The organism is Stutzerimonas stutzeri (genome assembly GCF_018138085.1).
GTDB classification, from domain to species: domain Bacteria; phylum Pseudomonadota; class Gammaproteobacteria; order Pseudomonadales; family Pseudomonadaceae; genus Stutzerimonas; species Stutzerimonas stutzeri_AI.
Genome location: NZ_CP073105.1, coordinates 619,064 through 673,356 on the forward strand (window position 1 = coordinate 619,064; position 54,293 = coordinate 673,356).

The 54,293-nt window shown below is 60.9% G+C and carries 65 protein-coding genes (2 of these 65 running past the window's edge); 51 read left to right on the forward strand and 14 right to left on the reverse strand.

Features of this window, described 5'->3' with window-relative positions:
- From rplK to KCX70_RS03185, 39 genes are all read left to right on the forward strand, one after another.
- A protein-coding gene (gene rplK / locus KCX70_RS02995; protein ID WP_021209388.1) for a 50S ribosomal protein L11 crosses the window boundary here: on the forward strand, positions 1-210 show its 3' portion. Its footprint begins 222 nt before the window's first position; only the last 210 of its 432 coding nucleotides appear in the window; its start codon lies beyond the left edge, outside the window; the stop codon is at positions 208-210.
- Positions 210-905: a 50S ribosomal protein L1 gene (gene rplA / locus KCX70_RS03000; RefSeq protein ID WP_021209387.1), complete on the forward strand. Its 696-nt coding sequence runs from the start codon at positions 210-212 to the stop codon at positions 903-905. Before rplK ends, rplA begins: the two co-directional genes overlap by 1 nt.
- A gap of 210 nt (positions 906-1,115) precedes the next feature.
- Positions 1,116-1,616 (forward strand): 50S ribosomal protein L10, encoded by a 501-nt coding sequence (gene rplJ / locus KCX70_RS03005; RefSeq protein WP_021209386.1) that lies wholly within the window; start codon positions 1,116-1,118, stop codon positions 1,614-1,616.
- Between the two features lie 76 nt (positions 1,617-1,692).
- A complete protein-coding gene (gene rplL / locus KCX70_RS03010; protein WP_021209385.1) occupies positions 1,693-2,061 on the forward strand; it encodes a 50S ribosomal protein L7/L12 in 369 nt (122 codons plus the stop codon).
- Between the two features lie 220 nt (positions 2,062-2,281).
- Positions 2,282-6,352: a DNA-directed RNA polymerase subunit beta gene (gene rpoB / locus KCX70_RS03015; RefSeq protein ID WP_021209384.1), complete on the forward strand. Its 4,071-nt coding sequence runs from the start codon at positions 2,282-2,284 to the stop codon at positions 6,350-6,352.
- Positions 6,353-6,416: 64 nt separating this feature from the next.
- Entirely contained in the window at positions 6,417-10,616 is a 4,200-nt protein-coding gene (gene rpoC, locus KCX70_RS03020; protein ID WP_021209383.1) for a DNA-directed RNA polymerase subunit beta', read from the forward strand.
- A 138-nt stretch (positions 10,617-10,754) separates the two neighbouring features.
- On the forward strand, positions 10,755-11,126 hold the full coding sequence (rpsL, locus tag KCX70_RS03025; protein ID WP_003291416.1) for a 30S ribosomal protein S12: 372 nt from the start codon (positions 10,755-10,757) through the stop codon (positions 11,124-11,126).
- Positions 11,127-11,223: 97 nt separating this feature from the next.
- Positions 11,224-11,694 carry a 30S ribosomal protein S7 gene (gene rpsG, locus KCX70_RS03030; protein ID WP_021209382.1) on the forward strand — a complete coding sequence of 157 codons (471 nt, stop codon included), beginning with the start codon at positions 11,224-11,226 and terminating at the stop codon, positions 11,692-11,694.
- A 29-nt stretch (positions 11,695-11,723) separates the two neighbouring features.
- Positions 11,724-13,826: an elongation factor G gene (gene fusA / locus KCX70_RS03035; RefSeq protein ID WP_021209381.1), complete on the forward strand. Its 2,103-nt coding sequence runs from the start codon at positions 11,724-11,726 to the stop codon at positions 13,824-13,826.
- A 30-nt stretch (positions 13,827-13,856) separates the two neighbouring features.
- A complete protein-coding gene (tuf, locus tag KCX70_RS03040; protein WP_021209380.1) occupies positions 13,857-15,050 on the forward strand; it encodes an elongation factor Tu in 1,194 nt (397 codons plus the stop codon).
- A gap of 149 nt (positions 15,051-15,199) precedes the next feature.
- Positions 15,200-15,511: a 30S ribosomal protein S10 gene (rpsJ, locus tag KCX70_RS03045; RefSeq protein WP_003186070.1), complete on the forward strand. Its 312-nt coding sequence runs from the start codon at positions 15,200-15,202 to the stop codon at positions 15,509-15,511.
- A gap of 81 nt (positions 15,512-15,592) precedes the next feature.
- On the forward strand, positions 15,593-16,228 hold the full coding sequence (gene rplC, locus KCX70_RS03050) for a 50S ribosomal protein L3 (RefSeq protein WP_045160596.1): 636 nt from the start codon (positions 15,593-15,595) through the stop codon (positions 16,226-16,228).
- A gap of 12 nt (positions 16,229-16,240) precedes the next feature.
- Positions 16,241-16,843: a 50S ribosomal protein L4 gene (rplD, locus tag KCX70_RS03055; RefSeq protein WP_019339977.1), complete on the forward strand. Its 603-nt coding sequence runs from the start codon at positions 16,241-16,243 to the stop codon at positions 16,841-16,843.
- On the forward strand, positions 16,840-17,139 hold the full coding sequence (gene rplW, locus KCX70_RS03060) for a 50S ribosomal protein L23 (RefSeq protein ID WP_021209378.1): 300 nt from the start codon (positions 16,840-16,842) through the stop codon (positions 17,137-17,139). The genes rplD and rplW overlap by 4 nt, the downstream gene beginning before the upstream one ends.
- Before the next feature lie 14 nt (positions 17,140-17,153).
- Positions 17,154-17,975 carry a 50S ribosomal protein L2 gene (gene rplB / locus KCX70_RS03065; RefSeq protein ID WP_021209377.1) on the forward strand — a complete coding sequence of 274 codons (822 nt, stop codon included), beginning with the start codon at positions 17,154-17,156 and terminating at the stop codon, positions 17,973-17,975.
- A gap of 16 nt (positions 17,976-17,991) precedes the next feature.
- Complete coding sequence (gene rpsS / locus KCX70_RS03070) at positions 17,992-18,267, forward strand: 30S ribosomal protein S19 (RefSeq protein ID WP_021209376.1); 276 nt, start codon at positions 17,992-17,994, stop codon at positions 18,265-18,267.
- Between the two features lie 13 nt (positions 18,268-18,280).
- The gene (gene rplV, locus KCX70_RS03075; RefSeq protein WP_003103908.1) at positions 18,281-18,613 is read left to right on the forward strand and encodes a 50S ribosomal protein L22; all 333 of its coding nucleotides are present in this window, start codon (positions 18,281-18,283) and stop codon (positions 18,611-18,613) included.
- A gap of 13 nt (positions 18,614-18,626) precedes the next feature.
- Complete coding sequence (gene rpsC, locus KCX70_RS03080) at positions 18,627-19,313, forward strand: 30S ribosomal protein S3 (RefSeq protein WP_021209375.1); 687 nt, start codon at positions 18,627-18,629, stop codon at positions 19,311-19,313.
- A 12-nt stretch (positions 19,314-19,325) separates the two neighbouring features.
- Complete coding sequence (gene rplP, locus KCX70_RS03085) at positions 19,326-19,739, forward strand: 50S ribosomal protein L16 (protein ID WP_021209374.1); 414 nt, start codon at positions 19,326-19,328, stop codon at positions 19,737-19,739.
- Positions 19,739-19,930, forward strand: a complete 192-nt coding sequence (rpmC, locus tag KCX70_RS03090; RefSeq protein ID WP_003289209.1) for a 50S ribosomal protein L29 — start codon at positions 19,739-19,741, stop codon at positions 19,928-19,930. Before rplP ends, rpmC begins: the two co-directional genes overlap by 1 nt.
- 2 nt (positions 19,931-19,932) lie before the next feature.
- The gene (gene rpsQ, locus KCX70_RS03095; RefSeq protein ID WP_029404618.1) at positions 19,933-20,199 is read left to right on the forward strand and encodes a 30S ribosomal protein S17; all 267 of its coding nucleotides are present in this window, start codon (positions 19,933-19,935) and stop codon (positions 20,197-20,199) included.
- Positions 20,200-20,222: 23 nt separating this feature from the next.
- Entirely contained in the window at positions 20,223-20,591 is a 369-nt protein-coding gene (gene rplN, locus KCX70_RS03100; protein WP_003289207.1) for a 50S ribosomal protein L14, read from the forward strand.
- A gap of 11 nt (positions 20,592-20,602) precedes the next feature.
- Positions 20,603-20,917: a 50S ribosomal protein L24 gene (gene rplX / locus KCX70_RS03105; RefSeq protein ID WP_019339971.1), complete on the forward strand. Its 315-nt coding sequence runs from the start codon at positions 20,603-20,605 to the stop codon at positions 20,915-20,917.
- A gap of 19 nt (positions 20,918-20,936) precedes the next feature.
- On the forward strand, positions 20,937-21,476 hold the full coding sequence (gene rplE / locus KCX70_RS03110; RefSeq protein WP_019339970.1) for a 50S ribosomal protein L5: 540 nt from the start codon (positions 20,937-20,939) through the stop codon (positions 21,474-21,476).
- A gap of 13 nt (positions 21,477-21,489) precedes the next feature.
- Complete coding sequence (gene rpsN / locus KCX70_RS03115) at positions 21,490-21,795, forward strand: 30S ribosomal protein S14 (protein WP_021209373.1); 306 nt, start codon at positions 21,490-21,492, stop codon at positions 21,793-21,795.
- A gap of 185 nt (positions 21,796-21,980) precedes the next feature.
- Positions 21,981-22,373 (forward strand): 30S ribosomal protein S8, encoded by a 393-nt coding sequence (gene rpsH, locus KCX70_RS03120; RefSeq protein WP_003281824.1) that lies wholly within the window; start codon positions 21,981-21,983, stop codon positions 22,371-22,373.
- 12 nt (positions 22,374-22,385) lie between these two features.
- On the forward strand, positions 22,386-22,919 hold the full coding sequence (gene rplF, locus KCX70_RS03125) for a 50S ribosomal protein L6 (RefSeq protein WP_021209372.1): 534 nt from the start codon (positions 22,386-22,388) through the stop codon (positions 22,917-22,919).
- A 10-nt stretch (positions 22,920-22,929) separates the two neighbouring features.
- Positions 22,930-23,280 (forward strand): 50S ribosomal protein L18, encoded by a 351-nt coding sequence (rplR, locus tag KCX70_RS03130; RefSeq protein WP_021209371.1) that lies wholly within the window; start codon positions 22,930-22,932, stop codon positions 23,278-23,280.
- Between the two features lie 3 nt (positions 23,281-23,283).
- A complete protein-coding gene (rpsE, locus tag KCX70_RS03135) occupies positions 23,284-23,784 on the forward strand; it encodes a 30S ribosomal protein S5 (protein WP_019339966.1) in 501 nt (166 codons plus the stop codon).
- Positions 23,785-23,786: 2 nt separating this feature from the next.
- The gene (gene rpmD / locus KCX70_RS03140; RefSeq protein WP_003281818.1) at positions 23,787-23,966 is read left to right on the forward strand and encodes a 50S ribosomal protein L30; all 180 of its coding nucleotides are present in this window, start codon (positions 23,787-23,789) and stop codon (positions 23,964-23,966) included.
- Between the two features lie 3 nt (positions 23,967-23,969).
- Complete coding sequence (gene rplO, locus KCX70_RS03145) at positions 23,970-24,404, forward strand: 50S ribosomal protein L15 (RefSeq protein WP_212619243.1); 435 nt, start codon at positions 23,970-23,972, stop codon at positions 24,402-24,404.
- Complete coding sequence (gene secY, locus KCX70_RS03150; RefSeq protein WP_102852781.1) at positions 24,405-25,733, forward strand: preprotein translocase subunit SecY; 1,329 nt, start codon at positions 24,405-24,407, stop codon at positions 25,731-25,733.
- Between the two features lie 28 nt (positions 25,734-25,761).
- The gene (gene rpmJ, locus KCX70_RS03155; RefSeq protein WP_021209367.1) at positions 25,762-25,878 is read left to right on the forward strand and encodes a 50S ribosomal protein L36; all 117 of its coding nucleotides are present in this window, start codon (positions 25,762-25,764) and stop codon (positions 25,876-25,878) included.
- Positions 25,879-26,010: 132 nt separating this feature from the next.
- Positions 26,011-26,367, forward strand: a complete 357-nt coding sequence (rpsM, locus tag KCX70_RS03160) for a 30S ribosomal protein S13 (protein ID WP_014854208.1) — start codon at positions 26,011-26,013, stop codon at positions 26,365-26,367.
- Between the two features lie 30 nt (positions 26,368-26,397).
- Positions 26,398-26,787, forward strand: coding sequence for a 30S ribosomal protein S11 (gene rpsK, locus KCX70_RS03165; protein WP_019339962.1), 390 nt, complete (start codon positions 26,398-26,400; stop codon positions 26,785-26,787).
- A 17-nt stretch (positions 26,788-26,804) separates the two neighbouring features.
- Positions 26,805-27,425 carry a 30S ribosomal protein S4 gene (gene rpsD, locus KCX70_RS03170; RefSeq protein ID WP_021209366.1) on the forward strand — a complete coding sequence of 207 codons (621 nt, stop codon included), beginning with the start codon at positions 26,805-26,807 and terminating at the stop codon, positions 27,423-27,425.
- 22 nt (positions 27,426-27,447) lie between these two features.
- Complete coding sequence (locus tag KCX70_RS03175) at positions 27,448-28,449, forward strand: DNA-directed RNA polymerase subunit alpha (RefSeq protein ID WP_019339960.1); 1,002 nt, start codon at positions 27,448-27,450, stop codon at positions 28,447-28,449.
- Between the two features lie 45 nt (positions 28,450-28,494).
- Positions 28,495-28,881: a 50S ribosomal protein L17 gene (gene rplQ / locus KCX70_RS03180; RefSeq protein WP_019339959.1), complete on the forward strand. Its 387-nt coding sequence runs from the start codon at positions 28,495-28,497 to the stop codon at positions 28,879-28,881.
- Positions 28,882-29,052: 171 nt separating this feature from the next.
- On the forward strand, positions 29,053-30,510 hold the full coding sequence (locus tag KCX70_RS03185) for a catalase (protein WP_212619244.1): 1,458 nt from the start codon (positions 29,053-29,055) through the stop codon (positions 30,508-30,510).
- A gap of 52 nt (positions 30,511-30,562) precedes the next feature.
- Here the strand turns inward: KCX70_RS03185 and uvrA are convergent, their stop codons facing one another.
- A complete protein-coding gene (uvrA, locus tag KCX70_RS03190; RefSeq protein ID WP_212619245.1) occupies positions 30,563-33,400 on the reverse strand; it encodes an excinuclease ABC subunit UvrA in 2,838 nt (945 codons plus the stop codon).
- A 131-nt stretch (positions 33,401-33,531) separates the two neighbouring features.
- On the opposite strand from uvrA, the gene KCX70_RS03195 reads away from it, so the two are divergent.
- From KCX70_RS03195 to KCX70_RS03210, 4 genes are all read left to right on the forward strand, one after another.
- Complete coding sequence (locus KCX70_RS03195) at positions 33,532-34,899, forward strand: MFS transporter (protein WP_212619246.1); 1,368 nt, start codon at positions 33,532-33,534, stop codon at positions 34,897-34,899.
- A gap of 165 nt (positions 34,900-35,064) precedes the next feature.
- Entirely contained in the window at positions 35,065-35,550 is a 486-nt protein-coding gene (locus KCX70_RS03200; protein ID WP_102852785.1) for a single-stranded DNA-binding protein, read from the forward strand.
- Positions 35,551-35,560: 10 nt separating this feature from the next.
- Positions 35,561-36,445 (forward strand): sugar nucleotide-binding protein, encoded by an 885-nt coding sequence (locus KCX70_RS03205; RefSeq protein WP_021210053.1) that lies wholly within the window; start codon positions 35,561-35,563, stop codon positions 36,443-36,445.
- Entirely contained in the window at positions 36,438-37,367 is a 930-nt protein-coding gene (locus tag KCX70_RS03210; RefSeq protein ID WP_212619247.1) for an NAD-dependent epimerase/dehydratase family protein, read from the forward strand. Before KCX70_RS03205 ends, KCX70_RS03210 begins: the two co-directional genes overlap by 8 nt.
- A 68-nt stretch (positions 37,368-37,435) precedes the next feature.
- Here KCX70_RS03210 and KCX70_RS03215 read toward each other — a convergent pair whose 3' ends face one another.
- A complete protein-coding gene (locus tag KCX70_RS03215; protein WP_212619248.1) occupies positions 37,436-38,122 on the reverse strand; it encodes an OmpW/AlkL family protein in 687 nt (228 codons plus the stop codon).
- Positions 38,123-38,317: 195 nt separating this feature from the next.
- Here KCX70_RS03215 and KCX70_RS03220 point away from each other — a divergent pair, with 195 nt between their 5' ends.
- The 6 genes from KCX70_RS03220 to KCX70_RS03245 are packed head-to-tail and all read left to right on the forward strand — an operon-like array spanning position 38,318 to position 43,196.
- Positions 38,318-39,088, forward strand: a complete 771-nt coding sequence (locus tag KCX70_RS03220) for a DUF3450 domain-containing protein (RefSeq protein WP_212619249.1) — start codon at positions 38,318-38,320, stop codon at positions 39,086-39,088.
- Positions 39,085-40,431 carry a MotA/TolQ/ExbB proton channel family protein gene (locus KCX70_RS03225; RefSeq protein ID WP_212619250.1) on the forward strand — a complete coding sequence of 449 codons (1,347 nt, stop codon included), beginning with the start codon at positions 39,085-39,087 and terminating at the stop codon, positions 40,429-40,431. Before KCX70_RS03220 ends, KCX70_RS03225 begins: the two co-directional genes overlap by 4 nt.
- On the forward strand, positions 40,424-40,969 hold the full coding sequence (locus KCX70_RS03230) for a MotA/TolQ/ExbB proton channel family protein (protein WP_021210048.1): 546 nt from the start codon (positions 40,424-40,426) through the stop codon (positions 40,967-40,969). Before KCX70_RS03225 ends, KCX70_RS03230 begins: the two co-directional genes overlap by 8 nt.
- A gap of 10 nt (positions 40,970-40,979) precedes the next feature.
- Positions 40,980-41,393 (forward strand): ExbD/TolR family protein, encoded by a 414-nt coding sequence (locus KCX70_RS03235; RefSeq protein WP_021210047.1) that lies wholly within the window; start codon positions 40,980-40,982, stop codon positions 41,391-41,393.
- Positions 41,393-42,103: an energy transducer TonB gene (locus KCX70_RS03240; protein WP_102852792.1), complete on the forward strand. Its 711-nt coding sequence runs from the start codon at positions 41,393-41,395 to the stop codon at positions 42,101-42,103. The genes KCX70_RS03235 and KCX70_RS03240 overlap by 1 nt, the downstream gene beginning before the upstream one ends.
- Position 42,104: 1 nt before the next feature.
- Positions 42,105-43,196, forward strand: a complete 1,092-nt coding sequence (locus KCX70_RS03245; RefSeq protein WP_212619251.1) for a tetratricopeptide repeat protein — start codon at positions 42,105-42,107, stop codon at positions 43,194-43,196.
- A 338-nt stretch (positions 43,197-43,534) separates the two neighbouring features.
- Here the strand turns inward: KCX70_RS03245 and KCX70_RS03250 are convergent, their stop codons facing one another.
- From KCX70_RS03250 to KCX70_RS03265, 4 genes are all read right to left on the reverse strand, one after another.
- Positions 43,535-44,047: a DUF3299 domain-containing protein gene (locus KCX70_RS03250; RefSeq protein ID WP_212619252.1), complete on the reverse strand. Its 513-nt coding sequence runs from the start codon at positions 44,045-44,047 to the stop codon at positions 43,535-43,537.
- A gap of 8 nt (positions 44,048-44,055) precedes the next feature.
- Entirely contained in the window at positions 44,056-45,321 is a 1,266-nt protein-coding gene (locus KCX70_RS03255) for an ABC transporter permease (protein WP_212619253.1), read from the reverse strand.
- A gap of 3 nt (positions 45,322-45,324) precedes the next feature.
- The gene (locus tag KCX70_RS03260) at positions 45,325-46,032 is read right to left on the reverse strand and encodes an ABC transporter ATP-binding protein (RefSeq protein WP_212619254.1); all 708 of its coding nucleotides are present in this window, start codon (positions 46,030-46,032) and stop codon (positions 45,325-45,327) included.
- 67 nt (positions 46,033-46,099) lie between these two features.
- Entirely contained in the window at positions 46,100-46,669 is a 570-nt protein-coding gene (locus tag KCX70_RS03265) for a DUF2796 domain-containing protein (protein WP_212619255.1), read from the reverse strand.
- A gap of 108 nt (positions 46,670-46,777) precedes the next feature.
- Here KCX70_RS03265 and KCX70_RS03270 point away from each other — a divergent pair, with 108 nt between their 5' ends.
- Positions 46,778-47,119, forward strand: a complete 342-nt coding sequence (locus KCX70_RS03270; RefSeq protein ID WP_212619256.1) for a hypothetical protein — start codon at positions 46,778-46,780, stop codon at positions 47,117-47,119.
- Positions 47,120-47,134: 15 nt separating this feature from the next.
- Here the strand turns inward: KCX70_RS03270 and ypfJ are convergent, their stop codons facing one another.
- Positions 47,135-47,995: a KPN_02809 family neutral zinc metallopeptidase gene (ypfJ, locus tag KCX70_RS03275; RefSeq protein WP_212619257.1), complete on the reverse strand. Its 861-nt coding sequence runs from the start codon at positions 47,993-47,995 to the stop codon at positions 47,135-47,137.
- 234 nt (positions 47,996-48,229) lie between these two features.
- Between ypfJ and KCX70_RS03280 the strand changes: the two genes are divergently transcribed.
- Positions 48,230-48,817 carry a DUF4345 domain-containing protein gene (locus tag KCX70_RS03280; protein ID WP_212619258.1) on the forward strand — a complete coding sequence of 196 codons (588 nt, stop codon included), beginning with the start codon at positions 48,230-48,232 and terminating at the stop codon, positions 48,815-48,817.
- Between the two features lie 49 nt (positions 48,818-48,866).
- Here the strand turns inward: KCX70_RS03280 and KCX70_RS03285 are convergent, their stop codons facing one another.
- The 7 genes from KCX70_RS03285 to KCX70_RS03315 all read right to left on the reverse strand — a co-directional run.
- A complete protein-coding gene (locus KCX70_RS03285; protein WP_212619259.1) occupies positions 48,867-49,418 on the reverse strand; it encodes a cytochrome b in 552 nt (183 codons plus the stop codon).
- Positions 49,419-49,591: 173 nt separating this feature from the next.
- Entirely contained in the window at positions 49,592-51,010 is a 1,419-nt protein-coding gene (locus KCX70_RS03290; RefSeq protein WP_212619260.1) for an ATP-binding protein, read from the reverse strand.
- A complete protein-coding gene (locus KCX70_RS03295; RefSeq protein ID WP_021210035.1) occupies positions 51,004-51,663 on the reverse strand; it encodes a response regulator in 660 nt (219 codons plus the stop codon). The genes KCX70_RS03290 and KCX70_RS03295 overlap by 7 nt, the downstream gene beginning before the upstream one ends.
- A gap of 51 nt (positions 51,664-51,714) precedes the next feature.
- Positions 51,715-52,365: a tetratricopeptide repeat protein gene (locus KCX70_RS03300; RefSeq protein ID WP_212619261.1), complete on the reverse strand. Its 651-nt coding sequence runs from the start codon at positions 52,363-52,365 to the stop codon at positions 51,715-51,717.
- The gene (locus KCX70_RS03305; RefSeq protein WP_212619262.1) at positions 52,362-53,186 is read right to left on the reverse strand and encodes an SDR family oxidoreductase; all 825 of its coding nucleotides are present in this window, start codon (positions 53,184-53,186) and stop codon (positions 52,362-52,364) included. The genes KCX70_RS03300 and KCX70_RS03305 overlap by 4 nt, the downstream gene beginning before the upstream one ends.
- A 10-nt stretch (positions 53,187-53,196) precedes the next feature.
- Positions 53,197-53,844: a TenA family transcriptional regulator gene (locus tag KCX70_RS03310; protein WP_212619263.1), complete on the reverse strand. Its 648-nt coding sequence runs from the start codon at positions 53,842-53,844 to the stop codon at positions 53,197-53,199.
- A gap of 11 nt (positions 53,845-53,855) precedes the next feature.
- Positions 53,856-54,293, reverse strand: partial view of an AMP-binding protein gene (locus KCX70_RS03315; RefSeq protein WP_021210031.1) — the final stretch only. It continues 1,014 nt past the right edge of the window; 438 of the gene's 1,452 nt are visible here — the last part of the coding sequence; its start codon lies beyond the right edge, outside the window; its stop codon occupies positions 53,856-53,858.

Below are 54,293 nucleotides of genomic sequence, written 5' to 3' on the forward strand. Positions count from 1 at the left end.
CCTGCTGCCGTTTTGCTGAAGAAGGCTGCCGGTATCACCAGTGGTTCTGCTCGTCCGAACACCCAGAAAGTCGGCACCGTTACTCGTGCTCAGCTGGAAGAGATCGCGAAGACCAAGAACGCCGATCTTACCGCTGCTGATCTTGAGGCGGCCGTGCGTACCATCGCCGGCTCCGCTCGCAGCATGGGCCTGAACGTGGAGGGTGTGTAATGGCTAAGTTGACCAAGCGCCAAAAGGCTTTCGCCGAGAAGATCGAAGCCGGCAAGCAGTACTCGTTCGAAGATGCCGCGACGCTGCTGTCCCAGCTGTCGGCCGTCAAGTTCACCGAGTCGTTCGATATCGCCATCAACCTGGGCGTGGATCCTCGCAAGTCCGATCAGGTGGTACGCGGCGCTACCGTTCTGCCGAACGGCACCGGTAAAACTGTTCGTGTAGCTGTGTTCACTCAGGGGCCGGCTGCCGAGGCTGCTCTGGCTGCTGGTGCTGATCGCGTTGGTATGGATGAGCTGGCTGCCGAGATGAAGGGCGGCGATCTGAACTATGACGTAGTCATCGCCTCCCCGGACGCGATGCGTGTCGTAGGCCAGTTGGGCCAGATCCTTGGTCCGCGCGGTCTGATGCCTAACCCGAAGGTTGGCACTGTGACCCCGGACGTTGCGACTGCAGTCAAGAACGCCAAGGCCGGTCAGGTGCGCTTCCGTACCGACAAGAACGGTATCATCCACACCTCCGTTGGTAAGGTGGGCTTCGAAGCTGGACAGCTGAAGCAGAATGTCGAGGCATTGCTGTCGGATCTCAAGCGTTTGAAGCCGTCCACGTCCAAGGGCATTTATGTCAAGCGCGTCACCCTGAGCACCACTATGGGCCCAGGGCTGGTCATCGATCAGGCCTCGCTCGAAGCGTAAGACATTTGACGCCCTGCTTGGCAGGGCGCGACAGATTGGGGTCCCTGCCTGGCGGGGGCTATCCAAGACCGTAGGCGACGCAAGTCTTAAACCGAAGAAGCGCTGTTTTTTCAAGCCTACGCAGAGGTGCTCCCGATTCGTACCGAATCAGACACCAAAACCCGCCCGGTCCTGACTGGGCGAACCGGTAACATCCAGGAGTAAAAACCCGTGGCAATCAAACTCGAAGACAAGAAGGCCATCGTCGCTGAAGTCAACGAGGCTGCCAAAGCTGCCCTGTCCGCTGTCGTGGCCGATGCCCGTGGCGTGACCGTGGGAGCCATGACCGGACTCCGTAAAGAGGCCCGCGACGCGGGTGTCTACGTACGTGTCGTACGTAACACCCTGCTGCGCCGCGCCGTTGAAGGCACTCAGTACGATGTGCTCAGCGACGTGTTCAAGGGCCCGACCCTTATCGCATTCTCCAACGAGCATCCGGGCGCTGCTGCCCGTATCTTCAAGGAGTTCGCCAAGGGTCAGGACAAGTTCGAGATCAAGGCTGCTGCGTTCGAGGGTCAGTTCATTGCAGCCAACCAGATCGACGCTTTGGCAACCCTGCCGACCTATGACGAGGCAATTTCGCAGCTGATGAGCGTGATTCAAGGCGCTACCAGCAAGCTGGCTCGTACTCTGGCGGCCGTTCGCGACCAGAAGGAAGCCGCCGCAGCCTAAGGCATGCGAGGCAACTTCGAATTTCTTTTTGATTTAGATGGCCGCAGGCCGTCACCTATATACAGGAACTAGAGTCATGGCTCTGACCAACGAAGATATCATCAACGCCGTTTCCGAAATGTCCGTGATGCAGGTTGTTGAACTGATCAAGGCAATGGAAGAGAAGTTCGGCGTAACCGCCGCCGCTGCTACCGTCGCGGCCGCTGGCCCGGCTGCTGCCGCTGCTGAAGAGCAGACCGAGTTCACCGTTGTCCTGGCTGAAGCTGGCGACAAGAAAGTAAACGTGATCAAGGCTGTTCGCGAGCTGACCGGTCTGGGCCTGAAAGAAGCCAAGGCTGTCGTAGACGGCGCTCCTGGCGTTGTGAAGGAAGGCGTTTCCAAGGAAGAGGCCGAGGCCGCCAAGAAGTCTCTGGAAGAAGCTGGCGCCAAAGTCGAGCTCAAGTAAGCACGACCTTGCGTCTACAGCCGAAGCGACTCGCGTAAGGCTGATGGCTGGTGGCTTTTGCCACCGGCCTTTTTCCGTTATAGCCGCGTGATGTTTATCGAGCGGATGAAACGGAAAAAACCGCCCCGATGGGCGGCGCGAATCAAGGGATTCGCAAGATTTTCTGGCTGCTCCCGTCGGGAGAGGCCAAACAAGCAGGTGACCAAGCTGGGGAACGCTGATGGCTTACTCATACACTGAGAAAAAACGAATCCGCAAGGACTTTAGCAAGTTACCGCACGTGATGGACGTGCCGTATCTTTTGGCCATCCAGCTGGATTCGTATCGCGAATTCCTGCAGGCGGGAGCGACCAAGGATCAGTTCCGCGATATTGGCTTGCATGCAGCCTTCAAATCCGTTTTTCCGATAATCAGCTATTCCGGCAATGCAGCGCTGGAGTACGTCGGCTATCGTCTGGGCGACCCGGCTTTCGACGTCAAAGAATGCGTATTGCGCGGCGTGACCTTTGCGGTGCCGTTGCGTGTGAAAGTCCGCCTGATCATCTTCGATAAGGAATCGTCGAGCAAGGCGATCAAGGACATCAAGGAACAGGAAGTCTACATGGGGGAAATCCCCCTGATGACCGAGAACGGTACCTTCATCATCAACGGTACCGAGCGCGTTATCGTGTCTCAGCTGCATCGCTCGCCAGGCGTCTTCTTTGATCACGATCGCGGCAAGACCCATAGCTCGGGCAAGTTGCTGTACTCCGCTCGTATCATTCCTTACCGCGGCTCCTGGCTCGATTTCGAATTCGACCCCAAGGATGCCGTGTTCGTGCGTATCGACCGTCGCCGCAAGCTGCCGGCTTCGGTGCTTCTGCGCGCGCTGAACTACAGCACCGAAGAAATCCTCGATGCGTTCTACGACACCAACGTTTTCCATGTGAAGGGTGAGACCCTGAGCCTGGAACTGGTCCCGCAGCGTCTGCGCGGCGAGATCGCGTCCTTCGATATCAAGGACGAAACCGGCAAGGTCATCGTCGAGCAAGGTCGCCGGATCACGGCGCGCCACATCAACCAGCTCGACAAGTCCGGCATCAAGGCGCTTGAAATGCCGATGGACTATGTCCTGGGTCGCACCACGGCCAAAGCCATCGTGCATCCGGCGACTGGCGAGATCATCGCTGAGTGCAACACCGAGCTGACTGTCGAAGTGCTGGCCAAGCTGGTCAAGGCTCAGGTTGTTCGCTTCGAAACCCTGTACACCAATGACATCGACTGCGGTCCGTTTATCTCCGATACGCTAAAGATCGACTCGACCACCAACCAGCTCGAAGCGCTGGTGGAAATCTATCGCATGATGCGTCCTGGCGAGCCGCCAACCAAGGACGCTGCCGAGACGCTGTTCAACAACCTGTTCTTCGCCTCGGAGCGCTACGACCTGTCCGCTGTCGGTCGGATGAAGTTCAACCGTCGTATCGGTCGTACCGAGATCGAAGGGTCAGGCGTGCTCAGTCGTGAAGATATCGTTGCGGTGCTCAAGACGCTGGTCGACATTCGTAACGGCAAAGGCGTCGTCGACGATATCGATCACCTGGGTAACCGTCGCGTTCGCTGTGTTGGCGAGATGGCCGAGAACCAGTTCCGTGTGGGCCTGGTGCGCGTGGAGCGTGCGGTCAAGGAACGTCTGTCGATGGCCGAAAGCGAAGGCCTGATGCCGCAGGACCTGATCAACGCCAAGCCGGTTGCTGCCGCGGTGAAGGAATTCTTCGGTTCCAGCCAGCTGTCGCAGTTCATGGACCAGAACAACCCGCTCTCGGAGATCACCCACAAGCGTCGCGTCTCCGCACTCGGCCCGGGCGGTCTGACCCGTGAGCGCGCCGGCTTCGAAGTGCGCGACGTACACCCGACCCATTACGGCCGCGTGTGCCCGATCGAGACGCCGGAAGGTCCGAACATCGGCCTGATCAACTCGCTGGCGGCGTATGCCCGTACCAACCAGTACGGCTTCCTGGAAAGCCCGTACCGTGTTGTGAAGGAAGGCGAAGTCACCGACGAGATCGTATTCCTGTCGGCGATCGAAGAGGCGGATCATGTGATCGCTCAGGCCAGTGCCAAGCTGGACGGCCGCAAGCTGGTCGACGAGCTGGTCGCCGTACGTCATCAGAACGAATTCACGGTCAAGGCGCCGGAAGACGTGACGCTGATGGACGTATCGCCCAAGCAGGTCGTGTCCGTTGCCGCTTCGTTGATTCCGTTCCTCGAGCACGACGACGCCAACCGCGCTCTCATGGGTTCGAACATGCAGCGCCAGGCCGTCCCGACCTTGCGTTCGGACAAGCCGCTCGTAGGTACCGGCATGGAGCGCAACGTAGCGCGCGACTCCGGCGTTTGCGTCGTGGCTCGTCGTGGTGGTGTGATCGATTCGGTCGATGCCAGTCGTGTGGTAGTGCGCGTGCATGATGCGGAAGTCGAAACCGGTGAAGCCGGCGTCGACATCTACAACCTGACCAAGTACACCCGTTCCAACCAGAACACCTGCATCAACCAGCGTCCGCTGGTGAGCAAGGGTGATGTGGTCGAGCGTGGCGACATCATGGCCGACGGCCCGTCCACCGACATGGGTGAACTGGCGCTCGGTCAGAACATGCGCGTCGCGTTCATGCCGTGGAACGGCTACAACTTCGAAGACTCCATTCTCCTTTCGGAGCGTGTTGTCCAGGAAGACCGTTTCACCACCATTCACATCCAGGAGCTGACCTGCGTATCTCGCGATACCAAGCTCGGACCAGAAGAGATCACCGCGGACATCCCCAACGTGGGCGAGGCTGCGCTGAACAAGCTGGACGAGGCGGGTATCGTCTATGTGGGCGCTGAGGTGGGTGCGGGCGACATTCTGGTCGGCAAGGTCACGCCGAAAGGCGAAACCCAGCTGACGCCGGAAGAGAAGCTGCTGCGTGCGATCTTCGGTGAGAAGGCTTCCGACGTTAAGGACACCTCCCTGCGCGTGCCTACCGGTACCAAGGGTACGGTCATCGATGTCCAAGTGTTCATCCGTGACGGCGTCGAGCGTGACTCCCGTGCGCTGGCCATCGAGAAGATGCAGCTCGACGAGATCCGTAAGGACCTTAACGAAGAGTTCCGCATCGTCGAAGGTGCAACCTTCGAGCGTCTGCGCTCGGCGTTGGTGGGTGCCACTGTCGAAGGCGGTGCCGGTCTGAAGAAAGGGGCGGTCATTACCGACGAGATCCTCGACGGTCTGGAGCACGGCCAGTGGTTCAAGCTGCGCATGGCTGAAGACGCGCTGAACGAGCAGCTGGAGAAGGCTCAGGCCTACATTTCCGATCGCCGTCAGTTGCTCGACGACAAGTTCGAAGACAAGAAGCGCAAGCTGCAGCAGGGCGACGATCTGGCACCTGGCGTGCTGAAGATCGTCAAGGTCTATCTCGCCATCAAGCGTCGTATTCAGCCTGGTGACAAGATGGCCGGTCGTCACGGTAACAAGGGTGTTGTCTCGGTCATCATGCCGGTCGAAGACATGCCGCACGATGCCAACGGCACGCCGGTCGATATCGTCCTGAACCCGCTGGGCGTACCTTCGCGTATGAACGTCGGCCAGATTCTCGAAACCCACCTGGGCCTCGCGGCCAAGGGGCTGGGCGAGAAGATCAACCGCATGCTGGACGAGCAGCGCAAGGTCGCCGAACTGCGTAAGTTCCTGACCGAGATCTACAACGAGATCGGTGGCCGCCAGGAAAACCTGGACGAGTTCAGCGACCAAGAAGTGCTGGATCTGGCGAAGAACCTGCGTGGCGGCGTGCCGATGGCGACGCCGGTGTTCGACGGCGCCAAGGAACGCGAGATCAAGGCCATGCTGAAGCTGGCCGATCTGCCAGAGAGTGGCCAGATGCAGCTGTACGATGGCCGCACCGGTAACAAGTTCGAGCGCACCACCACCGTCGGCTACATGTACATGCTCAAGCTGAACCACCTGGTCGACGACAAGATGCACGCGCGTTCCACCGGTTCCTACAGCCTGGTTACCCAGCAGCCGTTGGGCGGTAAGGCGCAGTTCGGTGGCCAGCGTTTCGGGGAGATGGAGGTCTGGGCGCTGGAAGCCTATGGCGCCGCCTATACCCTGCAGGAAATGCTCACGGTCAAGTCGGACGACGTGAACGGGCGGACCAAGATGTACAAGAACATCGTGGACGGCGATCACCGTATGGAGCCCGGCATGCCGGAATCCTTCAACGTGTTGATCAAAGAGATCCGCTCGCTCGGTATCGACATCGATCTGGAAACCGAATAACCACGCACCGCTATGCGGTGATCGGCATCAGCCGGTCATCGCAGGTCCGTGAGGAGGAAAGGCCTTGAAAGACTTGCTGAATCTGTTGAAAAACCAGGGTCAAATCGAAGAGTTCGATGCCATCAAGATTGCATTGGCTTCGCCCGAGATGATCCGTTCCTGGTCCTTTGGCGAGGTCAAGAAGCCAGAGACCATCAACTACCGTACGTTCAAGCCCGAGCGTGACGGCCTGTTCTGCGCCAAGATCTTTGGTCCGGTCAAGGACTACGAGTGCCTGTGCGGCAAGTACAAGCGCCTCAAGCACCGTGGCGTGATCTGTGAGAAGTGCGGCGTGGAAGTCGCCCTGGCCAAGGTCCGCCGTGAGCGCATGGCGCACATCGAGCTGGCTTCGCCGGTCGCCCACATCTGGTTCCTGAAGTCGCTGCCGAGCCGTATCGGCCTGCTGCTGGACATGACCCTGCGCGATATCGAGCGCGTGCTCTATTTCGAGAGCTACGTGGTGATCGATCCGGGCATGACCACGCTCGAGAAGGGGCAGCTGCTCAATGACGAGCAGTACTTCGAAGCACTGGAAGAGTTCGGTGACGACTTCGACGCCCGCATGGGTGCCGAGGCGGTGCGTGAGCTGCTGCACGAAATCGATCTGGAGCACGAGATCGGTCGCCTGCGCGAAGAGATTCCGCAGACCAACTCGGAAACCAAGATCAAGAAGCTGTCCAAGCGCTTGAAGCTGATGGAAGCCTTCCACGGTTCGGGCAACCTGCCGGAGTGGATGGTGCTGACCGTTCTGCCGGTGCTGCCGCCGGACCTGCGTCCGCTGGTTCCGCTGGATGGCGGCCGCTTCGCGACCTCGGATCTCAACGATCTGTATCGCCGGGTGATCAACCGTAACAACCGTCTCAAGCGCCTGCTCGATCTGTCGGCGCCGGACATCATCGTGCGCAACGAAAAGCGTATGTTGCAGGAAGCCGTGGACGCGCTGCTGGACAATGGTCGTCGTGGCCGCGCCATCACTGGTTCGAACAAGCGCCCGCTCAAGTCCCTGGCCGACATGATCAAGGGCAAGCAGGGTCGTTTCCGTCAGAACCTGCTCGGCAAGCGCGTGGACTACTCCGGTCGTTCGGTGATCACCGTCGGCCCGACCCTGCGCCTGCATCAGTGCGGCCTGCCGAAGAAGATGGCCCTCGAGCTATTCAAGCCGTTCATTTTCGGCAAGCTGGAAATGCGTGGCATGGCGACCACCATCAAGGCCGCCAAGAAGATGGTCGAGCGCGAGCTGCCGGAAGTCTGGGACGTCCTGGCCGAAGTGATCCGCGAACATCCCGTGCTGCTCAACCGTGCGCCGACGCTGCACCGTCTGGGTATCCAGGCATTCGAGCCGGTCCTGATCGAAGGCAAGGCGATCCAGCTGCACCCGCTGGTCTGCGCCGCATACAACGCCGACTTCGACGGTGACCAGATGGCCGTTCACGTGCCGCTGACGCTGGAAGCCCAGCTCGAAGCGCGCGCGCTGATGATGTCGACCAACAACATCCTGTCGCCGGCCAACGGTGAGCCGATCATCGTGCCGTCGCAGGACGTGGTTCTGGGTCTGTACTACATGACCCGCGAAGCCATCAATGCCAAGGGCGAGGGTCGTGTGTTTGCCGACCTGCAGGAAGTCGACCGCGTATTCCGCGCCGGCGAAGCGTCGCTGCACGCCCGCGTCAAGGTTCGCATCAACGAGACCATAAAGGATCGTGACGGCTCTATCACCAAGAACACCCGCATCGTCGACACCACTGTCGGCCGCGCGCTGCTGTTCCAGGTGGTTCCCGCCGGCCTGCCGTTCGACGTGGTCAACCAGCCGATGAAGAAGAAGGCGATCTCCAAACTGATCAACCTGTGCTACCGCACCGTTGGTCTGAAGGACACCGTCATCTTCGCCGACCAGCTGATGTACACCGGTTTCGCCTATTCGACGATTTCCGGCGTATCCATCGGCGTGAACGACTTCGTTATCCCGGACGAGAAGGCGCGCATCATCGACGCCGCGACCGAGGAAGTGAAGGAGATCGAGTCGCAGTACGCCTCCGGCCTGGTGACTCAGGGCGAGAAGTACAACAAGGTTATCGACCTCTGGTCGAAGGCCAACGACGAAGTCTCCAAGGCGATGATGGCCAACCTCTCGAAAGAGAAGGTCATCGACCGCGACGGCAACGAAGCCGAGCAGGACTCGTTCAACTCGATGTACATGATGGCCGACTCCGGGGCGCGGGGTTCCGCTGCCCAGATTCGTCAGTTGGCCGGTATGCGTGGCCTGATGGCCAAGCCGGACGGCTCGATCATCGAGACGCCGATCACCGCGAACTTCCGTGAAGGTCTGAACGTACTGCAGTACTTCATCTCCACCCACGGTGCTCGTAAGGGTCTGGCGGATACCGCACTGAAAACCGCGAACTCCGGTTACCTGACCCGTCGTCTGGTCGACGTGGCGCAGGACCTGGTGGTGACCGAAATCGATTGCGGCACCGAGCAGGGTCTGCACATGACGCCGCACATCGAAGGCGGCGACGTGGTCGAGCCGCTGGGTGAGCGTGTACTTGGTCGTGTGATTGCGCGCGACGTACTCAAGCCCGGCTCCGACGATGTGCTGGTCCCGGCTGGCACTCTGATCGACGAGCAGTGGGTCGACTTCATCGAGCTGAACAGCATCGACGAAGTGATCGTGCGTTCGCCAATCAGCTGCGAAACCCGCTACGGCATTTGTGCTAAGTGCTACGGCCGCGATCTCGCGCGTGGTCACCTGGTCAACATCGGTGAGGCAGTCGGTGTTATCGCCGCACAGTCGATTGGTGAGCCGGGTACTCAGCTGACCATGCGTACGTTCCACATCGGTGGTGCGGCCAGCCGGACTTCGGCTGTCGACAACGTGATGGTGAAGAACGGCGGTACCATCCGCCTGCATAACCTCAAGTACGTCGAGCGGGCTGACGGTGCGCTGATCGCGGTATCGCGTTCCGGTGAGCTGGCGGTCGCTGACGACTACGGTCGTGAGCGCGAGCGCTACAAGCTGCCGTACGGTGCGGTCATCTCTATCAAGGAAGGTGACAAGGTCGACGCCGGTACTGTAGTGGCCAAGTGGGATCCGCACACGCACCCGATCGTAACCGAGATGAAAGGTGTCGTGACCTTCGCTGGCATGGAAGAGAACATCACGATCAAGCGTCAGACCGACGAACTCACCGGTCTGACCAACATCGAAGTGATGGATCCGAAGGATCGCCCGGCGTCCGGCAAGGACATCCGTCCGGCGATCAAGATGGTCGATGCCAATGGCAAGGAGCTGCTGCTGCCAGGCACCGACGTTCCGGCGCAGTACTTCCTGCCGGCCAACGCTCTGGTTGGTGTGGCGGACGGTGCGGAAATCAATGTGGGCGACGTCATCGCACGTATCCCGCAGGAAACTTCCAAGACCCGCGACATCACCGGTGGTCTGCCACGCGTGGCCGACCTGTTCGAAGCGCGTCGTCCGAAGGAACCGTCCATCCTGGCGGAGATCAGCGGTACGATTTCCTTCGGCAAGGAAACCAAGGGCAAGCGTCGCCTGGTAATCACGCCCACCGACGGAACCGATCCGTACGAAGAGCTGATTCCGAAGTGGCGTCACCTGAACGTCTTCGAAGGCGAGCAGGTAAACAAGGGCGAGGTTATCTCCGACGGTCCAAGCAACCCGCACGATATCCTGCGTCTGCTGGGCGTCAGCGCGCTGGCCAAGTACATCGTCAACGAGATCCAGGACGTGTACCGCCTCCAGGGCGTGAAGATCAACGACAAGCACATCGAGACCATCCTGCGGCAGATGCTGCGCAAGGTCGAGGTTGCAGAGTCGGGCGACTCCAGCTTCATCAAGGGCGACCAGATGGAGCTCACGCAGGTGCTGGAAGAGAACGAGCGGCTCTCCGGAGACGACAAGTTCAGCTCCAAGTACGTGCGCGTCCTGCTGGGTATCACCAAGGCGTCGCTGTCGACCGAGTCGTTCATCTCAGCGGCATCGTTCCAGGAGACCACTCGCGTCCTCACCGAGGCCGCCGTTACTGGCAAGCGCGACTACCTGCGTGGCCTGAAAGAGAACGTCGTGGTGGGTCGCCTGATTCCGGCCGGTACTGGCTTGCAGTACCACAGCGAGCGCAAGCGCAAGCGGGATGCCGAGAAGCCTGTCCGTGTGAGTGCCGACGAAGTCGAAGCAGCGCTGACCGAAGCGCTGAATTCCAGCGGCAACTAATGGGGACACCTCGGAGCGATCCGGGGTGAACCTTGACGGTGTGCGAGAAGCTCTTTAGACTCTTGTACCCCTAATTTGGCGGGGCCGTGCGCCCTGCCATTTTTCGTTTGTGTCGAAAGACAACAGTGGAGCTAGTAGATGGCAACGATCAACCAGCTGGTACGCCAGCCGCGCAAGCGCGTCGTCGAGAAGAGCGACGTCCCTGCGCTGCAGAACTGCCCGCAACGCCGTGGCGTGTGCACTCGCGTGTACACCACCACGCCAAAGAAACCGAACTCCGCACTGCGTAAAGTGTGCCGTGTTCGCCTGACCAACGGCTTTGAAGTCGCCTCCTATATCGGCGGTGAAGGCCACAACCTGCAAGAGCACAGCGTCGTGCTGATCCGCGGCGGTCGTGTAAAAGACCTTCCGGGTGTTCGCTATCACACCGTGCGCGGTTCGCTGGATACCTCCGGCGTCAAGGATCGTAAGCAGGGTCGTTCCAAGTACGGCGCCAAGCGTCCGAAGTAATCGTATTTTTATTTATCTGAGTCGATAAGAGTAAGGTCGGGCGTAACCTCGTCGTTATAGTCCCGAGCTAACCTGAAGACCGTTTGAGGGCTTATCAATGCCAAGACGTCGTGTAGCAGCCAAGCGCGAGATCCTTGACGATCCGAAATACGGAAGTCTGATCCTGGCCAAGTTCATGAACCACGTGATGGAAAGCGGCAAGAAGGCCGTTGCCGAGCGTATCGTTTATGGCGCGCTGGACAAGGTTAAAGAGCGCAAGAACAGCGATCCCCTGGAAATCTTCGAAAAAGCACTCGACGCCATCGCTCCGCTGGTCGAAGTGAAGTCCCGCCGCGTAGGTGGTGCGACTTACCAGGTTCCGGTCGAAGTTCGTCCGTCCCGCCGTAACGCCTTGGCGATGCGCTGGCTGGTGGACGCCGCGCGCAAGCGTGGCGAGAAATCCATGGCTCTGCGTCTTGCAGGCGAGCTGGTGGATGCATTTGAAGGTAAAGGCGCTGCTGTCAAGAAGCGTGAAGATGTGCATCGCATGGCTGAAGCCAACAAGGCCTTCTCGCACTACCGCTTCTAATTTCAGCGTCAACAACTCGCGAGGGCTTTATGGCTCGTAATACTCCGATTAACCGCTACCGTAATATTGGTATCTGCGCCCACGTGGACGCAGGTAAGACCACCACTACGGAGCGGATTCTGTTCTACACAGGCCTCAGCCACAAGATGGGCGAAGTGCACGACGGTGCTGCGACCACTGACTGGATGGTGCAGGAGCAGGAGCGCGGTATCACCATTACCTCCGCTGCTGTGACTACCTTTTGGCAGGGTTCGCGTGGTCAGTTCGACAAGTACCGCGTAAACGTCATCGATACCCCCGGTCACGTTGACTTCACTATCGAAGTTGAGCGCTCGCTGCGCGTGCTGGACGGTGCTGTCGTGGTGTTCTGCGGTACCTCCGGCGTTGAGCCGCAGTCCGAGACCGTCTGGCGTCAGGCCAACAAGTACGGCGTTCCGCGCATCGTGTACGTCAACAAGATGGACCGTGCTGGCGCTAACTTCCTGCGCGTAGTCGGTCAGATCAAGCAGCGTCTCGGTCATACGCCGGTGCCGGTGCAGCTGGCGATCGGTGCAGAGGATAACTTCGAAGGTCAGATCGATCTGATCAAGATGAAGGCTATCTACTGGAACGAAGAAGACAAGGGTACCTCCTATCGTGAGGAGGAGATCCCTGCCGAGCTGCTCAGCATGGCTGAGGAATATCGCTCGAACATGGTCGAGGCTGCTGCCGAAGCTAACGAAGAGCTGATGAACAAGTATCTCGAAGGCGGCGAGCTGTCCAACGAAGAGATCAAAGAAGGTCTGCGTCAGCGCACCATCGCTTGTGAAATCGTTCCGGCGGTTTGTGGCTCGTCGTTCAAGAACAAAGGTGTGCCGCTGGTTCTCGATGCTGTCATCGACTTCCTGCCTGCTCCGACCGAGATTCCGGCTATTCAGGGCGTCAATCCTGATAACGAGGAAGAGACCGACGAGCGTCATGCTGACGACTCCGAGCCCTTCTCGGCGCTGGCTTTCAAGATCGCAACCGATCCGTTCGTCGGTACCCTGACGTTCGCCCGGGTGTACTCGGGTGTGCTGGCTTCCGGTGACTCGGTGATGAACTCGGTCAAGGGCAAGAAAGAGCGCGTAGGCCGGATGGTGCAGATGCACGCCAACCAGCGTGAGGAGATCAAAGAGTGCCGTGCGGGCGATATCGCTGCGCTGATCGGCATGAAGGATGTCACCACGGGCGACACGCTCTGCTCGATCGAGAAGCCGATCATTCTTGAGCGCATGGACTTCCCCGAGCCGGTTATTTCGGTAGCTGTAGAGCCGAAAACCAAGGCCGACCAGGAGAAGATGGGCATCGCGCTGGGCAAGCTGGCTCAGGAAGATCCGTCTTTCCGCGTCAAGACTGACGAAGAAACCGGTCAGACCATCATCTCCGGGATGGGTGAGCTGCACCTGGATATCCTGGTCGATCGCATGCGTCGCGAGTTCAACGTCGACGCCAACATCGGTAAACCTCAGGTTTCCTATCGCGAGAAGATCACCAAGTCTTGCGAGATCGAAGGCAAATTCGTTCGTCAGTCGGGCGGTCGCGGCCAGTTCGGTCATTGCTGGGTGCGTTTTGCGCCTGCCGATGAGGGTCAGGAAGGTCTGCAGTTCGTCAACGAAGTGGTCGGTGGTGTCATTCCGAAGGAATACATTCCGGCGATCCAGAAGGGTATCGAAGAGCAGATGAAGAACGGCGTTGTCGCCGGCTATCCGCTGATCGGCCTGAAGGCGACCGTTTTCGATGGTTCCTACCACGACGTCGACTCCAACGAGATGGCGTTCAAGGTGGCTGCCTCCATGGCGACCAAGCAGCTGTCCCAGAAGGGTGGCGCTGTAGTGCTTGAGCCGATCATGAAGGTCGAGGTAGTGACGCCTGAAGATTACATGGGCGACGTGATGGGTGACTTGAACCGTCGTCGTGGTCTGATTCAGGGGATGGAAGATTCGGTTTCCGGTAAAGTAATCCGTGCCGAAGTTCCGCTGGGCGAAATGTTCGGTTATGCGACCGATGTTCGTTCCATGTCCCAGGGTCGCGCCAGCTACTCCATGGAATTCTCGAAGTACTCAGAGGCTCCGGCGAACATCGTCGAAGCTATCGTTAAAAAACAAGGTTGATTCCGCCCTTTAAGTAAGAGGTTTACTGTCGTGGCTAAGGAAAAATTCGAACGTAACAAACCGCACGTCAACGTCGGCACCATTGGTCACGTTGACCATGGCAAGACGACTCTGACTGCTGCTCTGACTCGTGTGTGCTCCGAAGTTTTCGGTTCCGCTCGTGTCGATTTCGACAAGATCGACAGCGCTCCGGAAGAGAAGGCTCGCGGTATCACCATCAACACCGCTCACGTAGAGTACGACTCGAACGTTCGTCACTACGCGCACGTTGACTGCCCCGGCCACGCCGACTACGTCAAGAACATGATCACTGGTGCTGCCCAGATGGACGGCGCGATCCTGGTTTGTTCGGCTGCTGACGGCCCCATGCCGCAGACTCGCGAGCACATCCTGCTGTCCCGTCAGGTTGGTGTTCCGTACATCGTCGTGTTCCTGAACAAGGCTGACATGGTCGACGACGCCGAGCTGCTCGAGCTGGTCGAAATGGAAGTTCGCGATCTGCTGTCCACCTATGACTTCCCGGGTGACGATACGCCGATCATCATCGGCTCCGCGCTGATGGCGCTGAACGGCGAAGACGACAACGAGCTGGGCACCACTGCGGTCAAGAAGCTGGTCGAAACTCTGGATACCTATATTCCTGAGCCGGTTCGTGCCATCGACAAGCCGTTCCTGATGCCGATCGAAGACGTGTTCTCGATCTCCGGTCGCGGTACCGTTGTGACTGGTCGTGTTGAGCGCGGCATCGTCAAGGTCCAGGAAGAAATCGAGATCGTTGGTCTGCGCGCTACCACCAAGACCACCTGTACCGGTGTCGAGATGTTCCGCAAGCTTCTCGACGAAGGTCGTGCAGGCGAGAACTGTGGCGTGCTGCTGCGTGGCACCAAGCGTGATGACGTCGAGCGTGGTCAGGTTCTGGCCAAGCCGGGCACCATCAAGCCGCACACCAAGTTCGAAGCTGAGGTGTACGTTCTGTCCAAAGAAGAAGGTGGTCGTCATACCCCGTTCTTCAAGGGCTACCGTCCGCAGTTCTACTTCCGTACCACTGACGTGACTGGTTCGTGCGAACTGCCGGAAGGCGTCGAGATGGTAATGCCGGGCGACAACGTGAAAATGGTTGTCACCCTGATCAAGCCGATCGCCATGGAAGACGGCCTGCGCTTCGCGATTCGCGAAGGTGGTCGTACCGTTGGCGCCGGCGTGGTTGCCAAGATCGTCGAATAATTTTTTCGATGTCGGAAAGGGCCCCTCGGGGCCCTTTTTCTATTGTTGATCATTTATTGACACCCTCTGGACGCATCCGTACAATTGCGCCTCCTTTTACCGGGCGTATTGCGTTTGGTAGGGATGGCTAATTGGAGTCTGAGGTCAAAATGCAAAACCAACAAATCCGTATTCGGTTGAAGGCTTTTGACCATCGCCTGATCGATCAATCAACCCAGGAAATCGTGGAAACCGCGAAACGTACTGGTGCTCAGGTGCGTGGTCCGATTCCACTGCCGACCCGCAAAGAGCGGTTCACTGTTCTGGTTTCACCGCATGTCAACAAGGATGCGCGCGACCAGTACGAGATCCGTACTCATAAGCGTGTGCTGGATATCGTCCAGCCGACCGACAAGACTGTCGATGCGCTGATGAAGCTTGATCTTGCGGCTGGCGTGGAAGTGCAGATCAGCCTCGGCTAAAACCTAGAGTTTTAGTCGTGTAACGCTCTGAAATGGGCGGCCATAGCGGGTGAAAGCCCCGTACACTCAAGAGGTTACAACATGACTATTGGTGTAGTCGGTCGTAAATGCGGCATGACCCGCGTTTTCACCGAAGATGGTGTCTCTATTCCGGTTACGGTCATCGAGATCGAGCCGAATCGCGTCACTCAATTCAAGAATGAAGAAAGCGATGGCTACCGTGCTGTGCAGGTTACAGTCGGTGAGCGTCGTGCGTCCCGTGTTACCAAGGCTCAGGCCGGTCATTTCGCCAAGGCGAACGTGGCTGCTGGTCGTGGCGTCTGGGAATTCCGCCTTGATGGCGAGGAGTTCCAAGTTGGTGACCAGATCAACGCTGAAATCTTCCAGGCTGGACAGATGGTGGATGTCACCGGTCAGTCCAAGGGTAAAGGCTTCGCCGGTACCATCAAGCGCTGGAATTTCCGCGGTCAGGACAATACCCACGGTAACTCCGTATCCCACCGCGTCCCGGGTTCGATTGGCCAATGCCAGACTCCAGGCCGTGTTTTCAAGGGCAAGAAGATGTCCGGGCACATGGGCGCAGAGCGCGTAACCGTGCAGTCCCTGGAAATCGTGCGTGTCGATGCCGAGCGTAATCTGCTGTTGGTCAAGGGCGCAGTGCCCGGCGCTACTGGCGGTGACGTTGTCGTGCGTCCGGCTGCCAAGGCTCGCGGGTAAGGGGGAGTTCACATGCAATTGAATGTTAATGGCGCACAAGCCATCGAAGTCTCCGAGCAAACCTTTGGTGGTGAGTTCAACGAGACGCTGGTGCACCAGGCAGTCGTCGCCTACATGGCTGGCGGTCGTCAGGGTAGCAAGCAGCAGAAGACCCGCTCCGACGTATCCGGTGGCGGCAAGCGCCCCTGGCGCCAGAAGGGTACTGGTCGTGCACGTGCCGGTACTTCGCGTGGTCCGATCTGGCGTGGCGGTGGTGTGACTTTCGCAGCTCGCCCGCAGAACCATGAGCAGAAGCTCAACAAGAAGATGTATCGCGCCGCGCTGCGCTCCATCCTCTCCGAGCTGGTTCGCTCCGAGCGTCTGGTTGTTGTTGAAGATTTCGCGGTTGACAGCCCCAAGACCAAGCTGCTTGCCAACAAGCTGACTGGCATGGGCCTGAACGATGTTTTGATCGTCTCCGATGCTGTTGATCAGAACCTGTATCTGGCAGCTCGCAACCTGCCGCACGTCGATGTTCGTGATGTGCAAGGTTCGGATCCTGTCAGCCTGATCGCCTATGACAAGGTGTTGATCACCGTGTCGGCTGTGAAGAAATTCGAGGAGCTGCTGGGATGAACCAGGAACGCGTATTCAAAGTCCTGCTTGGTCCGCACGTCTCCGAGAAGGCAACCATGCTGGCCGACAGCAAGAGCCAGTTCGTTTTCAAGGTTGCGACCGATGCAACCAAGCTGGAAATCAAGAAGGCCGTCGAAAGCCTGTTCAACGTGAAAGTTGCCAAGGTCAGCACTCTGAATGTTCAGGGCAAGACCAAGCGCACTGCTCGCGGCCTGGGCAAGCGTAATGACTGGAAGAAGGCGTACATCGCGCTTCAGCCGGGCCAGGATCTCGATTTCTCCGGCAATGCTGAGTAAGGAAGGGGTGCATCATGGCAATCGTTAAATGCAAACCGACTTCCGCGGGCCGCCGTTTTGTGGTCAAAGTGGTCGGTCAGGAGCTGCACAAAGGCGCTCCTTATGCTCCGCTGCTCGAGAAGAAGTCGAAGTCCGGCGGTCGTAACAACAACGGTCGTATCACCACTCGTCACATCGGTGGTGGTCATAAGCAGCATTACCGTCTGGTCGATTTTCGTCGCAACAAGGATGGCATCCCTGCCATCGTCGAACGCGTCGAATACGATCCGAACCGTACTGCGCACATCGCGCTGCTGAAGTACGCCGACGGTGAACGTCGCTACATCATTGCGCCGAAAGGCGTAACCGCTGGCGATCAGCTGCTCTCCGGCGTCAACGCGCCGATCAAGGCTGGTAATAGCCTGCCGCTGCGCAACATTCCGCTGGGTTCCACCGTTCACGGTGTCGAGCTCAAGCCGGGCAAGGGGGCTCAGATCGCTCGCTCCGCTGGTGCTTCGGCTCAGCTGGTTGCGCGTGAAGGCGCCTATGTAACCCTGCGTCTTCGCTCCGGCGAGATGCGCAAAGTGCTGGCTGAATGCCGCGCGACCCTGGGCGAAGTCTCGAACTCCGAGCACAGCCTGCGTTCGCTGGGTAAAGCCGGTGCCAAGCGTTGGCGCGGTGTTCGCCCGACCGTTCGCGGTGTGGCAATGAACCCGGTCGATCACCCCCACGGTGGTGGTGAGGGTCGTACCTCCGGTGGTCGTCATCCGGTGTCGCCATGGGGCTTCCCAACCAAGGGCGCGAAGACTCGCTCTAACAAGCGCACCGATAACATGATCGTCCGTCGTCGCAAGTAACTAGAGGGATACGACAGTGCCGCGTTCTCTGAAAAAAGGTCCTTTTATCGATCTTCACCTATTGAAGAAGGTCGAAGTGGCGATGGAGAAGAACGATCGCAAGCCGGTTAAAACCTGGTCGCGTCGTTCGATGATCCTGCCGCAAATGGTCGGTCTGACCATCGCTGTGCATAACGGCCGTCAACATGTCCCCGTTCTCGTGAGCGAAGACATGGTCGGTCACAAACTCGGCGAGTTCGCTGGTACCCGCACCTATCGCGGGCACGTAGCGGACAAGAAAGGCAAGCGCTAAGGGGTAAGGAAAGATGGAAGTAGCCGCTAAGTTGTCGGGCGCTCGCATCTCCGCCCAGAAAGCCCGCCTGGTCGCCGACCAGATCCGCGGGAAGAAGGTGGGCGAAGCGCTCAACCTGCTGGCTTTCAGCAGTAAGAAAGCCGCCGAGATCATGAAGAAAGTGCTGGAGTCGGCCGTAGCCAACGCCGAGCACAACGAAGGCGCTGACGTGGATGACCTGAAGGTTTCCACCGTCTTCGTCAACGAGGGGCGTTCGCTTAAGCGCATCATGCCGCGTGCCAAAGGCCGCGCTGATCGCATCGTCAAGCGGTCTTGCCATATCACTGTCAAGGTTGCGGACAAGTAACGGAGTCGATCAGATGGGTCAGAAAGTACATCCCACTGGCATTCGCCTGGGAATCGTCAAGGAGCACACTTCCGTCTGGTACGCAGACGGTCGTACGTACGCCGATTATCTGCTTGCAGATCTGAACGTGCGTGAGTACCTCCAAGACAAACTAAAAAGCGCGTCCGTAAGCCGTATCGATATCCATCGTCCGGCTCAGACAGCACGCATCACCATCCACACTGCTCGTCCCGGTATCGTGATCGGCAAGAAAGGTGAAGATGTCGAGAAGCTGCGTCAGGACCTGACCAAGAAAATGGGTGTGCCGGTGCACATCAACATCGAAGAAATCCGCAAGCCGGAACTCGATGCAATGCTGGTAGCACAGAACGTCGCTCAGCAGCTGGAGCGTCGCGTAATGTTCCGTCGCGCCATGAAGCGCGCCGTACAGAACGCGATCCGCATTGGTGCCAAGGGCATCAAGATCCAGGTGAGCGGTCGTCTGGGTGGGGCTGAAATCGCCCGTACGGAATGGTATCGGGAAGGTCGTGTGCCGCTGCACACCCTGCGTGCCGATATCGACTACAACACCTACGAAGCGCACACCACCTACGGTGTGATCGGCGTCAAGGTCTGGATCTTCAAAGGCGAAGTGATTGGTGGTCGCCATGAAGAGCTCAAGCCGCAAGCGCCTGCGCCTCGTAAAAAAGCTGCCAAGTAAGGAGTACGCCAAATGTTGCAACCCAAGCGTACAAAATTCCGCAAGCAGATGACCGGCCACAACCGTGGTCTGGCTCAGCGCGGTAGCAAAGTCAGCTTCGGCGAGTTCGCTCTGAAGTCTGTTGCGCGTGGTCGTCTCACCGCGCGTCAGATCGAGTCCGCACGTCGTGCGTTGACCCGTCACGTGAAGCGTGGCGGCAAGATCTGGATCCGCGTATTCCCCGACAAGCCTGTCACCAAGAAGCCTCTGGAAGTCCGGATGGGTAAAGGTAAGGGTAACGTCGAGTACTGGGTAGCCCAGATTCAACCGGGCAAGGTGCTCTACGAGATCGAGGGTGTTTCCGAAGAGCTGGCGCGTGAGGCATTCGCCCTGGCCGCTGCAAAGCTGCCGCTCGCCACCTCCTTTGTTAAGCGGACGGTGATGTGATGAAAGCGAATGAACTTCGTGAAAAATCCGCTCAGCAGCTGAACGAGCAACTGCTCGAGCTGCTGCGCGACCAGTTCAATCTGCGCATGCAGAAAGCAACTGGCCAGTTGGGGCAGTCTCACCTGCTCTCGCAAGTCAAGCGCGACATCGCTCGTGTCAAGACTGTGCTCAACCAGCAGGCAGGTAAGTGATCATGGCTGAAGTTGAAAAAACTGTCCGCACGCTGACTGGCCGCGTCGTCAGCGACAAGATGGACAAAAGCATCACCGTTCTGATCGAGCGTCGCGTCAAGCACCCGATCTACGGTAAATACGTGAAGCGTTCGACCAAACTGCACGCCCACGACGAAACCAACCAGTGCCGTATCGGCGACAAGGTCACTATCCGCGAGACTCGTCCGCTGGCGAAGACCAAGTGCTGGATGCTGGTTGATGTCGTTGAACGTGCCGTCGAAGTCTAAGGGCTAGGGGTCGGAGAAATTATATGATTCAGACTCAATCAATGCTCGATGTGGCGGATAACAGTGGCGCTCGTCGCGTCATGTGTATCAAGGTCCTCGGCGGTTCGCACCGCCGTTACGCCGGCATCGGCGACATCATCAAGGTTACCGTCAAGGAAGCGATTCCGCGTGGCAAGGTCAAGAAAGGCCAGGTAATGACTGCTGTCGTAGTCCGTACCCGTCACGGTGTTCGTCGTCCGGACGGCTCCATTATCCGCTTCGATGGCAATGCTGCTGTTCTGTTGAACAACAAGCAGGAGCCTATTGGCACCCGTATTTTCGGGCCGGTGACGCGTGAACTTCGTTCCGAGAAGTTCATGAAGATCGTCTCGCTCGCGCCTGAAGTGCTGTAAGGAGAAGCCGCATGCAAAAGATTCGTCGCAACGACGAGATCATCGTCATCGCCGGCAAAGACAAGGGTAAGCGCGGTAAGGTGCTTCGGGTTCTCGCTGACGACCGTCTGGTCGTCGGTGGCATCAACCTGGTCAAGCGTCATACCAAGCCGAACCCGATGTCGGGCGTTCAGGGCGGTATCGTCGAGAAAGAGGCGCCACTGCACGCCTCTAACGTCGCTATCTTCAATGGCGAAACCAACAAGGCTGACCGCGTTGGATTCAAGGTTGAAGACGGCAAGAAAATTCGTGTCTTCAAGTCGACCCAAAAGCCGGTTGAAGCTTGAGACTGCTAGGTAGATAACCATGGCACGACTAAAAGAAGTTTATCGGAAGCAAATCGCTCCCAAGCTGAAAGAAGAACTTCAGCTCGGCAACGTGATGGAAGTTCCGCGCATCACCAAGATCACCCTTAACATGGGTATCGGCGAGGCGATCGGTGACAAGAAAATCATCGATAACGCCGTTGCCGATCTTGAAAAGATCACCGGCCAAAAGGTCGTCGTGACTCACGCTCGCAAATCCATCGCAGGCTTCAAGGTCCGCGAAGGTTGGCCGATCGGCGTCAAGGTGACCCTGCGCAGCGATCGTATGTATGAATTCCTGGATCGTCTGCTGTCGATCTCCCTGCCTCGGGTCCGCGACTTCCGCGGCCTGAATGCCAAGTCGTTCGACGGCCGTGGCAACTACAGCATGGGCGTCAAAGAGCAGATCATCTTCCCGGAAATCGATTACGACAAGATCGATGCCCTGCGTGGTCTGGACATCACTCTGACCACTACTGCTCGGACGGATGAAGAGGGTCGCGCACTGCTGCGTGCCTTCAACTTCCCGTTCCGTAACTGATTGGAGTAGGCACATGGCTAAGCAAAGCATGAAGAACCGCGAGCTGAAGCGTCAGCAGACGGTTGCCAAGTACGCCCAGAAGCGTGCCGCGCTGAAAGCGATCATCGCTAACCCGGAGTCAACTCCGGAAGCGCGTTGGGAAGCCCAGGTTGCGTTGCAGAAGCAGCCGCGCGACGCGAGTGCATCTCGCCTGCGCAATCGCTGCCGCCTGACCGGTCGTCCGCATGGTGTTTATCGCAAGTTCGGTCTTGCGCGTAACATGCTGCGTCAGGCCGCTATGCGCGGTGACGTTCCAGGTCTGGTCAAGGCCAGCTGGTAAGATGGTGGCCCGGCGTTCGCGTCGGGCTTGCTGTTTTCAATCAAGCCCCTTACGGGGCTTGATTCGTTTCTGGACTATCTCTAGAATGTCCGGCTCGCCCGAGCCACGCCCTTTGGTGTTTGCTCTTCTTGTCGGCGACACGAGCCCTCGCGGGCTTATTTTTTAGTATTAGGAGCCAAGAGCCCATGAGTATGCAGGACCCGTTAGCGGACATGCTAACTCGTATCCGTAATGCCCAGATGGCCGAAAAGTCCGTCGTAAGCATGCCGTCTTCCACTCTGAAGGTGGCTGTAGCCAACGTTCTTCAAGGTGAAGGCTATATCGCAGGATACAACGTCAGCAGCGACGCCAAGCCGCAGCTGTCCATCGAGCTTAAGTACTTCGAAGGCCGTCCGGTCATCGAGGAGCTCAAGCGCGTAAGCCGTCCTGGCCTTCGCCAGTACAAATCCGTTGATCAGTTGCCGAAGGTTCGCGGCGGTCTGGGTGTTTCGATCGTGTCCACCAACAAAGGTGTGATGACTGATCGGGCTGCTCGCGCTGCTGGCGTCGGCGGCGAAGTGCTCTGCACAGTGTTCTAAGGGGGGATAAGCATGTCTCGCGTTGCTAAGAACCCCGTCAAGCTGCCCGCCGGTGTTGAATTCAACATGTCTGGTCAGCGGCTTTCGGTGAAGGGTGCCAAGGGGGCTCTCGAACTGAATGTGCACTCGTCCGTGGAAGTTATTCACGAGGCTGGTGAGCTGCGTTTTGCTGCGCGTAATGGCGATCAGCAGAACCGTGCCATGGCCGGTACCACCCGTGCGCTGGTTAACAACATGGTAATCGGCGTCAGCCAAGGCTTCGAGCGCAAGCTCCAGCTGGTTGGTGTTGGTTACAAGGCGCAAGCCAAAGGTCAAGTGCTGTCCCTGGCTCTCGGCTTCTCGCATCCGGTGGAATATGAACTGCCGCAAGGCGTTACCGCTGAGACCCCCAGCCAGACCGATATCCTGATCAAGGGTGTCGATAAGCAACTGGTCGGTCAGGTGGCTGCTGAAATCCGCGATTTCCGTCGTCCTGAGCCTTACAAAGGCAAAGGCGTGCGTTACTCGGACGAAGTGGTCCGTCGTAAAGAAGCTAAGAAGAAGTAGGGCATAGCAAATGAGCGTAAAGAAAGTTACTCGTCTGCGTCGCGCTCGCAAGGCACGCCTGAAGATGCGCGAGCTGGAAGCCGTACGCCTTTGTGTGTACCGCTCTTCGCAGCACATCTACGCCCAGGTCCTTTCGGCCGACGGCGGCAAGGTCCTGGCCAGTGCCTCGACTCTCGACAAAGAACTGCGCGACGGAGCCACCGGCAACGTCGACGCTGCCAAGAAAGTTGGTCAGCTGGTCGCTGAGCGTGCTAAGGCCGCAGGTGTCACCCAGGTGGCGTTCGACCGTTCTGGCTTCAAGTACCACGGTCGTGTCAAGGCACTGGCTGATGCTGCTCGTGAAGGCGGGCTGGAGTTCTAAGTTATGGCATATAACGAGCAAAAGCGCGACGAAGGCTACATTGAGAAGCTGGTTCAAGTTAACCGCGTCGCCAAAACAGTAAAAGGCGGCCGTATCTTCACCTTCACCGCGTTGACCGTGGTGGGTGATGGTAAGGGTCGTGTCGGTTTCGGTCGTGGCAAGTCCCGCGAAGTTCCGGCCGCTATTCAGAAGGCCATGGAAGCGGCTCGCCGCAATATGATCCAGGTCGATCTGAACGGCACCACGCTGCAATACGCCACCAAGGCTGCGCATGGCGCTTCCAAGGTGTACATGCAGCCGGCTTCCGAAGGTACCGGTGTAATCGCTGGTGGTGCCATGCGCGCCATTCTCGAAGTCGCCGGCGTGCAGAACGTCCTGGCCAAGTGCTATGGCTCTACCAACCCGGTGAACGTGGTTCATGCCACCTTCAAGGGTTTGAAAGCCATGCAGTCGCCTGAGTCGATCGCTGCGAAGCGTGGCAAGAGCGTTGAGGAGATTTCCTGATCATGGCTAACACCGTCAAGGTCACGCTGATCAAAAGCGTCAGCGGTCGTATCCCCAATCACAAGCTGTGCGTCAAGGGCCTCGGCCTGCGTCGCATTGGTCACACCGTGGAAGTTCAGGACACTCCTGAAAATCGCGGCATGATCAACAAGGCTTATTACATGCTCCGTGTGGAGGGCTAAGCCATGCAACTGAACGATTTGCGTTCTGCGCCAGGCGCCCGTCGCGAAAAGCTGCGTCCGGGCCGTGGTATCGGTAGCGGCCTCGGCAAGACCGGTGGTCGTGGTCACAAGGGTCAGACTTCCCGCTCCGGCGGTAAGATCGCGCCCGGTTTCGAAGGCGGCCAACAGCCATTGCATCGTCGTCTGCCGAAGTTCGGCTTCGTCTCCCTGAAGGCGATGGATCGTGCGGAGGTTCGTACTTCCGAACTGGCCAAGGTCCAGGGCGATGTCGTAACCGTGCAGAGCCTTAAGGATGCCAACGTCATCAACCAGAACGTGCAGCGGGTGAAAGTCATGCTGTCCGGTGAGGTTGGGCGTGCGGTCACCTTGAAGGGCATCGCCCCCACCAAGGGTGCGCGTGCGGCTATCGAAGCAGCTGGCGGCAAGTTCGAGGAATAAATGGCTAAGCAAGGTGCTCTCTCCGCGCTGAGTAATGGCGGGCTGTCTGAACTCTGGGCTCGTCTGCGTTTTCTGCTGATGGCGATCATCGTCTATCGTGTTGGTGCGCACATCCCGGTGCCGGGTATCAATCCCGACAGGTTGGCCGAGCTGTTCCGTCAGAACGAAGGGACCATCCTTAGCTTGTTCAACATGTTCTCTGGTGGTGCGCTGGAGCGCATGAGCATTTTTGCGTTGGGGATCATGCCGTACATTTCGGCATCGATCATCATGCAGCTCATGACCGCAGTCAGCCCGCAGCTGGAGCAGTTGAAGAAGGAAGGCGAGGCCGGGCGCCGCAAGATCAGCCAGTACACGCGCTACGGCGCGCTCGTCCTGGCTCTTGTGCAGGCGATTGGGATGTCGGTCGGTCTCGCTGGTCAGGGTGTCGCGTTCAGTGCGGACTTCGGCTTCTACTTCGTCGCGGTCACCACTTTCGTGGCGGGTGCGATGTTCATGATGTGGTTGGGCGAGCAGATCACCGAGCGAGGTGTCGGTAACGGTATCTCCATGTTGATCTTCGCCGGCATCGTGGCAGGGATCCCGCGTGCGCTGGGGCAGTCCTTCGAGTCTGCACGCCAGGGCGATGTCAACATCATCGCGCTTTTGGCTGTAGGCCTGCTGGCTGTCGCTATTATCGGATTCGTGGTGTTCATCGAGCGTGGTCAGCGGCGAATAGCTGTTCATTACGCGAAGCGCCAGCAGGGCCGCAAGGTCTTCGCTGCGCAGACGAGCCACCTGCCGCTGAAAGTAAACATGGCTGGGGTTATTCCCGCTATTTTTGCTAGCAGTATTCTGCTGTTTCCTGCGTCGCTGGGGCAGTGGTTTGGGCAGTCCGAAAATATGAGCTGGTTGGCTGACATCTCCCAGTCCATCGCGCCTGGCCAGCCGCTGAATATCTTGTTGTTCAGTGCCGGTATCATCTTCTTCTGCTTCTTCTATACGGCATTGATGTTCAATCCGAAGGATGTTGCGGAAAACCTGAAGAAGTCCGGTGCGTTTATCCCGGGGATTCGGCCTGGTGAGCAGTCGGCGCGCTATATCGATGGTGTGCTGACTCGGTTGACCATGTTCGGCGCCCTGTACATGACGGCTGTTTGCTTGCTGCCGCAGTTTCTTGTGGTGGCTGCAAACGTGCCGTTCTACCTTGGCGGGACGTCGTTGCTGATCGTGGTTGTGGTTGTCATGGACTTTATGTCCCAAGTGCAATCGCACCTCATGTCTCACCAGTACGATTCCCTGATGAAAAAAGCCAACCTGAAGGGCTATGGCAGCGGAATGCTCCGCTAGTCAGCCCGTAAGGTTCCAGGAGTTGGTCATGAAAGTTCGTGCATCGGTCAAAAAACTGTGCCGCAACTGCAAAATCGTCCGTCGCGAAGGCGTTATCCGGGTGATCTGCAGCGCAGAACCGCGTCACAAACAGCGCCAAGGCTGATTGTTGGGCTAAGGCTCGGGCCCGGCAGCTAGTGCGCTGCCGGGTTGATTATTTGTTATTACAGCGTTAGTATCTCGCGCCCTTTTCTTGGCTTCCGGGGCGTTGGGTAGCTGTCAATTGGAGTTTCACTGAATGGCCCGTATTGCAGGCGTAAACATTCCGGATAACAAGCACACTGTTATCTCGCTGACCTACATCTATGGTGTTGGTCGCACTCGCGCACAGACCATCTGTGCAGCTACCGGTGTGAACCCGGCAGCAAAAATCAAGGATCTCTCCGACGAGCAGGTCGAACTGCTGCGTGGCGAAGTGGCCAAGTTCATCGTTGAAGGTGACCTGCGTCGCGAAGTCAATATGAAGATCAAGCGCTTGATGGACCTGGGTTGCTACCGCGGCCTGCGTCATCGTCGTGGTCTGCCGGTACGCGGTCAGCGCACCAAGACCAACGCTCGCACCCGTAAGGGTCCGCGTAAGCCGATCCGCAAGTAATCGCGTTAGCGCATCGACAGGAATCTAATCATGGCAAAACCTGCTGCTCGTCCTCGTAAGAAGATCAAAAAGACGGTGGTTGATGGCATCGCCCATATCCACGCGTCTTTCAACAACACCATCATCACCATCACCGACCGTCAGGGCAACGCATTGTCCTGGGCTACTTCTGGTGGTTCCGGCTTCCGCGGCTCGCGTAAGAGCACTCCGTTCGCTGCCCAGGTAGCGGCTGAGCGTGCTGGTCAAGCGGCGCTGGAATACGGTCTGAAGAACCTCGACGTCAACGTCAAGGGTCCAGGTCCGGGTCGTGAATCTGCTGTTCGTGCTTTGAACGGCTGTGGTTATAAAATCGCCAGCATCACCGACGTGACGCCAATCCCGCACAACGGGTGCCGTCCGCCGAAGAAGCGCCGCGTGTAATCAGGAGACAGTGAGAAATGGCTCGTTATATTGGTCCCAAGTGCAAACTGTCTCGTCGTGAAGGCACCGATCTCTTTCTGAAGAGTGGTGTACGCGCGCTCGAATCCAAGTGCAACATCGAAACCCCTCCGGGTGTACACGGCCAGCGTCGTGGGCGCCTGTCCGATTACGGTACTCAACTGCGCGAAAAGCAGAAAGTTCGTCGCATCTACGGCGTGCTCGAGCGTCAGTTCAGCGGCTACTACAAGGAAGCCGCCAGCCGTAAAGGCGCTACTGGCGAGAATCTGCTGCAACTGCTGGAGTGCCGTCTGGATAACGTGGTTTACCGCATGGGCTTCGGCTCTACTCGTGCCGAGTCGCGTCAGCTGGTTTCCCATAAGGCAATCAGTGTTAATGGCAAGACCGTGAACGTTCCGTCCTTCCAGGTGAAGGCCGGTGATGTCGTTGCCGTTCGTGAAAAATGCCGTAACCAGCTGCGTATCGCCCAAGCCCTGGAACTGTGCGCACAGCGCGGTCGCGTTGAATGGGTCGAAGTAGATGCCGACAAGAAATCCGGTGTTTTCAAGAGTGTTCCGGCTCGCAGTGATCTGTCCGCCGACATCAACGAAAACCTGATTGTCGAGCTCTACTCCAAGTAAGGGCTAGAAAATAGGTGTATCCATGCAGATTTCGGTAAATGAGTTCCTGACCCCCCGCCATATCGATGTGCAGGTGGTCAGTCCGACCCGTGCCAAGATCACTCTCGAGCCGCTCGAGCGTGGTTTCGGTCATACCCTGGGCAACGCGCTGCGTCGTATTCTGTTGTCCTCCATGCCCGGCTGCGCTGTGGTCGAGGCTGAGATCGACGGTGTGCTCCACGAGTACAGCGCTATCGAGGGCGTGCAGGAAGATGTCATCGAAATCCTGCTGAACCTCAAAGGTATCGCCATCAAGCTGCACGGCCGTGATGAAGTGACCTTGAGCCTGGTGAAGAAGGGCGCGGGCGCTGTTACCGCTGCCGATATCCAGCTGGATCACGATGTCGAAATCGTCAATGGCGATCACCTGATCGCCAATCTGGCGGCTAATGGCTCGATCAACATGAAGCTGAAGGTCGCTCGCGGCCGTGGCTACGAGCCGGCTGACGCTCGTCAGAGTGATGAAGATGAAAGCCGCAGCATCGGCCGTCTTCAGCTCGACGCTACTTTCAGCCCGGTTCGTCGCGTCGCTTATGTTGTCGAAAATGCTCGTGTTGAGCAGCGTACCAACTTGGACAAGCTGGTCATCGACCTGGAAACCAACGGAACCCTGGATCCCGAAGAGGCGATCCGTCGTGCCGCGACCATTCTGCAGCAGCAGTTGGCCGCGTTCGTCGACCTCAAGGGTGATAGCGAGCCGGTCGTAGTCGAGCAGGAAGACGAGATCGACCCGATCCTGTTGCGTCCAGTTGACGACTTGGAACTGACCGTACGTTCGGCCAACTGCCTCAAGGCAGAGAACATCTACTACATCGGTGATCTGATCCAGCGCACCGAAGTCGAGCTGTTGAAAACGCCGAACCTGGGCAAGAAGTCTCTGACCGAAATCAAAGACGTTCTGGCTTCTCGTGGTCTGTCCCTCGGCATGCGCCTCGACAATTGGCCGCCGGCCAGTCTCAAGAAGGACGATAAGGCTACGGCCTGATCGACCATAGTCACCGAACTGATCGTTTGGTAAGGAATTTCAATCATGCGTCATCGTAAAAGTGGCCGTCATCTCAGCCGCACAAGCGCTCACCGCAAGGCCATGTTTCAGAACATGGCGGTGTCGCTGTTCGAGCACGAACTGATCAAGACAACCCTGCCCAAGGCCAAAGAACTGCGTCGCGTTGCCGAGCCGCTGATCACCCTGGCCAAGGAAGACAGCGTCGCTAACCGCCGTCTGGCTTTCGATCGCACCCGCTCCAAGGCGATCGTTGGCAAGCTGTTCAATGATCTGGGACCGCGTTATGCCACTCGTCAGGGTGGTTACCTGCGCATTCTCAAGTGCGGCTTCCGCGCTGGGGACAATGCCCCTATGGCTTATGTCGAGCTGGTTGACCGTCCGGTCACTGGCGAGGTGGAAGCTGCCGAGTAAGCTTTGCTTGCTTGCAAAAAAACCGGGCCTTCGCCCGGTTTTTTTTTCGTCTGCGCTTAAGTTTAGGCTGAGACTATCGATGCGCTTCGCTTAATAAATTAGATTGCTGATCGACGCTCGCCGAGAATCGTAGCCAGCCAACCATCTGGCACTTCTCAGGAGAGCGACAGCATGAGCGACACGCAAATTCTCACCACGGCTTCTGGCGTCCCGGTTGCGGATAATCAGAACTCTCGTTCGGCCGGGCCTCGTGGGCCGCTTCTTCTGGACGATTTTCATCTGGTTGAAAAGCTCGCGCATTTCAACCGCGAGGTAATACCGGAGCGCCGAGTGCATGCCAAAGGATCTGGTGCCTACGGCACCCTGACCGTTACCGGCGACATCTCACGCTATAGCAAGGCCAAGATGTTTGATGCTGTCGGCAAGAAAACCCCACTGTTCCTGCGCTTTTCAACTGTGGGTGGCGAGCGCGGTTCTGCCGATACCGAACGTGATCCCCGTGGCTTCGCGGTGAAGTTCTACACCGAGGAGGGGAACTGGGATGTCGTTGGCAATAACACGCCAGTGTTCTTTATCCGCGATCCGCTCAAATTTCCAGATTTTATCCATACGCAGAAGCGTGATCCTTGGACCAACCTCAAGAGCCCGCAGATGATGTGGGATTTCTGGTCGCATTCTCCAGAAGCATTGCATCAGATCACCGTGCTGTTCTCCGATCGCGGCATTCCGGACGGATATCGCCACATGCATGGCTTCGGCAGTCATACCTTTAGCCTGATCAACGGCGAAGGCGTACGCAGTTGGGTGAAGTTCCACTTCAAGAGTATGCAGGGCATTCAAAACCTGGCGCCTGAGGAGGCTGTTCGGTTGGCCGGCAGCGATCCCGATTATGCGCAGCGCGACCTGTTCAGTGCGATTGAGCGGGGCGAGTTTCCCAAATGGCGGATGTGCATTCAGGTCATGAGCGAGGAGCAAGCGGCGTCCCGTGCGGAGAATCCGTTCGACGTGACCAAGACGTGGTCGCAGAGGGAGTTTCCACTGATCGAAGTCGGTGTGCTGGAGCTCGATCGTAACCCGCTCAATTATTTTGCCGAGGTGGAGCAGGCCGCGTTCGCGCCCAGCAACGTGGTTCCGGGGGTTGGGCTGTCGCCGGATCGTATGCTTCAAGGGCGCGTGTTCGCTTACGCTGATGCGCAGCGTTACCGGATTGGCACCAACCATCAACAGCTGCCGGTGAATGCGCCGCGCTGTCCGTACCAGAACTACCAGCGCGATGGGGCGATGCGTTTCGATGGCAACGGCGGAGCTGCCCCGAACTACGAGCCGAACAGCTATGCCGACGCACCCAAGCAGGCGTCCTGGCAGGCTGAGCCAGCTCTGGCGTTAACGGGCTCGGCGGACCGTCATGATCACCGCAGCGACGATGATTATTTCAGTCACCCAGGGGCGCTGTTCCGCTTGATGAGCAAGGAACAGCAAGCGCTGCTTGTCGGTAATATCGTTGTGGCGATGAGGCCAGTCACACGGGATGTTCAGCTTCGCCAGCTCAGCTACTTCTTGAAGGCCGATCCTGCCTACGGTGCGGGTATCGCGAAAGGCTTGGGGGTCGATCCCAGCGAAATCGCCTGATCGAGGGAGACAAAAAAGCCGGGCTCTGTGCCCGGCTTTTTCATGTTTGCAGCTATTGCTTATCGCGCTCCAGCAAGGGTTTGAGGAAGTGGCCGGTGTGCGACTGCGCCGCGGCCGCCACCTGTTCAGGCGTGCCTGTTGCGATGATCTGCCCGCCCTTGGAGCCGCCTTCCGGGCCGAGATCGACGATCCAGTCCGCGGTCTTGATCACGTCCAGGTTGTGCTCGATGACGACCACGGTGTTTCCGTGATCACGCAACCGGTGGAGTACGTCGAGCAATTGCTGAATATCCGCGAAGTGCAATCCGGTGGTTGGCTCGTCGAGGATATACAAGGTCTTGCCGGTATCACGCTTGGACAGTTCCCGAGACAGTTTCACCCGTTGGGCTTCGCCGCCGGAGAGCGTGGTCGCGCTCTGCCCGAGTTTGATGTAGGACAGTCCGACATCCATCAGCGTCTGCAGCTTGCGCGCCACGGCCGGAACAGGATCGAAGAACTCGCGCGCTTCCTCGATTGTCATGTCCAGCACTTCGGTGATGCTCTTGCCCTTGTATTTCACCTCAAGCGTTTCGCGGTTGTAGCGCTTGCCCTTGCAGACGTCGCACGGTACGTAGATGTCCGGCAAGAAATGCATCTCCACCTTGATCACGCCGTCGCCCTGGCAGGCCTCGCAGCGTCCGCCTTTGACGTTGAACGAAAAGCGTCCGGGGCCATAGCCGCGTGAGCGTGCTTCCGGCACGCCGGCAAACAGTTCGCGGATCGGCGTGAACAGACCGGTGTAGGTCGCCGGATTGGAGCGCGGGGTGCGCCCGATCGGGCTCTGGTCGATGTCGACGACCTTGTCCAGATGCTGCAACCCGTCGAACGAGTCGTGGGCTGCCACTTCCAGGGTCGTCGCACCGTTCAGTGCGGTGGCGGTGATCGGGAACAGCGTATTGTTGATCAGCGTCGACTTGCCCGATCCCGAGACGCCGGTGATACAGGTCAGCAGTCCGACGGGGATTTCCAGATCGACGTTACGCAGATTGTTGCCGCGCGCGCCCTTGAGCTTCAGCAGCTTGGTTGCGTCACGCGGCGTGCGCTGTTCGGGGTAAAGGATCTTCACCCGGCCGGAAAGATAGCCCCCGGTCAGGGAGGCGGGGTTGTTCATGACCTCGTCCGGCGTACCTTCGGCGACGATCTGGCCGCCGTGTACACCAGCGCCGGGGCCGATATCGACGACATAGTCGGCCAGGCGAATCGCATCTTCGTCGTGCTCGACGACGATCACCGTATTGCCGATATCGCGCAGGTGGCGCAGGGTGCCGAGCAAGCGTTCGTTGTCGCGCTGATGGAGGCCAATCGAGGGCTCGTCGAGGATGTACATGACGCCGACCAGGCCAGCGCCGATCTGGCTGGCCAGGCGGATGCGCTGCGCCTCGCCTCCGGACAGGGTGTCGGCGCTGCGGTCCAGGGTCAGGTAGTCGAGGCCGACATTGACCAGGAACTGCAGGCGTTCGCAGATTTCCTTGAGAATTTTGTCGGCGATCTCGCCCCGGCGACCAGTGAGCGTCAGTGCACCGAAGTAGTCGGTGGCGTCGCCGATGGGCAGGCCGGTAACTGCCGGCAGGGTCTTGTCGCCGACCCAGACGTGACGGGCTTCGCGGCGTAGCCGCGTGCCGCGGCATTCAGGGCAGGGCTGGGTGCTCAGGTATTTGGCCAGTTCTTCGCGCACCGAGTTGGACTCGGTTTCGCGGTAGCGGCGCTCGAGATTGGGAATGATGCCCTCGAAGGGGTGCGAGCGTTTGACGATATCGCCGCGATCGTTCAGGTAGCGGAAGTCCACGTTTTCCTTGCCGCTGCCACGCAGCACGACCTTCTGCTGTTCAGGCGGCAGCGCATCGAATGGCTCGTCCAGGCTGAAGCCGTAATGCGAGGCGAGCGAACCGAGCATCTGGAAGTAATAGACGTTGCGCCGATCCCAGCCACGGATCGCGCCTTCGGCGAGCGTCAGTTCGCCATTGACCAGGCGCTTGGCATCGAAAAACTGTTTGACCCCAAGACCGTCGCAGGTCGGACAGGCGCCCGCAGGGTTGTTGAACGAAAACAGTTTGGGTTCGAGCTCGCTGATCGAGTGTCCGCAGATCGGGCAGGCGAAGCGGGCGGAGAAGATCATTTCCTCGCTGTCGTCGTCCTCTTCCATCGTGGCGACCAAGGCGATCCCGTCGGCGAGCTTGAGCGCCGTTTCGAAGGACTCGGCCAGACGCTGTTGCAGGTCACCGCGCACCTTGAAGCGATCCACCACCACATCGATCGAGTGCTTTTTCTGCTTGTCCAGCTTCGGCAGCTCATCGAGCTCGTAAAGCCGCCCGTTGACCCGTGCGCGGACGAAGCCCTGGGCGCGAAGCTCGTCGAACACCGCCAGGTGCTCACCCTTGCGCTCGCGGATGACCGGCGCCAACAGCATCAGCTTCCGGCCTTCCGGCAGTGCCAGCACCTGATCGACCATCTGGCTGACCGTCTGGGCTTCGAGCGGCGCGTCGTGATCCGGGCAGCGTGGCGTGCCGACACGTGCATAAAGCAGGCGCAGGTAATCGTAGATTTCGGTAATGGTGCCGACTGTCGAGCGGGGGTTATGCGACGTCGACTTCTGCTCGATGGAAATGGCCGGTGAGAGGCCCTCGATGGTGTCGACGTCGGGCTTTTCCATCATCGACAGGAACTGTCGCGCATAGGCAGACAGAGACTCGACGTAGCGTCGCTGGCCCTCGGCGTAGAGCGTGTCGAAGGCCAGTGAGGATTTGCCCGAGCCCGACAGGCCAGTGATCACGATCAGCTTGTCGCGCGGCAGGGTGAGGTCGATGTTCTTCAGGTTGTGGGTACGAGCTCCACGAATCAGAATCTTGTCCAAAGCAGCCTCGCGTGGCGGGCGGAAACCCGAAATTATACGGCCAGGGGCGTCACTGCGGCAAAGTACCCAGCCTGTGCCGGGCAGGGGATGACTGCTAGAATCGCCGCCGGTTCATTCAAGCGAGACCCCACATGCATGATCCCTACAGCGAGCGCATGAGTGCCGCCGAAACCCGTGCAGCCTCCGGGCTGGCCCTGGTTTTTGCGTTTCGCATGCTCGGTATGTTCATGGTACTGCCGGTGCTGGCGACCTATGGCCTTGAGCTGAAAGGGGCGACGCCGGCACTGATTGGTCTCGCTATCGGTGCCTATGGTTTGACCCAGGCCGTGCTACAAATTCCGTTCGGGATACTCTCCGATCGTATCGGTCGGCTGCCGGTGATCTACTTCGGCTTGCTGATCTTCGCCGCCGGCGCGGCTCTGGCGGCCTCGGCCGATTCGATCTGGGGCGTGATCGCCGGTCGGGTTTTGCAGGGCGGCGGTGCGATCTCGGCCGCCGTGATGGCCCTGCTTTCGGACCTCACCCGCGAGCAACATCGCACCAAGGCCATGGCCATGATCGGCATGAGCATCGGCGTTTCGTTCGCCGTGGCGATGGTGGTCGGGCCGCTGCTGACGCGTGCGTACGGATTGTCGGGACTGTTCTGGACCACGGCCGGTATGGCGTTGGTGGGCATGGCGATCATTGCGACGTTGCCCCGTGCGCACCGGCATCTGCGGCATCGTGAATCCGGTGTGGCGAGGCAGGCGCTGGGCGTGACGGTGCGGCATCCCGATCTGCTGCGGCTCGATTTCAGCATCTTCGTGCTGCACGCGATCCTGATGGCGAGTTTCGTCGCGCTGCCGCTAGCGCTGGTCAACGAAGCAGGACTGCCGAAGGACGAGCACTGGTGGGTTTACCTGACGGCTCTGGTCGTCGGCTTCTTCGGCATGGTGCCTTTCATCATCTACGGCGAGAAGAAGCGCCAGATGAAGCGCGTGGTGCTCGGTGCCGTCGGCGTGTTGATAGTGGCCGAACTGTTCTTCTGGCTGTTCGGCAACCGGCTCTGGTCGCTGATTGGCGGCATGATCGTTTTCTTCGTAGCGTTCAATCTGCTGGAAGCGTCCCTGCCGTCGTTGATCAGCAAGGTTGCACCTGCGGGTGGCAAAGGCACGGCGATGGGAATCTATTCGACCTGCCAGTTCCTCGGCTCCGGCCTGGGCGGTGTGATCGGTGGCTGGTTCTACCAAGTAGGTGGGCTGGGGCTGGTGTTCGCAGGCTGTGCTGCTCTGTGCGGCCTGTGGCTGTTGGTGACCTGGGGCATGCGCGAGCCGCCTTACGTGACCGGCCTGAGGCTGCCGTTGTCGGCCGACGCCGCGTGCAACCCGACGCTGGTCGAGTGCATGCTGGCGGTTCCGGGCGTATCGGATGCCGTGGTGATCGCCGAAGAATCGGCGGCCTATGTGAAGGTCGACATGCAGGTGCTCGATCGCGCCGCACTCGATCGTCTGGTCGCCTGAGTCCCGGTATCGGACTGGCAATACCCTCTACCGCTCCACTGTGTGAAGTCGCGCCGGTTGGCCGGTCAGGGACGGTAGGGTAAGATTGACGGTCATTGGCTTTTCCCCGAACGGGGGATTCTCTCCAGAGAGCCACCTATTCATGCTTTTACAAAGGAGTTACCCATGGCCAGAGGGGTGAATAAAGTCATCTTGATCGGCAATGTCGGCGGCGACCCGGAAACCCGCTACATGCCCAATGGCAATGCGGTGACCAACATCACGCTGGCCACTACCGACAGCTGGAAGGACAAGCAGACCGGACAGCAGCAGGAGCGCACCGAATGGCACCGCGTCGTGCTGTTCGGCAAGGTCGCCGAGATCGCCGGCGAGTACCTGCGCAAGGGCTCGCAGTGCTACATCGAAGGCCGCTTGCAGACACGCGAATGGGAAAAGGACGGCGTCAAGCGCTACACCACCGAGGTGGTCGTGGACATGGGCGGCACCATGCAGTTGCTGGGCGGCCGTGGCGGCAGCTCGGATGACGCGCCGCGTCAGTCGCAGCCGCGCCCTCAGCGTGAACCGCAACAGTCTCGCCCGCAGTCCCAGCCGCAGCCGGCGCAGCAGCCGGCTCCGGACTACGACAGCTTCGACGACGACATTCCGTTCTAGAGTTCACTCAATGCGAATGCGCCTGATGCTGTTGGGCGGCGGCAATGCCCTGGGTCAGGCGCTGATCCGCCTCGGAGCCGAAGAAGACATCGGCTTCATTGCGCCGCGCCCGCCCGATCAAGGCTGGGACGCGCCCAGCCTGACCGACTTGCTCGACGAAAGCCGTCCGGATGTGGTCATCAATCTCGCCTATTATTTCGACTGGTTCCAAAGTGGGCAGGTCGACGAGGCTGTGTTGGTCCAGCAGGAGCGTGCGGTCGAGCGCCTGGCCGAGCTTTGCCAGCATCACCAACTGATCTTGATGCAGCCGTCGAGCTATCGCGTATTCGATGGTGCGCGTACCACCGCTTACAGCGAGAAGGACGACGTGGCGCCGCTCGATGCCCGCAGCCGCGCGCTCTGGCGATTCGAACAGAGTGTTCGTGCGCTCTGTCCGCGTCATGTTCTGCTGCGTTTCGGTTGGCTGCTGGACGACAGCGCAGACGGTCTGCTGGGACGATTTCTGCAGCGCCTCGAACACGGCGACGAGCTGTGTCTCGCCGATGACCGGCGCGGCAATCCTACGCCGGTCGAAGACGCAGCGCGGGTCGTTCTGGCCGTGCTCAAGCAACTGGATTGCCAGGCGCCGCTGTGGGGTACCTACCACTATGGCGGCCATGAGGCCTCCACCCCGCTGGTGGTGGGACAAGCACTGCTGGCCGAGGCAGCTCAGTATCGCCCGTTAAAAGTAGAGCGCCTGACGCCCGTTGCGCATGCGGCCTGTTCGGACGCGGCTGACGAGCCCCAGCATGGCGTGCTGGCCTGCAAGAAGATCTTCAATACCTTCGGCATCAAACCGCGCGCCTGGCGTGCCGGGTTGCCGAGCCTGCTGGAGCGCTATTACCGTCATGGCTGACTCACCCATCCTGATCACCGGAGGCGCGGGCTTCATCGGCTCGAATCTGGTCGATGCGCTAGGCGCCCGGGGCTACTCGGTGCGGGTGCTCGATAACTTTTCCAGCGGCAAGCGCAGCAATTTGCCGGATGCCGATCACGTCGAAGTGCTCGAGGGCGACGTGGCGGATGCGATGATGGTGCGGCGGGCCGTTCAGGGTTGTCGGGCCGTGGTGCATCTGGCGGCCGTGGCCTCGGTGCAGGCCTCGGTCGATGACCCGATCGGCACGCATCAGAGCAATCTGATTGGCACGCTCAACCTTTGCGAGGCGATGCGCGCCGAAGGTGTGAGTCGGGTAGTGTTTGCATCAAGCGCCGCGGTTTATGGCAATAACGGAGAAGGCCAACCGATCAACGAGGACACGCCCAAGGCACCGCTGACGCCTTATGCGGCGGACAAGCTGGCCAGTGAACATTACCTGGACTTCTACCGGCGCCAGCATGGGCTGGAACCGGTGATCTTTCGGTTCTTCAACATATTCGGGCCTCGGCAGGACCCTTCTTCGCCGTACTCCGGGGTCATCAGCATTTTCACCGAGCGCGCACGCAAGGGCCTGCCGATCACCGTTTTCGGCGATGGCGGGCAGACTCGCGATTTCCTATACGTGGGCGACCTGGTCGAGGTGTTGGTCCAGGCGCTGGAAGCGCCAGAGGTGCAGGAGGGCGCCGTCAATGTCGGCCTCAACCGCGCGACTTCGCTGAACCAGTTGCTCGAGGCTGTTGGCGAAGTGCTTGGCGGATTGCCTGAGGTGAGTCACCAGGCCCCGCGGCCGGGTGATATTCGCCACTCGCGTGCCAGCAATGGACGGCTGTTGCAGCGTTATCGTCTGCCTGACCCGCCGACCGGTATGCGCGACGGGCTGGCGAAGTTACTGGGCCTGTAGCAAGAACCGCAAATGCAAAAGGCGCCATTGGCGCCATTTGTTAGTCTGCGATGCGGCAGTGCTGCTGATCAGAACTTGTAGCCGAGACCGACCATGTAGACGAAGGGATCGACGTCGACGTCGACCTTCACCTTGGCTCCGCCAAAGCTGGTGGTGCCGGTGGAATCAATGTCGATATAGCGGACCTGAGCGTTGACCATCACGTTGTCGGTTAGCATGTAATCCATGCCCACTTGCGCCGCCAGGCCCCATGAGTCCTTCATGTCCAGACCGCTGAAGCCTTTGTCCTCGGCTTCACTGCTGAGCTTGTCATCGAAGAACCAGGTGTAGTTGATACCGGCGCCCACATAAGGTTGGAACGCTGACTTGCTGTCGAGCGGGTAATAAACGACGCTCAGGGTCGGTGGCAGGTGCTTGAGTTCACCCAGTTTGCCGTTCAGGCCTGCGAACGCACCGGGCATCCCCGCTACGCCTACGTTGTGAGTGAACGGGCTGGCGGCGAGCAGCTCGATGCCGATCTTGTCAGTCAGCATGTAAGCGAAGTTAAGGCCGAGCTGCGTGTCGCTGTCGAGGGTAGCTTTGGTTCCAGCAACGCTTGTCGACAGCGCGCCTACATAGATGTCGCCACTGTCCTCATGCGGATCAACCGTAATCGCACCAGCGCGAACGATGACATCACCCGCCTGATGGGCCTGGGCGAAGGGAGCGGCGAGGGCCACGGCCAGCACGGAAGCGGTAAACAGGGTCTTGCGCATAATGGAACTCCATCGAGACAGGTGTGTTGCGGTTGGCGCCATGTTAGGGCCCGGCGTTGCGTTGATTTTGATCCAGCTCAACGAAACGCCCCGCACTGCCTGGGCTGCGACGTATTGCCCGGGTTGCCTTCCTTTGTGGATCTAGATGATAATGTTTCTCTTTCGAGTTTGACCTTCGTCTGCAAGGATCCATCAATGCAAGCCCTTATTCCCCGCCTATTGGCGGCCGTCGTGTTGCCATGCTGCGTGCAGCTCCACGCAGCTCCGCTGGACGCCGCGCTGGACGAAAGCCAGCGACTGGCGGCTGAGGCGAAAGCCTCGCAAGCGCGTATCGAGCAGCTCGACGATGCCAGTCGGCAGATGCTCAACGACTACCGCAGTGCCGTGCAGCAGGCAGAAGCGTTGAAAGCCTATAACGAGCAACTGACCGAACTTACCGCCGGGCAGCGCAAGGAGCTCGATGGCTTCCAGCGGCAACTGGACAGCATCGAACGCACCCAGCAGGCCGTTGCGCCGCAGATGGGGCGGATGGTCGAGGTGCTCGGAGAGTTCATTGAGGCTGACCTGCCGTTCCTCGCCGATGAGCGTGCGGATCGTCTGGCCAGCCTGCAGGACATGCAGGCCCGGGCGGATGTCAGCCTGGCCGAGAAGTACCGGCGGATTCTCGAGGCCTATCAGATCGAGAGTGACTACGGCAGAACGCTGGAGGCCTGGCGCGGCGAGCTGCCGGTCGAAGGCGGCAGTCGCAGCGTCGAGTTCCTGCGCCTGGGTCGCACCATGCTCTATTACCAGACCCTGGATGCCCACGAGAGCGGCTGGTGGAACCCTAAGACGCACGCCTGGGAAGTCCTGGACGGTAGCGCCCGCCGGCCGATCGGCAAAGCCATCGCCATCGCGCGTCAGCAACAGGCGCCGACCTGGCTGGAGCTGCCAGTGAAGACCTTGGCCACGGAGGCTGCGCAATGAATCGTTTATTGACCCTGTTGCTCATTGGGCTACTGCCTGCGTTGGCCCAGGCCGCCGAGCCATTGACCCCCGAACAGCTGCTGCAGCGCATTCGCAGCGAGCGCGCCGCGGAAGTCGACGCCATGCAGGAGCGTGAGCAGGCTTTCATTCAGAACCGCAGCGAGCAAGCGCAGTTGCTGGCACAGGCGAAAGCCACACTTGAAAAACAGAAAGCCGAAGCCGAGCGTTTGAAAGCCGAGTTCGATCGCCAGGAGGCCGAGCTGACCGAGCAGGAAAAGTTGCTGGCGCAGCGGGTCGGCCATCTTGGCGAACTCTTCGGCGTGGTTCGCCAGAGTGCCGGTGATATCGCCGGGCAGTGGCAGGACAGTTTGCTCAATGCGCAATACCCGGAGCGGCTCAAGCGGCTCAAGGCGCTGGCCGAAAGCCGGACGCTGCCATCGGCCGAAGATCTGGACGGCTTCTGGATGACACTGCTCGAAGACCTCACGGCCAGCGGACAGGTCGAGCGCGTCAAATTGCCGGTAGTGGGTGCCGACGGCCAGCGCAGTGAGCAATCGGTACTGCGTATCGGCAACTTCTCGGCGTTCACGGAAGACAATTTCCTGCGCTACGACAGCGATGCTCGTGAGCTGCTGACACCTGGTCGCCAACCTGCCGGCATGGGAATGGTGGATGGCTATCTGAGCAGCAACGAGGCCTTGGCAACGCTGCCGATCGACCCGACTCGCGGTTCGCTGCTGGCGCAACTGCAGCGTCAGCCCCAGCTATGGGACCGTGTTCAGCAAGGCGGGCTGGTCGGCTGGGTGATTCTGGTGCTGGGTGCCATCGGCCTGTGCCTTGCCATCTGGCGCATGGTTTACCTGGCCCGTGTCGGGCGCGCGGTGAACCGGCAGACGCGTGAGCTTAGCCAGCCGCGCGATGACAACCCGCTGGGACGGATCATCGGCGTGCTGGGACCGAAGCCACAGCTTTCGGACCTCGAGACGCTGGAACTCAAGCTCGACGAGGCCATTCTGCAGGAGACGCCGCCTCTCGAGCGCGGCCAACCGCTGCTCAAGCTGCTCAGCGCCGTCGCACCCTTGCTCGGCCTGCTGGGCACGGTGACCGGGATGATCGTGACCTTCCAGGCCATCACCCAGAGTGGCGGTGGCGATTCACGGTTGATGGCCGACGGTATCTCCCAGGCGCTGGTGACCACGGTTCTCGGCCTGGTCGTGGCGATTCCGCTGCTGTTCCTGCACAGCCTTTTGGCCAGCCGCAGCAAGGCGCTGATCCAACTGCTCGAACAGCAGAGCGCCGGACTGATCGCGCTGCACCTGTCGGGGACACCGCGCCGTGACTGATCTGCATGGCCAATGGCTGCGTCTGATCGACAGCGCTTACTCGCTGCTCGACTTCATGGCGGCGGGCGGCGCGGTGATGTGGGCGCTGGCAGCCTTGTGCGTGCTCTATTGGACGCTGGTGTTCGAGCGACTGTGGTTCATGCGCCGGGTATTCCCACGCTGGGTGGAAAGCCGACGCCAGGCGTGGGCGCAACTGGGTAACGAGTCCGGCAATTGGCAGCGCGCCGTGCGCAGCGCCTGGCTGGCCCAGGCCCAGCAGCAGCTCGCCGGCCCCTTGCGGATGAGCAAGACCCTGGTGGCCATGTACCCGCTACTGGGATTGCTCGGTACCGTCAGCGGCATGATCGCGGTATTCGATGTGCTGGCGCTCAACGGCACCGGCAACCCTCGCGGCATGGCCGCGGGCGTCTGGCAGGCGACCCTGCCGACCATGGCCGGCATGGTGCTGGCCATCACTGGACTGTTCAGCCTGGCACGTCTCGAACGTATTTCGCGCCAGGCTCTCGACCGGCTGGCCGACCAGCTGCGTCACGATTGAGGATTACCGGATGCGTATGCGTCGCCACCATTATCAGCAGGAAGAAGACACCGGCATCGACCTGACACCGATGCTCGATGTGGTCTTCATCATGCTGATCTTCTTCATCGTCACCAGCTCCTTTATCAAGGAGTCCGGCGTCGAGGTTCAGCGGCCTCAGGCTGATACCGCCAGCGCCCAGGACAAGGGCAACATCCTCATCGCGGTGACTGCCGACGGCCAGGTCTGGATAGACAAGCAGGCCGTGGATGTGCGCAGCGTGCGTGCGCACGTCGAACGCATGCGCGTCGATCAGCCCGAAGGCGCCGTGGTGGTGCAGGCCGATCAGGATGCCCGGACCGGGCTGGTGGTGCAGGTCATGGATCAGGCGCGTCTGGCCGGGGTTCAGGATGTGGCCCTTGCCGCTACGTCGGGAGCGCCGTGATGGCTGGTGGGCTGACCCGCGTCGGGTTGTCCTTCATCGCCGCCTGCGTGGTGGCGTTGCTGTTGTTCGCGCTGATGTTGAGCATGGTCAACCCGCCGCGTAACGAGGTGGCGGACGATCCAGTGGCCATCGCCAATTTCGTGCGCATGGACAACCGCGACGAAAGCGCCGCGACACGTTCACGGCAGCAGGCACCGCAACCGCCGCAGCCGAAGACACCGCCGACGCCCACGCCGCCGACACCGAGCATGGCCAGCCCGAGTGCCAATCTGCCCAAGCTCGATCTGCCGCTGCCGAACATCGATACCGGCGTCTCGGTTGCCAGCGCGCCGGCCCCCAGCCTTGCCGGATTGACGGCCGCGTCCGCTCCGGCCGCACCTCCTGCGCCAGCGGCCCCTTCGGCCGCCGAGACGGCTGGCCAATCGGGCCCTGAGCAGGAAGTCATGCCGCTCAACGACGTCCGGCCCGAGTATCCCTATCGGGCACGTCAGCGTGGCATCGAGGGCCACATCAAGCTCGCCTTCACCATTACGGCAGCGGGCAAGGTAGAGAACATCCGGGTGCTGGACGCCTCACCACCCAACGTCTTTGACCGCGAGGCACGCCGTGCCGCCGCTCGCTGGCGATTTGCGCCGCGTACCGAAAACGGCGCCGCGGTATCGCGCGAAGCCGTCAAAACCCTGCATTTCCGCCTGCAAGGAGAACGCTGACATGCCCCGTTCGCTGTTACTGATCTCGTTGTTGTTCGCTGTATCGGTCCAAGCCGCCCAGAGTGTCGATCCATCGGTTTTCAAGGCGCTGGAGCGTGCCCAGAGTGCGCAGGAAAAGGGTGACTATGCCGCTGCGCGCAATGCTCTCAAGCAGGCCGAGGCCAAGCCAGGCAGTGCGGAGCAGGCGTTGCTATGGCGCAGCGAGGCCTATCTGGCCTGGGCCGAAGGCAATAACCGCCAAGCGCTCGAACTGCTCGACAAGGCAATCGCCAGCGGCAAGCTGGACGAGGCGATGCTGCCGACCGAGCGGCTCAACCTGGCGAAACTCAATCTGATCGAGCGCCGCTACGCCAAGGTGGTCAGCCTGTTGGGTTCGCCTGCCCAGGCGAACGAAGAAGTGCTGCAGATGCTGGTCCAGGCCTACCAGGGGCTCGGGCAGCACAGCAAGGCGCTGCCGTTGGCCGAGCGCTATGTCCAGGCCAATCCCAACGCGGCCGATACCTGGTTGCAGTTTCTGGTGGCCGGCAACGCCGAGTTGAAGCGCTACGAGACCGCCGAACGTTGGCAAAGCCGACTGCTTGCGCGGCATCCGGATCAGGTCAAAAGCTGGCGCCAGTTGGCGAGCTTGCAGCAGATGGCCGGTGACGAGGACAAGGCGCTCGCGACTCTTCGTGCGGCCCATACCAAGGGGCTGCGTTTCAGCGAAGCTGAACTGGACAACCTGGTGCTGCTGGCAGGTGCCGCCGGTCAGCCATGGCAAGGCGCAAAGTTGCTGCAAGGCATGCTGGAGTCGCGCTTTCTACCGAGCGATACCACGCGGCGCGAGCGCTTGGGCATGCTCTGGTGGCAGGCACGCGAGCGCTCGGAAGCGGCGCGGATCTATCGGGATCTGGCCCTTCAGTCCGGAAGCGCCAAGCTCTGGATGAATGTCGCCCAGCTGGAGCTGGAGCAGGCTCGCTGGCAAGCCGGCCTCGATGCGCTGAAGCAGGCCGAGCGCGCTGGTGCCGAGCGCCGTAAAGTCCGCTCATGGCGCGAGTGGGCTGAAGGCGAACTGAGCTTCGAGCGGCAGCGTCAGGTCGCCAGCGCTCGCTGAACCTGATGCCAAAATGGCGGTGTCGTAACGGTCTAGGGCGTCGTAGCCCAACGCTTCGGAGATGAGGGCCCGGGCCTAGAACAACCACCTAGCCGATGTATACGCAAACCCCGCCACCGACGCGGGGTTTCGTGTTTATGCGTTCCGGATGCCGGGCGCAGGTCGACGCAGAGCGAATCGGCGTACTGCCATTTGCGTGGCTAACAGCTCGTTCATGGGCTGCGTTCGGTGACGAGCATCCCGCTGCGAAACAGTTGACAGCATGAAGGGGCTGGCGATAGGCGTGGAATCGCTAGATGACGGCGCTCAATTCCGCTCACGGCGTGACAAGGCTGCCGTTATTCGAGCTCGTAGAGATAGATCTTCTGCGCTTCCATGCGATAGCCCGCGTCGGCCAGCTCGCTGCTGGCGTGTTCGACTTTCAATGGGCCTTCGATCCAGAACGGCTGATACAGCTCGTCCACCTTTACCCCCAGCGCGCTGGTGGCGTGGACGATCTGATTCGACGGCGGCGGTGGCACGTGGATGCAGGCGCCGAAATAGGGTACCAGCAGAAACTCGGTTACCCGTCCGTCCTCGCCGACTTCCAGTGGCACGATGTAGCCCGGCAGCTTGACCTGTACGCCGTCGAGTTCCTTGACCACCGGCTCGGCCGGCGACTGCTGAGCGGCGGCGGGGCCCGCTTCGGCCGCCAGCGCATCGGCCAGCTGCGACAGGTCGTGCATCGCCACCGGTGGCGGAGGCGGCGGGGCGTCCGCTGGAATCAGGTCCGACCACTGCAGCTCACGGATATCGGCGGCGGCGAAGGGGGCTGCAAGGGCGAGCAGGGCGGCGAGCAACAGGCGAGACATGGAATTCCTCATAGTCTGATCGACAGGCCGTCGGCCAGCGATTGCCGGTAGGCGCGCCAGGCCGGCACGCCACCCATCAGCAGCCCGGCGAGCAGTATGCCGCCGAGCAACGACCACTCATAGGTGCTGGGCAGGGCCAGCGGTAGATCGAGTCCGTAGTGGCTCTGCAGTGGACCTTGAGCGGCTGCGATCGCGACGTACAGCAACAGCAGTCCGAACAGGACACCGGCCAGTGCCAGGCTAAATGCCTCGAGTACCAGCAGACTGGCGATATGCCAGGGGCGGGCCCCCACCGAGCGCAGAATCGCCATCTCCCGGCGCCGCTCGTTGAGGCTGGTAAGGATCGCCGTGAGCATGCCGATCAGCCCGGTCACCACCACGAACAGCGATACCACGAACAGGGCCTTTTCCGCGGTGCCCATCAGGCTCCACAGCTCCTGCAGGGCAACGCCGGGGAGAATCGCCAGTAGCGGCTCGCCGCGATACTGGTTGATCTCGCGCTGCAGAGCGAAGGTGGCGATCTTGCTGTTGAGGCCGAGCATGAAGGCGGTGATCTGTTTGGGCTGCAGGTCCATCTGACGCGCATGCTCGGCGTCGATGCGCGCCGCGCCGCGGGCCGGCATGCCGTTCTGCCAGTCGATATGCAGCGCTTCCATGCCGGCCAGATTGATATGCAGCGTGCGGTCCACCGGCGTTCCGGTGCGCTTGAGGATGCCAACTACGCGAAAGGGCTTGTCGTCATGTTTGACCAGACTGACGGTGGATACACCGTGCGCCAGTACCAATTGGTCGTCCAGCTTGTAGTTCAGTGCCTCGGCGACTTCGGCGCCCAGCACCACCTCGAACGGGTCCTCGGCAAATGGCCGGCCTTGCGCCAGTTGCAGAGGTTGTTTGCGACCGTAGCGGTAATGTTCGAAGTAGGCGCTGCTGGTGCCCATGACGCGATAGCCGCGATGGGAATCACCCAGCGAGATGGGAATGGCCCAGCTGACCCGTGGGTGCTGAGCGAAGTGCTCGAAGCTGTCCCAGCGAATGTTGTTGGTGGCGTTGCCGATGCGGAACACCGAATACAGCAACAGGTTCACCGAGCCGGAACGGGCGCCGACGATGAGATCCGTGCCGCTGATGGTGCTGGCGAAACTGGCGCGGGCTTCGGTGCGCACCCGCTCGACGGCTAATAGCAGGCATACCGAGAGGGCGATGGCGAAGACGGTGAGCAGGGCGGTGAAGCGGCGGTTGTTCAGGCTCGCCAAGGCCAGGCGCAACAGGTACATGGCCTAAATCTCCGGGGCGCGGGCGGCGCGGTTGAAGTCGGCCAATGACAGGCTTCGGTCGAACAGCGGCGCCAGACTCTGGTCGTGACTGACGAACAACAGGCTCGAGCCGGCCTCCCGGCATTCGGCGAAAAGCAGCTGCAGGAAGGCTTCCCGACTGTCGGCGTCGAGCGCCGAAGTCGGCTCGTCGGCGATGACCAGCTCCGGCTGACCGATCAGCGCGCGAGCCGCCGCGACGCGCTGTTGTTGGCCGATCGACAATGCTTCGGCGCGTCGCGCGTGCAGGTCCTTGGGTAGTCCGAGATGTGCGAGCAGACTGGCTGTCGCCTGCGCCACGCTGCCATGCCGCTGACGGGCACGCTCGGCGCGCGCCTTGGAGAAGTGACAGGGCAGGCCCACATTTTCGGCCACCGAGAGAAAGGGCAGCAGGTTGAACTGCTGGAAGATATAGCCGGTGTGGTCGACGCGGAAACGATCTCGCGCGCCCGCCGAGAGCGCCGCGAGGTCGCTACCGAGCAGGCGAACCGTCCCGCGCTGCGCTTTATGCACGCCGCCGATCAGGCCGAGCAGGGTGGTCTTGCCGCTGCCGGACGGGCCCTTGAGAAACAGGCTCTGGTTGCGCTCCAGCTTGAAGCTGGGGATGTCGAGCAGTTCTGCCTGGCCGGGCCAGGCGAAACCCAGTTGGTGGAGATCGAGCAACGGTGCGGTCATCGAGATGATCCGTTTCAGGCCAGCCGGTGAGTTTACTGCGTCGGACTGGGCGGCGGCAGGCTACGGGTTAGAAGGTCGCGCGCGGTTGGTCGGCGTCGAGTTGTGCACCGCGCTGACCATTCGGGCCGATCAATTGTGCCTGGATCTTTTTGGTGCCCGGGAATGCCTTGAACAGCGCCTGCAGATCGAGCGCTTGAATCGCCTGGGGCGTGGCGCAATCGAAGTGGTAATGGGCGTGGATCTCGCTGTGCTGGCTTTCATGATCACCGTCGTGCTCATCGCCATGGTCATGAGCCTCGCCTTCGAACAGCGGACTTTCCAGCTCGGTTTCGGCCAGCTTGCAGCCTGCCGCTGCTGGCAGACCAAACAGAGCATCCGGTTGCTCCAGCCGCTCGCGGGCGTCGGCGATCTTGCGCTTGTCCGCGTCGCTGCTCGGTGCGTGCTCGAAGCCCACCAGGTTCATCGCCGGGCTACGGAGTTCGATTTCCAGCATCGAGCCATCCAGCGCAGCGTCCAGCTCGGCGGCGCCGTGCTCGTGGGCGCCGAGGCTGTCATGGTGGTCGTGATCATGCTGCCCGGCGGCCAGAACGAAACCGGGCAGCAGAGCGAAGGGCAGGGCAAGCAGCAGACGGCGCATAACGAACTCCATTGTGTTTGGTCGTTACGTTATAACAAATGTTTGTGGCGGCTGGCCAGCCTGCTCGAGGCATGGGAGCATGCGACTCAGATGATCTGGAGAGCGATGATGATTCGAATTCGTGGCCATGTCGGTGATTTGCCAGTCGACCTCAGCATTGAAATGGACGATCACGACTGGGCGCAGCTGGCGCGCCAGCTACCAGCTGTTCAGGCGGCTCAGCCGCAGGCGCAGGCAAGCGACCCGGCAGCGGCCGATCCCCATTGGCAGGGGGCGCAACAGCTGTTGCGCGAGGCAGGGCGAATGGACGGGCCGCAGCTATTGGCGGAGCTGCAAGCGCTGACGGGCAGCGCGCAGGCGGGCAAGCGTTTGCTGGTGCGTCTGCGCCACAGCACGCAGGTCAAGGTCGACAGCGGGGCGGATGCGCCGGTGTACCGCTGGGTTGGTTGAGTGCGCTGAGCTCGATTAGAGGCGCTGCGCCTGAAAGGTATCGCAGCGCGCCGGCTCACCGCTGTCGAAGCCGGTGCGAAACCATTTCACCCGCTGCGCCGAGGTGCCATGCGTGAACGCATCCGGCACCACGCGACCCTGACTCTGCTTTTGCAGGCGATCATCGCCGATGGCATTGGCGGCGTTCAGCGCTTCCTCCAGGTCACCTTCTTCGAGCCAGTCATGTCGCTGTTGCGCATGGTGCGCCCAGACGCCGGCCAGGCAATCGGCCTGCAGTTCCTGACGCACCAGCAAGCCGTTGTCGCCTTCCATCTTGGCGCCACGCTGGCGTGCCGCCTGCATTTGCTGCGAGACGCCTGACAGCGTCTGCACGTGATGACCGACCTCGTGCGCGATGACATAGGCCTGGGCGAAATCCCCGGCGACGGAGAAGCGCGAGGCCATTTCATCGAAGAATTGCAGATCGAGGTACACCTGTTGATCGCCCGGGCAATAGAAGGGCCCGACCGCCGACCTGGCGAAGCCGCACGCCGAATTGACCCCGCCGCGGAAAAGCACCAGAGTCGGGTCGCGGTACTGCGCGCCGGACTGCTGGAACAGCGCGCGCCAGGTGTCTTCGGTGTCACCCAGAATGGCCTGGACGAATGCCACTTGCGGGTCGTCGCCCCGCGCCGGTGTGTTGCTTTGCTGAGTGGGTGCCGGGCCGGTTTGATTGGCCAGCTGGCCGAGGATCTGCATCGGATCCTGGCCCGAGAGCAGACCGATCACCACGACGATGGCCACCCCGGCCAGGCTCAGGCGTCCGCCACCGATACCACCGCTGCGTCCGCGGGCATCCACCACGTTGTCACTGCGACGAGCCTTCTTCCAGCGCATGCCCGCATCCCTCCGCTTGTTCTTGGTCTCTGCTCAGACCCGCCCCATGGCGTGCAAATTCAGTCGGCGAGGTGGTTTCGTCGGTATCTGGCACCCGGGTAGCATCGCGGTTCGGCGTCGGCCTTTTCGCGATCACCGTTGCAACGCTCGGCAGCAGGCGGCTGCGCGAACCAACCCGCGCCGCTTCGGTCAGATGTCTGTCGTGCTGCGCAGCCGCTATCAGGGGAGCTTTCGATGCGTTTTGCCCGTTTCGTTCTGATTGTTCAAGCGGTGATCATGATCGGCTTCAGCCTCGCCTACTGGCTGCGCCCTTACGAGATGGCCAATCTGAACGGGATGTTGCTGATGGAGTCCGCCTCGGTCAGCCACATGCGCGTCTATTACGGGGGGCTGCAGCTGGGCCTGGCGTTGTTCTTGCTGTGGGCCATTCAGGTTCCGGAGCGCGCCCGCGCCGCATTGGTCATGCTGGTCATCACCATGCTGGCGTTGGTCGCCGGGCGGCTTGGATCGTTGTGGCTGGATGGCGGCGAGTTGATCGGCTTCGATCTGGCCTCGCTGATTTACCGAGTCTGCGCAGCGTTGCTCGCAGCGGCCGCGCTCTGGTTGCTGAAAGAAAGACCGGCCGAGGAGCCCGCCGCCGAGCCCGAACACCCTGCGCGTCGGCTGGATCAGGGCCCGCCGCAGCCGTTTCGCCTGGGCGACGGGCCGGCGCCCGTGGCGGACGTCGAGCCGGAACCCGAGCTGCAACCGTTCCGTCGCGGCGACCCGGTCGAACCGGCGCCTGCACGCTCCAGCTCGCCGACCAACCCGCCGACCAGCTAGCCCACCACCGCTGTCCAGAGCCCGTCGCGGGCACCGGACAGCGCAAAGATCAGGCCTGATGCCGCTGGGGCAGCATGCGCCGCAGCACGTCATCGCGGCGGATGTAGTGGTGGAACAGCGCAGCTGCGGCATGCAGGCCGATCAGCCAGTAGCCGAGTACCGCCACGGTTTCGTGGATTTCCTTGATGTCGCCGGCCAGGCCCTTGTTCGGTGCCAGCAGTGCGGGCAGCTCCAAGCCGAAGAACGGGATTGGCTTTCCTGCCGCGCTCAGCGTCAGCCAGCCCAGCAGCGGCAGGCCAATCATCAGCCCGTACAGCGCCAGGTGTGCCAGCTTGGCCAGCCATTTCTCCCAGGCAACGCTGGCGACGGCCAGCGGTGCCGGCCGCAGCCAGCGTGCGAGCAGGCGTAGCCAGACCAGCGCGAAGACCGACAAGCCGAGCATGAAGTGCCACTGCTTGAGCAGCTCGCGTGTGTCGCTGCCCTTGGGGAAGTTGCCCTTCAGTTCGATGGTTGCGTAGACCGCCGCGATCAGCAGCACCATCAACCAGTGCATCGAGATAGACAACCGACCGTAGCGAGTCGGCATCTTCTTGTCGTTCATTTCACGTACTCCGCGTGTGGATAATGCCGCTAGTTTAAGCGCTGAAACTTAAGCCAAGCTTATTCGGCTGCTTGCCGCGACGATGTACCGCGCCGATGCTTCATCTCGCGGCATTGCCTGGCATCGGATAAATGCCGCCATGGCTCGATCCGTGACGCGGCCCTTCATCCTGGTCAGCGGCGGGGCAGGCGCACGACGACGCGCAAGCCGCCGAGTGAAGAGTCGAGCAGTTCGACGTGGGCGTGGTGCAGTTCGGCAATGCGCGCAACGATCGACAGGCCAAGCCCGGCGCCCTGGCCATCGCCCAGGCGTACGAAGCGCTGGAACAACTGGCCACGCAGCTCGCCGGCGATGCCTGGGCCGCTGTCGGCAACTTCCAGGGTCAGGTGGTCCGGCGTGGCATGCAGCTGGACGTCGATACGCCCGCCGTGCGGGGTGTATTGCAACGCATTGCTCACCAGATTCTGCAGAAGGGTGGCGAGGCTCGCGGCGTCGCCGACCAGATTTAAATCGGCCTGATCATCGGCTTCCAGCGCCAGTTCCTGCTGACGTGCTAGCGCCAGCGGGGTCAGTTCGGCGAGCGTCTCGCGCGCCAGGGCGCGTAGATCCATAGGCGCCAGACGTAGCTGTTGCGCGTTGGGTTCGAGCCGGGCGAGGGTCAGCAATTGCGTCACTACGCGGGTGGTGCGGTCGACGCCGGCGAGCAACTGCCGGAGTGCTTCGTCACGGTCGGCCTGGCTGCCGGCCTGCTGGGCGTTCTGGGCATGGATGCGCAGCACGGCCAATGGGGTTCGCAACTCGTGGGCGGCGTCGGCGATGAAGCGCTTCTCCCGCTCAACCAGCTGATTGACCTGTTGTAACAGGCGGTTCAACGACGCGGCGATCTGCTCCAACTCGCGCGGCAACGGCGCCAGCAACAACGGCGCCAGGTTGTCCGGGTCGCGGCGCTTGAGCAACTGCGCCATGTCTGCCAGCGGCCGCAGGCCCCAGCCCACCGCCAGCCAGATCAGCAGGGCCAGCAGGGGCAAGCCGATCAGGTCCGGCATCAGGCTACGGCGGGCGATCTTGCCGACCAGCTCGCCGCGTACATCGCCGCGCTCGCTGACCAGCACCCACAGGTCGTCTTGGTGATCCTGCAGCAGAAACAGCCGCCAGTCGTGGCCGTCGAGCGAGACATCATGAAAGCCCGCGGGCAACTGGCGGAAGGAGCGAGCCGGTGATCCGCCGGCTTCGGCCAGCTGCTGCAGTGCGCCTTTCGGCGCGCCGGCCGACTGCAGCACGACGCTGCCATCGGCCGCATACACCTGAAAGCCCAGCTTGGTCTCATAAGCATGTCCCGGTGCGTCCCTGCCGCGCTGTGCATTCACCGCCGCATCCAGCGCCTGCTGCAAAGCCCGGCGCGCCGGCGCATCCATCTCGCGCATCACCAGGCCCTGAACCAGGCGCGCGCTCTGTGCCAGCTGCGCGTCGAACAGCTCTTCGGTCTCGTGACGGGCATCGCGGTAGCTGCGCCAGGAGATCAGGCTCAGCGATACCAGCAACGTGCCGAGCACCAGTGCCAGCGTGCGGTTGCGGATGGAATACGTCAGCATTTGTCGACCAGATAGCCGACGCCGCGCACGGTGCGGATCAGTTCGGCAAAGAATTTCTTGCGCAGGTGGTGGATGTGCACCTCCAGGGCGTTGCTCTCGACCTCCTCGTCCCAGCCGTACAGCACCTGCTGCAGCCGGTCGCGCGTCAGTACGCGGCCCGGCTGGGCGATGAGTTCGTGGAGCAGGACGAATTCCTTGCGCGGCAGGCTGACCGGCACGCCACGATAGGTGACCTGCTGGTTGACCGGGTCGAGCGCTATCCCGCGGTACTCCAGGATGGGCTCCGGGCGGTTGAAGCTGCGCCGCAGCAAGGCGCGCAGGCGGGCCTTGAGCTCGGCGACGTCGAAGGGTTTGACCAGGTAATCGTCGGCGCCGGCGTCGAGCCCGGCGATGCGGTCGCCGGTGGCGTCACGTGCGGTCAGCACCAGCACCGGCACCGGGTTGCCGGCGGCGCGCAGGCGCTTGAGCAGATCCAGGCCGTCCAGCCTGGGCAGCCCCAGGTCGAGGATTGCCAGGTCAAAACTCTCGTGTGTCAGGGCGTGCAGCGCGCTGGCGCCGTCCTGCAGCCAGTCGACCGTATAGCCCTCCGGCTTGAGCGCCGTGCGGATGCCCTCGCCAAGGGCGTGATCGTCTTCAACCAGCAGAATGCGCATGTGGGTCCTTTGGGGCGGCCGAGGCGGTTCATTCAACCCCGGCGCGAGGGGTTATTCCAGCTTTTCTTCGACCTGGGCGAGCAGGTTGCGGGCTTCTTCGCGGCGACCGGCGTCGGCCACCTCACGCCCGGGGCGATCAGGCGCGGCGAGCGCCTTTTTCAGCGCCGCGCGGGCCTCGTTGTAACGCTTCTGGCGCAGCAGGAAATCGCCGTGGAAATAGTTGGGGTCGATGCCATTCGGGTTCAGGTGCAATGCCTGCTGGAACAGTGCCTGGGCCTTGTCGTCGTCACCAAAGCCGATCGGCCAGCCGGGCACCTGGTAATAAAGCGTGGCGAGGCTGGTATAGGCGGAGCCGTCGAGTGCTTGCGGATCGAGCTCGATGGCCTTCTCCAATTCGGCCTTGGCCTGCTTGACCAGGCCGAGCGCGCCCAGGCCGCCCTTGGCGCCGGCCCAGGTGCTGAGCACGATGCCATGCCAGATGCGCAGCTCGGCCGCCCGCGGTTCGCTGGTGACGGCGCTGTCGGCTGTCGCGGCGAGTTTGGCGAAGGCGGCCTCGCGCTGCGCGGCCGGCAATTGATAGTTGATCTCGGCCCAGCGCGTCTGCAGCTGATGCAGCGCTTCGTCGCCGGCCGGGGTGAGCGCGAAGGAGGGGTGGCAGGCCAAAGCCAACAGAACGGTACACAAGCCGAGCAGGCGCTTCATGGATGATCTCCAGAGGGATGAGAGGGTCGCGGTTGGTCTGCGCGGGCGAAGCGCTTGATCACCGGCAACTGCTTGCGCAGGGCCTGATCGACCAGGCGCGGCAACAGGCTGTTGAGACGTACGAACAGTTTCTCTGGCCAGCCCAGGTAGAGCTCCTCGCGCTCGGCCATGATCGCCTGGACGATCTGTGCGGCCACCGCCTGGGGATCGTCCATGCTCACCTTGAGCGCATCGTTCATGGCCACCACCTCGACGCTGTTCATCGCTGTGCGGGTGGCGCGGGGCGCGACGTAGAGCACCTTGATGTGGGTGTCGGCCAGCTCCCGGCGCAGCGCTTCGGAAAAGCCGCGCAAGGCGAACTTGCTGGCGCAGTAGGTGGCGAAGCCGGGATAGCCGATCGAGCCGAAGGTCGAGCCGAGGTTGACCAGCAGCGCCCGGGGTTGCTCGCGTAGCAGCGGCAGGAGCAGGTGGGTGAGTTGTAGCGTGGCGGTCACGTTGACGCCGATCAGCCGGGCGATGGCGTCTTCGTCCTGCTGTTCCAGCAGGCTGAACTGGTTGACTCCGGCTGCGTTGATCACGCAGTTGATGCCGCCGAAACGCCGCGCGGCCTCGAGCACGGCCAGCCGGCCACTGTGCTGGGTCAGGTCGGCGCAGACCAGGCTGACCTCGTCCGGATGACGGCGCGCCAGCGCTTGCAAGGCGAGGCTGCCACGGCCGACGAGCAAGAGACGGGCGCCACCGGCGCAGAGCCGCTCGACCATTTCCTGGCCGATTCCGCCGCTGGCGCCGGTGAGCAGGGCGCGGCACTGTTCGAGTCGCATGCTCGCCTCCTCAGGCCGTCAGGCTGCGGAAGATGTCGCCATACAGGCGATAGACCGCGCGGGCGGTATGCACCACGGCCGCCTTGTTGTCGTCTTCGTCGAGACGGTTCATCAGGGTCTTGAAGAATTCGATGTGCTCGACGTCCAGGCTGCCGTGGGAGGTCAGATAGCTGAACGCCTTGGCCGGCAGCTCGAGCTTGTCCTGGAGTACGCCAGCCGCCTGGGTCGCTAGGGCAATGCTGGTGCCTTCCAGAACATTGACCATGCCGAAGAAGCTCACCGGGTTGTGCCGGGCGATGCGGTCGTAGACGTAGGCGACCATCAGTTCGGTGGGCAGTGCCGGTTGGCCGTAGCGTACCGCCTCGGCATCGCCGCCGCAGGCGCGGATGTCGTTGAGGATCCACTCCTGGTGGCCGGTTTCTTCCTCGATGTATTCGGCGATGGCCACGCGCAGCCATTCCAGCCGTTCAGGCAGCCGCGCGCCGCAGGCCATCAGTAGCGGCACGGTGTGCTTGACGTGATGGTAGGCCTGGGTGAGGAAGGCGATGTACTGCTCGCGGGTGGCGGTTCCGGCCAGGGCGGCGTGGATGATCGGCGACGCCAGCAGATAGTCGCGTTCGGTGCGGGTCTGGTGTTGCAACTGGTCGAAGAATTCCATGAATAACCTCATCAGGCAGAAGGCAAAAGGGAGTCGATATCGGCGCCGTAGGCCGTCTGCAGCGCGGCGCGACGTAGACGGCCGTTACTGGTCGCCAGGTCGTTGTTCGCGCTGAAAGGCGCGTTGGCGCGCAGCCAGTGGTGCGCGCGGGCGTAATCGGGCAGGCCGGCGTTGACCCGGTCCACCGCGGCTTGCAGCTCGGCGTCGCTGCAGTCGGCGCGGCGCGGCACCAGCACGGCGATGTTCTGCGGCAGGGCCTCGCCATGCAGCCAGGCCTGGGCGATCGGCGCCTGCTGGACCAGCTCGGCTTCCACCCATTCGGGGTTGACGTTGCGTCCGTAGGCGGTGACGAACTGGTGTTTCTTGCGCCCGTGCAGCACCAGGAAACCGTCCTCGAAATGGCCGAGATCGCCGGTCGCCAGCCAATTACCCGGCTGCACCGGCTCGCC

Bases quoted from the DNA above. Each gene is read 5' to 3' on its own strand.
- KCX70_RS03205 (WP_021210053.1), top strand. From the start codon at position 35,561: ATGCGAATGCGCCTGATGCTGTTGGGCGGCGGCAATGCCCTGGGTCAG.
- KCX70_RS03285 (WP_212619259.1), bottom strand. From the start codon at position 49,418: ATGAACGACAAGAAGATGCCGACTCGCTACGGTCGGTTGTCTATCTCG.
- KCX70_RS03210 (WP_212619247.1), top strand. From the start codon at position 36,438: ATGGCTGACTCACCCATCCTGATCACCGGAGGCGCGGGCTTCATCGGC.
- secY (WP_102852781.1), top strand. From the start codon at position 24,405: ATGGCTAAGCAAGGTGCTCTCTCCGCGCTGAGTAATGGCGGGCTGTCT.
- rplE (WP_019339970.1), top strand. From the start codon at position 20,937: ATGGCACGACTAAAAGAAGTTTATCGGAAGCAAATCGCTCCCAAGCTG.
- KCX70_RS03305 (WP_212619262.1), bottom strand. From the start codon at position 53,186: ATGCGACTCGAACAGTGCCGCGCCCTGCTCACCGGCGCCAGCGGCGGA.
- KCX70_RS03265 (WP_212619255.1), bottom strand. From the start codon at position 46,669: ATGCGCCGTCTGCTGCTTGCCCTGCCCTTCGCTCTGCTGCCCGGTTTC.
- rplX (WP_019339971.1), top strand. From the start codon at position 20,603: ATGCAAAAGATTCGTCGCAACGACGAGATCATCGTCATCGCCGGCAAA.
- rplP (WP_021209374.1), top strand. From the start codon at position 19,326: ATGTTGCAACCCAAGCGTACAAAATTCCGCAAGCAGATGACCGGCCAC.
- KCX70_RS03245 (WP_212619251.1), top strand. From the start codon at position 42,105: ATGCCCCGTTCGCTGTTACTGATCTCGTTGTTGTTCGCTGTATCGGTC.
- rpsE (WP_019339966.1), top strand. From the start codon at position 23,284: ATGGCATATAACGAGCAAAAGCGCGACGAAGGCTACATTGAGAAGCTG.
- KCX70_RS03195 (WP_212619246.1), top strand. From the start codon at position 33,532: ATGCATGATCCCTACAGCGAGCGCATGAGTGCCGCCGAAACCCGTGCA.
- rplA (WP_021209387.1), top strand. From the start codon at position 210: ATGGCTAAGTTGACCAAGCGCCAAAAGGCTTTCGCCGAGAAGATCGAA.
- rpsH (WP_003281824.1), top strand. From the start codon at position 21,981: ATGAGTATGCAGGACCCGTTAGCGGACATGCTAACTCGTATCCGTAAT.
- rpsN (WP_021209373.1), top strand. From the start codon at position 21,490: ATGGCTAAGCAAAGCATGAAGAACCGCGAGCTGAAGCGTCAGCAGACG.
- rpmJ (WP_021209367.1), top strand. From the start codon at position 25,762: ATGAAAGTTCGTGCATCGGTCAAAAAACTGTGCCGCAACTGCAAAATC.
- KCX70_RS03300 (WP_212619261.1), bottom strand. From the start codon at position 52,365: ATGAAGCGCCTGCTCGGCTTGTGTACCGTTCTGTTGGCTTTGGCCTGC.
- KCX70_RS03175 (WP_019339960.1), top strand. From the start codon at position 27,448: ATGCAGATTTCGGTAAATGAGTTCCTGACCCCCCGCCATATCGATGTG.
- fusA (WP_021209381.1), top strand. From the start codon at position 11,724: ATGGCTCGTAATACTCCGATTAACCGCTACCGTAATATTGGTATCTGC.
- KCX70_RS03295 (WP_021210035.1), bottom strand. From the start codon at position 51,663: ATGCGCATTCTGCTGGTTGAAGACGATCACGCCCTTGGCGAGGGCATC.
- KCX70_RS03200 (WP_102852785.1), top strand. From the start codon at position 35,065: ATGGCCAGAGGGGTGAATAAAGTCATCTTGATCGGCAATGTCGGCGGC.
- rplL (WP_021209385.1), top strand. From the start codon at position 1,693: ATGGCTCTGACCAACGAAGATATCATCAACGCCGTTTCCGAAATGTCC.
- rpmC (WP_003289209.1), top strand. From the start codon at position 19,739: ATGAAAGCGAATGAACTTCGTGAAAAATCCGCTCAGCAGCTGAACGAG.
- rpmD (WP_003281818.1), top strand. From the start codon at position 23,787: ATGGCTAACACCGTCAAGGTCACGCTGATCAAAAGCGTCAGCGGTCGT.
- KCX70_RS03270 (WP_212619256.1), top strand. From the start codon at position 46,778: ATGATTCGAATTCGTGGCCATGTCGGTGATTTGCCAGTCGACCTCAGC.
- KCX70_RS03280 (WP_212619258.1), top strand. From the start codon at position 48,230: ATGCGTTTTGCCCGTTTCGTTCTGATTGTTCAAGCGGTGATCATGATC.
- rpsQ (WP_029404618.1), top strand. From the start codon at position 19,933: ATGGCTGAAGTTGAAAAAACTGTCCGCACGCTGACTGGCCGCGTCGTC.
- rplF (WP_021209372.1), top strand. From the start codon at position 22,386: ATGTCTCGCGTTGCTAAGAACCCCGTCAAGCTGCCCGCCGGTGTTGAA.
- rplW (WP_021209378.1), top strand. From the start codon at position 16,840: ATGAACCAGGAACGCGTATTCAAAGTCCTGCTTGGTCCGCACGTCTCC.
- rpoB (WP_021209384.1), top strand. From the start codon at position 2,282: ATGGCTTACTCATACACTGAGAAAAAACGAATCCGCAAGGACTTTAGC.
- rplN (WP_003289207.1), top strand. From the start codon at position 20,223: ATGATTCAGACTCAATCAATGCTCGATGTGGCGGATAACAGTGGCGCT.
- rplC (WP_045160596.1), top strand. From the start codon at position 15,593: ATGACTATTGGTGTAGTCGGTCGTAAATGCGGCATGACCCGCGTTTTC.
- rpsC (WP_021209375.1), top strand. From the start codon at position 18,627: ATGGGTCAGAAAGTACATCCCACTGGCATTCGCCTGGGAATCGTCAAG.
- KCX70_RS03290 (WP_212619260.1), bottom strand. From the start codon at position 51,010: ATGCTGACGTATTCCATCCGCAACCGCACGCTGGCACTGGTGCTCGGC.
- rpsD (WP_021209366.1), top strand. From the start codon at position 26,805: ATGGCTCGTTATATTGGTCCCAAGTGCAAACTGTCTCGTCGTGAAGGC.
- rpsL (WP_003291416.1), top strand. From the start codon at position 10,755: ATGGCAACGATCAACCAGCTGGTACGCCAGCCGCGCAAGCGCGTCGTC.
- rpsG (WP_021209382.1), top strand. From the start codon at position 11,224: ATGCCAAGACGTCGTGTAGCAGCCAAGCGCGAGATCCTTGACGATCCG.
- rpsJ (WP_003186070.1), top strand. From the start codon at position 15,200: ATGCAAAACCAACAAATCCGTATTCGGTTGAAGGCTTTTGACCATCGC.
- rplQ (WP_019339959.1), top strand. From the start codon at position 28,495: ATGCGTCATCGTAAAAGTGGCCGTCATCTCAGCCGCACAAGCGCTCAC.
- KCX70_RS03260 (WP_212619254.1), bottom strand. From the start codon at position 46,032: ATGACCGCACCGTTGCTCGATCTCCACCAACTGGGTTTCGCCTGGCCC.
- rplR (WP_021209371.1), top strand. From the start codon at position 22,930: ATGAGCGTAAAGAAAGTTACTCGTCTGCGTCGCGCTCGCAAGGCACGC.
- KCX70_RS03250 (WP_212619252.1), bottom strand. From the start codon at position 44,047: ATGTCTCGCCTGTTGCTCGCCGCCCTGCTCGCCCTTGCAGCCCCCTTC.
- KCX70_RS03225 (WP_212619250.1), top strand. From the start codon at position 39,085: ATGAATCGTTTATTGACCCTGTTGCTCATTGGGCTACTGCCTGCGTTG.
- rplD (WP_019339977.1), top strand. From the start codon at position 16,241: ATGCAATTGAATGTTAATGGCGCACAAGCCATCGAAGTCTCCGAGCAA.
- KCX70_RS03235 (WP_021210047.1), top strand. From the start codon at position 40,980: ATGCGTATGCGTCGCCACCATTATCAGCAGGAAGAAGACACCGGCATC.
- rplV (WP_003103908.1), top strand. From the start codon at position 18,281: ATGGAAGTAGCCGCTAAGTTGTCGGGCGCTCGCATCTCCGCCCAGAAA.
- rpsK (WP_019339962.1), top strand. From the start codon at position 26,398: ATGGCAAAACCTGCTGCTCGTCCTCGTAAGAAGATCAAAAAGACGGTG.
- rplO (WP_212619243.1), top strand. From the start codon at position 23,970: ATGCAACTGAACGATTTGCGTTCTGCGCCAGGCGCCCGTCGCGAAAAG.
- KCX70_RS03255 (WP_212619253.1), bottom strand. From the start codon at position 45,321: ATGTACCTGTTGCGCCTGGCCTTGGCGAGCCTGAACAACCGCCGCTTC.
- ypfJ (WP_212619257.1), bottom strand. From the start codon at position 47,995: ATGCGCTGGAAGAAGGCTCGTCGCAGTGACAACGTGGTGGATGCCCGC.
- KCX70_RS03185 (WP_212619244.1), top strand. From the start codon at position 29,053: ATGAGCGACACGCAAATTCTCACCACGGCTTCTGGCGTCCCGGTTGCG.
- rpsM (WP_014854208.1), top strand. From the start codon at position 26,011: ATGGCCCGTATTGCAGGCGTAAACATTCCGGATAACAAGCACACTGTT.
- KCX70_RS03240 (WP_102852792.1), top strand. From the start codon at position 41,393: ATGGCTGGTGGGCTGACCCGCGTCGGGTTGTCCTTCATCGCCGCCTGC.
- rplB (WP_021209377.1), top strand. From the start codon at position 17,154: ATGGCAATCGTTAAATGCAAACCGACTTCCGCGGGCCGCCGTTTTGTG.
- KCX70_RS03220 (WP_212619249.1), top strand. From the start codon at position 38,318: ATGCAAGCCCTTATTCCCCGCCTATTGGCGGCCGTCGTGTTGCCATGC.
- KCX70_RS03310 (WP_212619263.1), bottom strand. From the start codon at position 53,844: ATGGAATTCTTCGACCAGTTGCAACACCAGACCCGCACCGAACGCGAC.
- KCX70_RS03215 (WP_212619248.1), bottom strand. From the start codon at position 38,122: ATGCGCAAGACCCTGTTTACCGCTTCCGTGCTGGCCGTGGCCCTCGCC.